54 protein-coding genes and 2 other annotated features (2 of these 56 cut by a window edge) are annotated in these 57671 nt (G+C 43.9%); of the genes, 10 read left to right on the top strand and 44 right to left on the bottom strand.

Annotated elements, in window-relative coordinates; genetic code table 11:
* The 17 genes from infC to NLX67_RS08825 all read right to left on the bottom strand — a co-directional run.
* Positions 1–463, bottom strand: the 5' portion of a protein-coding gene (gene infC, locus NLX67_RS08905) for a translation initiation factor IF-3 (RefSeq protein WP_156153964.1). Its footprint begins 56 nt before the window's first position; only the first 463 of its 519 coding nucleotides appear in the window; the start codon lies at positions 461–463; its stop codon lies off the left edge, out of view.
* 52 nt (positions 464–515) lie between these two features.
* Positions 516–653 (bottom strand) — a sequence feature (ribosomal protein L20 leader region).
* A gap of 123 nt (positions 654–776) precedes the next feature.
* Positions 777–2708, bottom strand: coding sequence for a threonine--tRNA ligase (gene thrS / locus NLX67_RS08900; protein WP_254311450.1), 1932 nt, complete (start codon positions 2706–2708; stop codon positions 777–779).
* Positions 2709–3184: 476 nt separating this feature from the next.
* On the bottom strand, positions 3185–4111 hold the full coding sequence (gene dnaI / locus NLX67_RS08895) for a primosomal protein DnaI (RefSeq protein WP_254311448.1): 927 nt from the start codon (positions 4109–4111) through the stop codon (positions 3185–3187).
* Entirely contained in the window at positions 4098–5483 is a 1386-nt protein-coding gene (locus tag NLX67_RS08890) for a replication initiation and membrane attachment family protein (protein ID WP_254311576.1), read from the bottom strand. Before NLX67_RS08890 ends, dnaI begins: the two co-directional genes overlap by 14 nt.
* 65 nt (positions 5484–5548) lie before the next feature.
* Complete coding sequence (gene nrdR, locus NLX67_RS08885; RefSeq protein WP_046178591.1) at positions 5549–6007, bottom strand: transcriptional regulator NrdR; 459 nt, start codon at positions 6005–6007, stop codon at positions 5549–5551.
* A gap of 233 nt (positions 6008–6240) precedes the next feature.
* Positions 6241–6624: an adenosylmethionine decarboxylase gene (gene speD / locus NLX67_RS08880; RefSeq protein ID WP_046178590.1), complete on the bottom strand. Its 384-nt coding sequence runs from the start codon at positions 6622–6624 to the stop codon at positions 6241–6243.
* A 210-nt stretch (positions 6625–6834) separates the two neighbouring features.
* Complete coding sequence (locus NLX67_RS08875) at positions 6835–7863, bottom strand: glyceraldehyde-3-phosphate dehydrogenase (protein WP_046178933.1); 1029 nt, start codon at positions 7861–7863, stop codon at positions 6835–6837.
* Between the two features lie 148 nt (positions 7864–8011).
* Positions 8012–8608 carry a dephospho-CoA kinase gene (gene coaE, locus NLX67_RS08870; RefSeq protein ID WP_254311446.1) on the bottom strand — a complete coding sequence of 199 codons (597 nt, stop codon included), beginning with the start codon at positions 8606–8608 and terminating at the stop codon, positions 8012–8014.
* Positions 8605–9441 carry a DNA-formamidopyrimidine glycosylase gene (mutM, locus tag NLX67_RS08865; RefSeq protein ID WP_046178588.1) on the bottom strand — a complete coding sequence of 279 codons (837 nt, stop codon included), beginning with the start codon at positions 9439–9441 and terminating at the stop codon, positions 8605–8607. The genes coaE and mutM overlap by 4 nt, the downstream gene beginning before the upstream one ends.
* 12 nt (positions 9442–9453) lie before the next feature.
* The gene (gene polA / locus NLX67_RS08860; RefSeq protein ID WP_254311444.1) at positions 9454–12078 is read right to left on the bottom strand and encodes a DNA polymerase I; all 2625 of its coding nucleotides are present in this window, start codon (positions 12076–12078) and stop codon (positions 9454–9456) included.
* A gap of 226 nt (positions 12079–12304) precedes the next feature.
* A complete protein-coding gene (gene pnpS, locus NLX67_RS08855; RefSeq protein ID WP_046178586.1) occupies positions 12305–14080 on the bottom strand; it encodes a two-component system histidine kinase PnpS in 1776 nt (591 codons plus the stop codon).
* A complete protein-coding gene (locus NLX67_RS08850; RefSeq protein WP_046178585.1) occupies positions 14077–14793 on the bottom strand; it encodes a response regulator transcription factor in 717 nt (238 codons plus the stop codon). Before NLX67_RS08850 ends, pnpS begins: the two co-directional genes overlap by 4 nt.
* Positions 14794–14922: 129 nt before the next feature.
* Positions 14923–15864, bottom strand: a complete 942-nt coding sequence (gene mdh / locus NLX67_RS08845; RefSeq protein WP_046178584.1) for a malate dehydrogenase — start codon at positions 15862–15864, stop codon at positions 14923–14925.
* A gap of 68 nt (positions 15865–15932) precedes the next feature.
* On the bottom strand, positions 15933–17201 hold the full coding sequence (gene icd / locus NLX67_RS08840; protein WP_046178583.1) for an NADP-dependent isocitrate dehydrogenase: 1269 nt from the start codon (positions 17199–17201) through the stop codon (positions 15933–15935).
* Positions 17202–17313: 112 nt separating this feature from the next.
* Entirely contained in the window at positions 17314–18432 is a 1119-nt protein-coding gene (gene citZ, locus NLX67_RS08835) for a citrate synthase (protein WP_046178582.1), read from the bottom strand.
* Positions 18433–18738: 306 nt separating this feature from the next.
* Positions 18739–18981: a hypothetical protein gene (locus tag NLX67_RS08830; protein WP_046178581.1), complete on the bottom strand. Its 243-nt coding sequence runs from the start codon at positions 18979–18981 to the stop codon at positions 18739–18741.
* Positions 18982–19046: 65 nt separating this feature from the next.
* Positions 19047–19502, bottom strand: a complete 456-nt coding sequence (locus NLX67_RS08825; protein WP_046178580.1) for a DUF441 domain-containing protein — start codon at positions 19500–19502, stop codon at positions 19047–19049.
* Between the two features lie 77 nt (positions 19503–19579).
* Between NLX67_RS08825 and ytvI the strand changes: the two genes are divergently transcribed.
* Positions 19580–20599 carry a sporulation integral membrane protein YtvI gene (ytvI, locus tag NLX67_RS08820; RefSeq protein WP_254311442.1) on the top strand — a complete coding sequence of 340 codons (1020 nt, stop codon included), beginning with the start codon at positions 19580–19582 and terminating at the stop codon, positions 20597–20599.
* Here ytvI and pyk read toward each other — a convergent pair.
* From pyk to NLX67_RS08780, 8 genes are all read right to left on the bottom strand, one after another.
* Entirely contained in the window at positions 20586–22349 is a 1764-nt protein-coding gene (gene pyk, locus NLX67_RS08815) for a pyruvate kinase (protein WP_046178578.1), read from the bottom strand. The genes ytvI and pyk overlap by 14 nt on opposite strands.
* Positions 22350–22372: 23 nt before the next feature.
* A complete protein-coding gene (gene pfkA / locus NLX67_RS08810) occupies positions 22373–23332 on the bottom strand; it encodes a 6-phosphofructokinase (protein ID WP_046178932.1) in 960 nt (319 codons plus the stop codon).
* 168 nt (positions 23333–23500) lie between these two features.
* Positions 23501–24472, bottom strand: a complete 972-nt coding sequence (gene accA, locus NLX67_RS08805; protein WP_046178577.1) for an acetyl-CoA carboxylase carboxyl transferase subunit alpha — start codon at positions 24470–24472, stop codon at positions 23501–23503.
* Positions 24469–25329, bottom strand: coding sequence for an acetyl-CoA carboxylase, carboxyltransferase subunit beta (accD, locus tag NLX67_RS08800; RefSeq protein WP_046178931.1), 861 nt, complete (start codon positions 25327–25329; stop codon positions 24469–24471). Before accD ends, accA begins: the two co-directional genes overlap by 4 nt.
* A gap of 27 nt (positions 25330–25356) precedes the next feature.
* Positions 25357–25890, bottom strand: a complete 534-nt coding sequence (locus NLX67_RS08795; protein WP_254311441.1) for a FadR/GntR family transcriptional regulator — start codon at positions 25888–25890, stop codon at positions 25357–25359.
* Positions 25891–26085, bottom strand: a complete 195-nt coding sequence (locus NLX67_RS22945; RefSeq protein ID WP_046178576.1) for a hypothetical protein — start codon at positions 26083–26085, stop codon at positions 25891–25893.
* Between the two features lie 87 nt (positions 26086–26172).
* Positions 26173–29439, bottom strand: coding sequence for a DNA polymerase III subunit alpha (gene dnaE, locus NLX67_RS08785; RefSeq protein WP_254311439.1), 3267 nt, complete (start codon positions 29437–29439; stop codon positions 26173–26175).
* A 77-nt stretch (positions 29440–29516) separates the two neighbouring features.
* Positions 29517–30449 carry a DHH family phosphoesterase gene (locus NLX67_RS08780; RefSeq protein ID WP_046178574.1) on the bottom strand — a complete coding sequence of 311 codons (933 nt, stop codon included), beginning with the start codon at positions 30447–30449 and terminating at the stop codon, positions 29517–29519.
* A 96-nt stretch (positions 30450–30545) separates the two neighbouring features.
* Between NLX67_RS08780 and NLX67_RS08775 the strand changes: the two genes are divergently transcribed.
* On the top strand, positions 30546–30854 hold the full coding sequence (locus NLX67_RS08775) for a YtpI family protein (RefSeq protein ID WP_046178573.1): 309 nt from the start codon (positions 30546–30548) through the stop codon (positions 30852–30854).
* A gap of 214 nt (positions 30855–31068) precedes the next feature.
* On the opposite strand, the gene NLX67_RS08770 is transcribed toward NLX67_RS08775, so the two are convergent.
* Together NLX67_RS08770 and NLX67_RS08765 are read right to left on the bottom strand one after the other, a co-directional pair.
* Entirely contained in the window at positions 31069–32382 is a 1314-nt protein-coding gene (locus tag NLX67_RS08770) for a CBS domain-containing protein (protein WP_046178572.1), read from the bottom strand.
* A 98-nt stretch (positions 32383–32480) separates the two neighbouring features.
* Entirely contained in the window at positions 32481–33161 is a 681-nt protein-coding gene (locus tag NLX67_RS08765; protein ID WP_046178571.1) for a metal-dependent hydrolase, read from the bottom strand.
* 153 nt (positions 33162–33314) lie between these two features.
* Between NLX67_RS08765 and NLX67_RS08760 the strand changes: the two genes are divergently transcribed.
* A complete protein-coding gene (locus NLX67_RS08760) occupies positions 33315–33764 on the top strand; it encodes a universal stress protein (RefSeq protein ID WP_254311437.1) in 450 nt (149 codons plus the stop codon).
* A 164-nt stretch (positions 33765–33928) separates the two neighbouring features.
* Here NLX67_RS08760 and argH read toward each other — a convergent pair whose 3' ends face one another.
* Both argH and NLX67_RS08750 read right to left on the bottom strand, forming a co-directional pair.
* Entirely contained in the window at positions 33929–35305 is a 1377-nt protein-coding gene (gene argH / locus NLX67_RS08755) for an argininosuccinate lyase (protein WP_254311436.1), read from the bottom strand.
* A 2-nt stretch (positions 35306–35307) separates the two neighbouring features.
* The gene (locus tag NLX67_RS08750; protein ID WP_046178568.1) at positions 35308–36510 is read right to left on the bottom strand and encodes an argininosuccinate synthase; all 1203 of its coding nucleotides are present in this window, start codon (positions 36508–36510) and stop codon (positions 35308–35310) included.
* 232 nt (positions 36511–36742) lie between these two features.
* Between NLX67_RS08750 and NLX67_RS08745 the strand changes: the two genes are divergently transcribed.
* Positions 36743–37054: a hypothetical protein gene (locus NLX67_RS08745; RefSeq protein WP_046178567.1), complete on the top strand. Its 312-nt coding sequence runs from the start codon at positions 36743–36745 to the stop codon at positions 37052–37054.
* Positions 37055–37072: 18 nt separating this feature from the next.
* On the opposite strand, the gene NLX67_RS08740 is transcribed toward NLX67_RS08745, so the two are convergent.
* The 7 genes from NLX67_RS08740 to ezrA form a co-directional block, all read right to left on the bottom strand.
* Positions 37073–37897, bottom strand: coding sequence for an EcsC family protein (locus NLX67_RS08740; protein WP_254311434.1), 825 nt, complete (start codon positions 37895–37897; stop codon positions 37073–37075).
* Between the two features lie 5 nt (positions 37898–37902).
* Positions 37903–38895, bottom strand: a complete 993-nt coding sequence (locus NLX67_RS08735; RefSeq protein ID WP_046178930.1) for a class I SAM-dependent methyltransferase — start codon at positions 38893–38895, stop codon at positions 37903–37905.
* 83 nt (positions 38896–38978) lie between these two features.
* Positions 38979–39479, bottom strand: coding sequence for a thiol peroxidase (tpx, locus tag NLX67_RS08730; RefSeq protein WP_254311432.1), 501 nt, complete (start codon positions 39477–39479; stop codon positions 38979–38981).
* Between the two features lie 74 nt (positions 39480–39553).
* Positions 39554–40459: an EamA family transporter RarD gene (gene rarD, locus NLX67_RS08725; RefSeq protein ID WP_046178564.1), complete on the bottom strand. Its 906-nt coding sequence runs from the start codon at positions 40457–40459 to the stop codon at positions 39554–39556.
* Between the two features lie 74 nt (positions 40460–40533).
* Entirely contained in the window at positions 40534–41730 is a 1197-nt protein-coding gene (gene thiI / locus NLX67_RS08720; protein WP_046178563.1) for a tRNA uracil 4-sulfurtransferase ThiI, read from the bottom strand.
* Entirely contained in the window at positions 41727–42869 is a 1143-nt protein-coding gene (locus NLX67_RS08715; RefSeq protein ID WP_046178562.1) for a cysteine desulfurase family protein, read from the bottom strand. Before NLX67_RS08715 ends, thiI begins: the two co-directional genes overlap by 4 nt.
* A gap of 85 nt (positions 42870–42954) precedes the next feature.
* Positions 42955–44655 carry a septation ring formation regulator EzrA gene (ezrA, locus tag NLX67_RS08710; RefSeq protein ID WP_254311430.1) on the bottom strand — a complete coding sequence of 567 codons (1701 nt, stop codon included), beginning with the start codon at positions 44653–44655 and terminating at the stop codon, positions 42955–42957.
* A 208-nt stretch (positions 44656–44863) separates the two neighbouring features.
* Here ezrA and hisJ point away from each other — a divergent pair, with 208 nt between their 5' ends.
* The 3 genes from hisJ (at position 44864) to rpsD (ending at position 46995) form a co-directional block, all read left to right on the top strand.
* Positions 44864–45673, top strand: coding sequence for a histidinol-phosphatase HisJ (hisJ, locus tag NLX67_RS08705; protein WP_254311575.1), 810 nt, complete (start codon positions 44864–44866; stop codon positions 45671–45673).
* Positions 45674–45675: 2 nt separating this feature from the next.
* Positions 45676–46155 (top strand): GAF domain-containing protein, encoded by a 480-nt coding sequence (locus NLX67_RS08700; protein ID WP_254311428.1) that lies wholly within the window; start codon positions 45676–45678, stop codon positions 46153–46155.
* A 237-nt stretch (positions 46156–46392) separates the two neighbouring features.
* On the top strand, positions 46393–46995 hold the full coding sequence (gene rpsD, locus NLX67_RS08695; RefSeq protein WP_046178560.1) for a 30S ribosomal protein S4: 603 nt from the start codon (positions 46393–46395) through the stop codon (positions 46993–46995).
* Positions 46996–47197: 202 nt separating this feature from the next.
* Here the strand turns inward: rpsD and NLX67_RS08690 are convergent, their stop codons facing one another.
* From NLX67_RS08690 to acsA, 3 genes are all read right to left on the bottom strand, one after another.
* Positions 47198–48406: a sensor histidine kinase gene (locus NLX67_RS08690; protein WP_254311426.1), complete on the bottom strand. Its 1209-nt coding sequence runs from the start codon at positions 48404–48406 to the stop codon at positions 47198–47200.
* A 48-nt stretch (positions 48407–48454) separates the two neighbouring features.
* Positions 48455–49735, bottom strand: a complete 1281-nt coding sequence (gene tyrS, locus NLX67_RS08685; protein ID WP_254311424.1) for a tyrosine--tRNA ligase — start codon at positions 49733–49735, stop codon at positions 48455–48457.
* A gap of 42 nt (positions 49736–49777) precedes the next feature.
* Positions 49778–49992, bottom strand: a binding site (T-box leader).
* Positions 49993–50123: 131 nt separating this feature from the next.
* The gene (gene acsA, locus NLX67_RS08680) at positions 50124–51842 is read right to left on the bottom strand and encodes an acetate--CoA ligase (protein WP_254311423.1); all 1719 of its coding nucleotides are present in this window, start codon (positions 51840–51842) and stop codon (positions 50124–50126) included.
* Positions 51843–52029: 187 nt separating this feature from the next.
* Between acsA and NLX67_RS08675 the strand changes: the two genes are divergently transcribed.
* From NLX67_RS08675 to NLX67_RS08665, 3 genes are read left to right on the top strand one after another with little or no spacing between them, the layout of a single operon-like run.
* A complete protein-coding gene (locus NLX67_RS08675) occupies positions 52030–52662 on the top strand; it encodes a GNAT family N-acetyltransferase (protein ID WP_254311421.1) in 633 nt (210 codons plus the stop codon).
* 19 nt (positions 52663–52681) lie between these two features.
* Complete coding sequence (locus NLX67_RS08670; protein ID WP_046178555.1) at positions 52682–53329, top strand: acetoin utilization AcuB family protein; 648 nt, start codon at positions 52682–52684, stop codon at positions 53327–53329.
* The gene (locus NLX67_RS08665; protein ID WP_254311419.1) at positions 53326–54486 is read left to right on the top strand and encodes an acetoin utilization protein AcuC; all 1161 of its coding nucleotides are present in this window, start codon (positions 53326–53328) and stop codon (positions 54484–54486) included. Before NLX67_RS08670 ends, NLX67_RS08665 begins: the two co-directional genes overlap by 4 nt.
* Positions 54487–54501: 15 nt before the next feature.
* On the opposite strand, the gene NLX67_RS08660 is transcribed toward NLX67_RS08665, so the two are convergent.
* From NLX67_RS08660 to NLX67_RS08640, 5 genes are all read right to left on the bottom strand, one after another.
* On the bottom strand, positions 54502–54726 hold the full coding sequence (locus NLX67_RS08660; protein ID WP_046178553.1) for a MotA/TolQ/ExbB proton channel family protein: 225 nt from the start codon (positions 54724–54726) through the stop codon (positions 54502–54504).
* A gap of 27 nt (positions 54727–54753) precedes the next feature.
* Entirely contained in the window at positions 54754–55752 is a 999-nt protein-coding gene (gene ccpA / locus NLX67_RS08655; protein ID WP_046178552.1) for a catabolite control protein A, read from the bottom strand.
* A 79-nt stretch (positions 55753–55831) separates the two neighbouring features.
* The gene (locus NLX67_RS08650) at positions 55832–56908 is read right to left on the bottom strand and encodes a bifunctional 3-deoxy-7-phosphoheptulonate synthase/chorismate mutase (RefSeq protein WP_254311417.1); all 1077 of its coding nucleotides are present in this window, start codon (positions 56906–56908) and stop codon (positions 55832–55834) included.
* A 221-nt stretch (positions 56909–57129) separates the two neighbouring features.
* On the bottom strand, positions 57130–57450 hold the full coding sequence (gene ytxJ, locus NLX67_RS08645; RefSeq protein ID WP_254311416.1) for a bacillithiol system redox-active protein YtxJ: 321 nt from the start codon (positions 57448–57450) through the stop codon (positions 57130–57132).
* Positions 57451–57499: 49 nt separating this feature from the next.
* Positions 57500–57671: the end of a YtxH domain-containing protein gene (locus NLX67_RS08640; RefSeq protein ID WP_254311414.1), read on the bottom strand. It continues 572 nt past the right edge of the window; 172 of the gene's 744 nt are visible here — the last part of the coding sequence; its start codon lies beyond the right edge, outside the window; its stop codon occupies positions 57500–57502.

Below are 57671 nucleotides of genomic sequence, written 5' to 3'. Positions count from 1 at the left end.
GCTTAGACTCAATTGTCGCAACGTCCTTGCAAGCTTCTGCAAAGCGGTCAAGTACACGCTGGCCGATTTCTTTATGCGTAATCGCACGTCCTTTAAATCGGATCGATGCTTTTACTTTGTCACCCTTTTCCAAAAACTTAATCGCATTGCGAAGTTTTGTATCGAAATCGTGGTCATCAATGCTTGGGCTGAGACGCACTTCTTTCAATTGGATGATTTTTTGGTTTTTGCGGGCTTCCTTGTCTTTCTTCTGCTGTTCGAATTTGAATTTGCCATAGTCCATAATACGGGCTACCGGCGGTTTCGCATTCGGAGCAACAAGCACAAGGTCAAGATTAACGCGGCCGGCAATTTCAAGGGCTTCACGTTTTTGTTTAATGCCGAGCTGCTCACCATTTTGGTCAATCAAGCGTACTTCACGGGCACGGATGCCTTCGTTTAAATTCATGTCTTTGCTAATAATAAGCCACCTCCAGGTCATTTGAGAAAACACTGTTTAAAAGATAAGCGCACTGCTTGCATGAAAAAGGCGGAGCATCTGAAGTAGATGCCCCGCCAGTAAAAAGCCGACTAAACAGCTTTGTTGTTTACCATGTCAACCTGCCAACTTTTTTGTCAGACGAGGTGAGAAGCGGGTGCTTCTGCTTTCTTTTATATTGTGTTTTATTCACCTAAGTAACTATATCATATCTTCTTTCAAATGTCCAGTAGACTACTGAAAGAACCAACGTTTTAAATCATACCATTGCTTTTCAAAAAAAACAATAGTTTTTTTCTTAACGCTTGCCTTCTTTTTGGACATGCTCGCGAAAATCGTCGAAAGACATCGTTTCCGACTGTTGTTCGCCGTATTTACGGACATTAACCGAGCCGCTTTCAAGCTCTTTGTCGCCAACAACAAGCATGTATGGAATTTTCTTCATTTGTGACTCGCGAATTTTATAGCCGAGCTTTTCTTCGCGGCTATCCATTTCAACACGGATGCCTGCTGACTTCAATTGATCTTTCAATTGTTTTGCATAGTCATAATGAACTTCATTCGATACCGGGATGATTTGAACCTGTACCGGTGCAAGCCATGTTGGGAACGCACCTTTGTATTCTTCAATCAAGAAAGCGACAAACCGTTCCATCGTTGATACAACGCCGCGGTGGATAACAACCGGACGATGCTGCTTGCCGTCTTCACCGACATATGTTAAGTCAAAACGCTCCGGCAATAAGAAGTCCAGTTGAACGGTTGACAATGTTTCTTCTTTGCCAAGCGCCGTTTTTACCTGTACGTCAAGCTTCGGTCCGTAAAATGCAGCTTCATCTTCCGCCTCTACGTACTCCATACCAAGTTCATCCATTGCTTCTTTCAACATCGCCTGCGCTTTTTCCCACATTTCATCGTCATCGTAATATTTTTCTGTGTTCTCCGGATCACGATAGGACAAACGGAATGAATAATCGTTTAAGTCAAAGTCCTTGTAAACAGCCAGAACGAGCTCCACAACACGCTTCAGCTCATCTTTAATTTGATCTGGACGAACGAAAATGTGTGCATCATTTAGTGTCATGCCGCGGACTCTCTGCAAGCCAGCAAGAGCACCTGACATTTCATAGCGGTGCATTGTGCCAAGCTCAGCAATACGGATTGGCAATTCACGGTAGCTATGAATGTCATTTTTGTAAATCATCATGTGATGTGGGCAGTTCATTGGACGAAGCACAAGGTCTTCATTGTCCATTTCCATAACCGGGAACATGCCGTCCTGGTAATGGTCCCAGTGTCCGCTTGTTTTATACAATTCCACGCTTCCCATTACTGGTGTATACACGTGGTCATATCCAAGGCTTACTTCCTTATCGACAATGTAGCGCTCGATAATACGTCGGATTGTTGCACCTTTCGGGAGCCAAAGCGGAAGTCCTTGACCAACCTTTTGAGAATTTGTAAATAAATCAAGCTCTTTCCCAATTTTACGATGATCACGCTCTTTTGCTTCCTCAATCATTTTCAAATGATGCTCAAGCTCTTCTTTTTTGAAGAATGCTGTACCGTAAATGCGCTGAAGCATTTTATTATCAGAATTTCCCCGCCAGTACGCTCCGGCAATATTTAGTAATTTGAATTCTTTCAGTTTGCCAGTTGACGGCACATGTACACCTCGGCAAAGGTCAGTAAAATCGCCCTGCTCGTAAAGTGTCACTATTTCGTCAGCCGGAATCGCTTCAAGAAGTTCAATTTTGTATTCATCGCCAATTTTTTCGTAAAACGCTTTTGCTTCATCGCGTGTTACTTCTTTGCGGACAACCGGCACATTTTCATTAATGATTTTTTTCATTTCTTTTTCGATGACCGGCAAATCTTCCGGCGTAATCGACTCGTCTAAATCAATATCATAATAAAAACCGCCTTCAATAACCGGGCCGACACCAAGCTTTACTTTGTCCGCACCATATATACGCTTGAGCGCCTGCGCCATTAAGTGCGCTGTACTGTGGCGCAAAATTTCTAATGCGTCTGCATGATCCGGCGTGATAATTTCAATCGAACCGTCTTGTTCAATCGGTGTTTTTAAATCAATGGGCGTACCGGCTACTTTACCGGCTAGTGCTTTTTTGCGCAGCCCCGGACTGATCGACTGTGCGACATCCTCCATTGTTGTTCCAGCGGGAAATTCCTTTACGGCTCCATCCGGAAATGTTAATTGAATCGACATGTGTGTTGCCTCCTTTTTTCTAAAAACGACAAAAAACCCCGCTCCTCCATAAACGAAGGGGCGAGGTTTAATCGCGGTTCCACCCAACTTTCCGAGGGTAACCCCCGGCTCAATTGCAGTCAGATAACGGTCTGGTGCCGCCGCTTCTTAATCGAATTGATTCAGAAGCAGAGCTCGAGGGTGGTAAAAACATTTGTTCGCGACGGGAAAGTTGCAGCCGATGCTTTCCCTCTCTAAAGACGTCCCAAATGAAACATGTCCCTGTCTTAGCTTTTCATATGACGTTATTATAGTACCCATCCCATTCAAAATCAAGGGCGATTTTCGTAAGATACGAAAGTATATGTTTTGAGCGTTGTCCAGCTCCAGGCGCCATCGGCTCGTGGTCATAAGCCAAGCCCTTCTGGAGGCAAAAAGCGCCTCCGCCAGTCCTCGTCTTATGCTTGTCGCCAATAAGCAGGCGCCTTGCGCTTTTCTTATTGCCGCCGGTTTGCACCAGCCATCTCAACCGGAACTGTTAAATATTTAATGCGCTCCATAATCCGCGCCGCTTTTAATGCTTCTGATTCTCCGCGCTGTGAATGGGTTAAATGATGCTCAAGCTCCGCATAATTAAAATTCGATGTAAATAAAACCGGGAGTCCTTCTAACATTCGATGCTGTAAAATCGTGCCCAGTATATCATCACGAATCCAGCTTGACATCGTCTCCGCGCCGATATCGTCGATCATGAGGACAGGAGCTGACTTAACTGCCTCTACTTTCGCCCCTGTCGACTGGTCACTGAGTGACTGTTTCATTTCACGGACGAATTCCGGAAAATAAACTATCATTGATGCAATATGTTTTTCAGCTAGTTCATTGGCAATCGCGCCAAACAAAAAGGATTTTCCAACACCAAATTTCCCATGTATGTACAAGCCTTTTGACGTTTCTCCCAGCTTGTATCCATCCACAAAATCTTTCGCCGTTGACACTGCGCTCAACCGGCTTCGATTATCAAGCTCTACTTGTGCAAATGTAGCTTTCAGTACGTCACCCGGCATATAAAGACTTTTTACATGCCGCCTTAAATGCTTCATTTCGTCATCGCGGATTTTCCGCGAACAGCGTTTGTAATCAAGCTCCACTGCTTTATAACGCATAGCGAGCTCCGGTTCAAAACCGGCCATCACATTGATGCATCCATCAAGAGACGGACATTTACCGCAGTTATGGCTCTGAGTTGTATATTCATATAGTTTTCCCATCGCGCGCGCTACTTCTTTTTCGCCCAGCTCATGTTCTTTAATAAATGATTGAACCGTCTTATCTGACAGCACTTCCCGCTTCGTCTGTTCGTACTGTTCATTAAACCCGGGCGACGCTTTCATTTTCCCGAGTGCTTCATTAATCTTTTTCACCGGCCGACGCCCTCTCTGTTCGTTTTCGAAGTGCTTCCTCTAGCTTCTTTTTCTCTTCTTCAAAGCTTTGGTCAACTGTTTCCGGCTTTTCTTCTTTTTCAGTGAACCAGGATGGCAGTTTTTCCTGCCGGGTTGTTTTTCGGGTTCCAGCTGATTTTGGTGAACTTTTTGATTTCGTCCATTCATCCGACTGCTTTTGCTCACTTTTGGCGAGCTCAATGCCTTCTTTGGCTGTTTTAATTTTTTTCCGTGCCCATTGCGCCGCAATTTTGTCCATAAAGCTTTTTGACAGCTTCATATTTGATTTCAGCATAACATATTGAATGAGCGCATTCATTACTCCCGGCGTGAAATTGTACTGAAGCATAACTTGTTCAATTAATTTCATATCAACAGATGAAGGCGCTCTATCAGATATATCAACGATCATTTGATACGGGGTGACCGATTCACAATGGAAAACCAGCTTTTCTTCTTGTGTTTTCGGTTCAGCATTTGCTGCGCCCTCCTGCTTTTGAATACGGGGTGTCATATCCGGCAAACGTCCACCCGATTCAAATTGATACGCATTACGAGCCGACTTCCGAAGCTCATCCACGTCAATTTCATCTTGTTCATTTAACGAAGACAGGACCAGGTTTTTCATATCAAGCGGTCTGATCCCATATAAAAATGACAGCTTTTTAAGCGTTTCTTTTATAAATGGTGTCAAAGAAGAGGCGGGTATTAACGCATCTTTTAACGCACGCTCAAGCGCGGAAAAATCAAAAGATTCATTTAAAACGGGTCCTGTTTTGGTGCCCTTTGATGCTAAACGGCTGCCAGGCTCCGGGGTGCTGTCCAGTTCTGCTTCCTGCGCATCCATATAACCTGTTGAAAACACGTCAGCAAAGGCGTGTGTCACATCACGGAAATCAGGCGACTTCGGCTCACGGTCACAAAACATCCGCTTCAGCCGCAAAAAATGAGGCTTGCCAATTTTCCGGTACAAAAAAACATTTAATAAGCCGTCTGTAAAAAATTGATCCGGTGCGAGCGGCGGCAATAATTCGTATAAAAACCCCCGGCTTTCTTCTGTTTTTTTCACATATGTTTTTAACAAACCAATTCCTTCAAGCTTCAGCCGATCTTCATATATTTGCTGCGGACTGCAGCCGAGCGTATTCATTAAGTGATAATGCGGCGCGCTGCCTGATGACAGCTTGCCGTCCTCCACTTCCGCATACATGGTCATGTACAAGCTGAGCGCTTGCGCACCAATTAGCGGCTGGTACAAAAGCGTGATCACTTTTTGCTCAAGGCTGTCCACACAGCCGGACACTGTAATCGTATACGCGTCGGCAGGCTGCATTTCATTCCAGTGCCGATTCATGCTGTTCACCTCAATGCCTTCTTTAGATAAGAAGAAAAAAGCCCGGAGCAAGATCTCCCGGGATTTTATTTTTCTTTGTTAATAATGTCTTTTAACTCGTCTAAAAACACGTTAATATCTTTAAATTGCCGGTAAACGGATGCAAACCGGACATAGGCTACTTCGTCAATCGCCGACAGCCGGTCCATAACCATTTCGCCCACTTCATCCGACTGCACCTCGGATACACCTTTTGCACGCAGATCCCGTTCAATGTCGGCTGTCATTTTCTCAAGTGTTCCGAGTGGTACCGGCCGTTTCTCGCAAGCTTTTATCAGTCCGCGGAGCATTTTCTCACGGTTAAATTCTTCGCGCATCCCTTCTTTTTTTACGACAATGAGAGGTATATGCTCGACACGTTCAAACGTCGTAAACCGGTAGCCACATTTTTCACATTCGCGGCGCCGACGGATGGAATGCCCGTCATCTGCCGGGCGCGAATCGACTACTTTCGTCCCGTTAAAACGGCAGTCAGGGCAAATCATGATCAAATCAACTCCGATTTTAAGGATCAAATGCTAATAACGCGGCATCGTGCCGCAACGCATTTGTGACCCACATCATGTGGGCCCGGATCAAATGCTACTAATGCGGCATCAACCGCAACGCATTCGTGACCTGCATCGTGCAGGTCTTGTCTTTATCCTTTATCATACTAAAAAAAAGACGTCATGAAAATAGAAAAGAGGTGTATGAAAGTTCATACACCCCGTTTTGTTTACATAACGTTTGCAGTTTCTTTAAGTTGTGCGCGCACAGGACCCATGCCACGCGGCATCTCAATCGTTTCGCGCGTTTCAGCTTCAAGCGCATCTGCAATATAGTTCGCAGCAATATTTGGATCCAGATCCCCACATGTATAAACGTCAATGCTTGCGTATCCATGTTCCGGGAAGCTATGAATCGTTAAGTGAGACTCGGAGATAATGACGACTCCACTGACTCCCTGCGGAGCAAACTTGTGGAACGCGACTTCGCGAATTTCCGCACCTGATTTAAGAGCGGCGTCGACAAATGTTCTCTCGATGACTTCCATATCGTTTAATTTGTCAAAATTGCAGCCCCATAATTCTGAAATGACGTGACGACCCATTGTTTCCATGATCGTTCCCCCTTTTACAAAGTAGTTTTTGAATCAATTGTAAAAGTGATCACTGCCACGGGGGAAAGTTAGTCCGAAGAGGTCCTAACCCTTTAAGCATTTATTTCACAAATTTGAGTATACGACCTGCCACAACATTTTGCAACAAGTTTCTTTTATTTTTCCCAAAAGAAAAACTCCGGCAGGCACCGGAGCTTTTCGTTGCTTAATTTAAGCAGAAATATAGACTCTTTTCTTCATTTGTTCCGCCACAAAATGGACAAGATCAACGACCCGGCAAGAGTAGCCCCACTCATTATCGTACCAAGCAAGCACTTTTATTTTGCTGTCACCCATCACAATTGTTGTCAGTCCATCAACTGTAGAAGAATGCGGGTTTGTATTAAAATCAACTGACACAAGTGGTTCTTCCGTAAAATCTAAAATCCCTTTTAATTGGCCAGCAGCAGCTTCTTTAAATGCGTCATTTACTTCTTTTACTGTTACCGGCCGTTTTACATCCACAACAAGGTCGACGAGCGACACGTTAGATGTTGGCACACGAAGCGCCATGCCGTGCACCTTTCCTTTTAGCTGCGGCAAAACGAGTGACAGTGCTTTAGCCGCACCGGTTGACGTCGGAATGATCGACTGGGCGCAAGCACGGGCACGGCGTAAATCTTTATGTGGATTATCAATATTTTTTTGGTCATTTGTGTAGGCATGAACGGTTGTCATTAGGCCATTTTCGATGCCAAATTGTTCATCGAGTACTTTGGCAACCGGTGCAAGACAGTTTGTTGTGCAAGATGCATTTGAAATAATCTCGTGTTTCTCTACGTCCAGCACTTCTTCATTTACCCCCATTACGATGGTCACGTCTTCATTTTTCCCTGGCGCAGTGAGGACCACTTTTTTTGCTCCTGCCTGCAAATGAAGCGCTGCTTTTTCACGTGCGTTAAATTTGCCCGTCGCTTCGATGACAATGTCGATACCAAGTTTGTCCCACGGAAGTTCGAGTGGATCCCGGCTGGAAAGAAGCTGAACCCGTTTCCCATTAATAATAAGGGCATCTCCTTCTGTTTGCACATCCCCTTCGAATTTCCCATGATTCGTATCGTATTTGAGCAAATGAGCAAGAGTTTCCGCCGGATAGCTGGCGTTCACCGCTACAATATCAAGGTCATCGTCCAAAATCGCTTTGCGAAACACCATGCGGCCAATCCGGCCAAATCCGTTAATTGCTACTTTTGCTTTCATCATAAATGAGGGCCTCCCACAAATTAGTGTTATACTTTATATTTATTATCTGAATTTAGTATAACACATTAAAGTGAAAAAGAAATAATAAAATGACCCAATAAAATAAATCAGTTAATTTTGAAGAAAGGGACACAAAAAGACCCGATTAAGAATCGAGTCCTAATCGGGTTATCCAGTTGCTGAGTTGCTCTATTGTTTTTTCGATTGTTTCACTATTGTCGATTATGTCATCGGCGAGCGCTTTTTTCTCATTAATAGGCATCTGGGACTGAATCCGGGCAGCAGCTTCTTGCTCTGTATAACCATTTCGATCCATAAGCCGTTTTAGCTGAACAGCTGGTTCAACGTAAATAAGCAATGTACGGTCTGCCATCCATGTGAGCTTGCTTTCAAATAAAAGAGGAATATCAAAAATAATCGTTTCGTGCCCCGCCTCAATTGCGTTGTTCTTTTCAGACAGCATCCATGCTCGGACAGCTGGGTGAACAATGTCATTTAGCTGTTTTCGTTTGGATTCATCATGGAAAATGATTGATCCGAGCTTTTCACGATTCAATGTTCCATCTAGTGCTAAGATCTCACTGCCAAACACCTCAACAATTTTCAGTAGTGCTGGCTGCCCTGGCATGACAACAGCGCGGGCGGCGATATCTGCGTCGATAACTGTAAACCCCTTTTCTTTGAGCAGACTGCTGACTGTGCTTTTCCCGCTTGCAATTCCACCGGTTAATCCAATAATCATACTGAACCTTCAAGCGGCTGACAGTGCAGGCAAATATGTGTGCCACGTCCGCCGGTTTTCATCTTCACAATTTCCGCTCCGCATTCTACACACGCTTCCCCTGCACGTCCATATACGTTCAATACTTCTTGAAACGTCCCTTTTTGCCCTTGGCTGTTAAGATAAGTTCGAATCGTACTTCCGCCTCTTTCGACTGCTTCTGCTAATACGCTGATTGTATACAAGTGGATTTGTTTTGCTTCTTCTTTCGTAATCGTCCTGCTAACCCGATGTGGATGCACACGTGACCGAAACAATACTTCATCCACATAAATATTCCCAAGGCCAGTAACAATAATTTGATCAAGAAGTGCCGTTTTCACTTGTCTAGATGTTTTTTGCAGCTTTTCATGTAAATATTCTGGTGTAAAGCGTTCATCAAACGGCTCCGGACCAAGTGCTTTTAAAGAAGAAAGTTCGTTTTCTGTTCCTTTTGCTGTTAAATGCATCGTACCGAATTTGCGAACGTCCCGGTAGCGAAGCTCACTGCCGTCTGTAAATGAAAAGACAACGTGTGTATGCGGTGCTTCCGGTTCAGATGATTGATTAACACTGAATTTCCCTTCCATCCGTAAATGCGAAATAAGCGCGTAATGATCCAGCTGGAAAATTAAAAATTTCCCACGGCGGTCGATTGATCGGATCGTTTCACCAACTAGCGCATCACGAAATGGTTCGGCTTCCGGCTGCTTAATCATTTTTGGCCAGCGTATATCGACGCCAGCTATCGTTTTGCCCGCCGCAAGGTCTAATAATGTGCGGCGGACTGTTTCTACTTCCGGTAATTCCGGCATACTTCTCTCTCCTTACTTTGCATCGTACCATGTCGGTCCAAATGAATAGTCCACTTTGAGCGGGACATCCAGCTCAAAAGCATGCTCCATGACCTCCGGTACAATACGTTCCATTTGATCAATTTCTTCTTTTGGCACATCAAAGATCAGTTCATCGTGCACCTGTAATAACAGCTTGGATGTTAATTGTTCCTGCTCAAGCCGCTCGGCGACATCAATCATCGCTTTTTTAATAATATCGGCTGCACTTCCTTGAATCGGCGTATTCATTGCCGTACGCTCACCGAACGAACGCAAATTAAAGTTGCGGCTCGTTATTTCGGGGAGATAGCGGCGACGATTTAGCAGTGTTGTCACGTAGCCTTTTTCTTTTGCTTCACGAATAATCATGTCCATGTATTCTTTGACACCTGGATACGTCTTTAAATAACGGCCAATAAATTCAGCTGCGTCTTTCCGGGTAATTCCAAGATTTTGTGACAAGCCATAATCACTAATGCCATAAACAATACCGAAATTAACCGCCTTTGCCTGGCGCCGCATATTAGATGTTACAACACTTTCCTTAACATGGAACACTTCCATTGCAGTTGCGGTATGAATATCGAGCCCGTGCTTAAATGCGTCAATCAGTTTTTCATCCCCGCTTATATGAGCTAACACCCGCAGCTCAATTTGCGAATAATCAGCCGCAAACATGACGGAGTCCGCTTTTTCTGGAATAAACGCCTGCCGGATTTTCCGTCCTTCTTCCAAGCGGATCGGAATATTTTGCAGATTTGGATCAGTCGAGCTGAGCCGCCCTGTTTGAGTTAAAGCTTGATTAAAGCGCGTGTGAATTTTGCACGTGTTCGGATCCGCAACTTTAAGCAGCCCTTCGATGTATGTAGACTGCAGTTTGCCGATTTGGCGATAATCCAGGATATGCTGAACAATTTCATGTGACGGTGCTAATTTTTCCAGCACATCAGCGGATGTAGAATAGCCTGTCTTTGTTTTTTTCAGTGTCGGCAATCCAAGCTTCTCAAATAAAATAACCCCTAGCTGCTTCGGCGAATTAATATTAAAATCGGTTCCGGCAAGTGTATGAATCGTCTGTTCCATTTCAGCAAGCCGTTTTTTCAATTCTGTGCCCATTTCATTTAATCGGTTTATATCAACACGGACACCCTCTGATTCCACATCCGCTAAAATGAGCGCCAGCGGCAGTTCAAGCTCATCCAATAATTCGTTTTGACTATTTTGGGACAGCTCGTGCCGGCACGTTTCATCGAGACGGCTTAATGCTTCCGCCTTGGCACTAACATGTTTTGCATACACCTCTTCTGCCGGAAGCGCACGCTTTGCGCCTTTGCCATAAACCGCTTCATCTGATGCGATTCCCGTTTCGCCGTGCAGTTTCGCCACAGCCGCAAAATCTTCTGGTGATTCGGACGGATTGATCAAATAAGAAGCAAGAAATACATCAAAGTCAACACCGGCAATCTCAATACCATGGCGTCGCAGTGCAATAACAGTCCGTTTCGCATCAAAAACCGTTTTTCGAGCCGATTGGTTCTCTGCCCATTGTTTAAACGCAAGAGACGAAATAGCCGTTTCCCCAGACATAAAAATGGTATGTCCATTGCCGGATACAGCGATACCCGCAATCGGCGCTCTATGATAATTCACATCCATCATTTCCACATAAACGGCGTCTGCTTGTTTAAAATGAGCCGCTTCCGGTTCTGTGACGATCGTAAATGACACGTCTGTCATTTGTTCTGCTTCGGCCGTCCGATATATACCTTCAAGGAGCGTTTTAAATTCGAGGTCACGGTATAAATCATACAGTTCATCATCGTTTGCGCCATTGTATACAAGCCGTTCCATTGCCAGCTCAAGTGGTACAGTTCGTAAAATAGTGGCCAGCTGCTTGCTCATAACAGCCATATCTTTATGTTCAGTCAGTTTTTCTTTCAGCTTTGCTCCGCTTACTTGATCAATCGCCTCCAGCAGCGCTTCGACAGAATGAAATTGCTTCAACAGCTTAATCGCTGTTTTTTCACCAACGCCTGGTACACCCGGAATATTATCTGATGAGTCGCCCATCAGCCCTTTCATATCAATAATTTGAAGCGGCTTCAGCCCATATTTTTCTTGAACATGCTCTGGTGTATACTCTTCAATGTCGGTGATTCCTTTGCGTGTAATGCATACAGTCGTTTTGTCTGTTGCGAGCTGTGTTAAATCTTTATCACCTGAATACACTTTGACGATAAACCCTTCCCGCTCCGCTTCAAGAGACAGCGTTCCAATAATATCATCTGCTTCATAATTTTCCAGCTCAAAATACGGGATGCCGTACGCTTTTAATAATTCACGTACGTACGAAAACTGCTCGGAAAGCTCAGGCGGTGTTTTTTGGCGCGTCCCTTTATATTCTTTGAACGTTTCATGGCGAAATGTCGTTTTCCCTGCGTCAAACGCAACGAGCATATGGGTCGGCTGTTCATCTTTCACAATTTTATTAAGCATCATGGCAAAGCCGTACACAGCATTTGTATGCACACCTTTAGAATTGCTTAAAAGCGGCAGTGCAAAAAAAGCTCGGTACGCAATGCTGTTTCCGTCGATTAATACTAATTTTTTCTCCATAAATCCTCCTTTGCATCCAAGACTGAATGCATTAAAAAAGCCGTTGTTTTCTTTTTTATTCTACCATGCACGGTAGAATAAAAGAAAACAACGGCTTATATCCGTCCCGATAAAAAAAAGCGGCGGAGACCCATCAACAAGGGGACTCCGCCAAACAAAAGCTGGATAAAGGGGGTTGATACTTCATACTATACCAGATGAATATAAAATGAATGTAAACGATTCATTAATCTTTTGTAAAATCATTCGTCAGGTCTTTTCTAAATGAAACCGTAAACGATGTTCCTTCATTCATTTTACTTTCCACATTGATTTTCCCGTGATGGGCTTCCATAATATGCTTCACGATCGCAAGCCCAAGCCCTGTTCCGCCTGAATCCCGGCTCCGCGCCTTGTCAACCCGGTAAAAGCGCTCGAAAATACGCGGCAGCTCCATTTTTTCGATACCGATTCCTGTATCTGAGACCCTCACATTCACCATGCGGTCTGACTCGTTTCCTTCAATAAAAATCCGGCCGCCTTTTGGCGTATATAAAATGGCATTTGTAATTAAATTTAGAAACACTTGCTTCAGCCGGTATTCGTCTCCCTGAATCATTAAATGATCAGGCAAATTCACCCGCAGAACGATTTGTTTCGCTTCAAGCCGGCTTTCAAGTGTGACAATCATTTCTTTCATCAATTTGTTTAATGATACAGTCGTAATATTGATCGTAAGCCCTTTTTGTTCGATTTTTGACAGGTCTAAAAGATCCGCAACAAGCGTCTCCATCCGGCCGCTTTCTTTCCAAATAATCTCCAAAAACATTTTAGCAGCATCCGGATCATTCAATGCACCATCTAAAAGTGTTTCCGAAAAACCTTTAATCGACGTAATCGGTGTTTTTAATTCATGGGAAACATTCGCAACAAAATCTTTACGCATTTGCTCCAAGTGCTTGATTTCGGTTATATCATGAAATACAATCAGGATGCCTTTCCACTCGTCATTTGTACCAATAATCGGTGCGCCGGATACTTCAATTTCTTTTTCTTCCAGCTCGAATGGGATTTTAATTTGTCGGCGGACGTTTTTTTCCGTCATAAATACATCTTCCACTACTTTTATTACATCTTCCTGCGTAATCACTTCGTAATACCGTTTTTTAATAATTCGGCCTGTACTATACATTTTTTTAAACGAACGGTTTGCCATGACAATATATCCGCGATCATCAATAAGCAGTAAGCCGCTTTCAATATTTTCTATTAACGTAGTCAGACGATTTTGATGAACCTCCTGCGCCTGCATCATTTCCTGCAAATTTCGCGCTAAAATATTAATCGATGTGTTAAGCATTCCCACTTCATCCGGCGGAGTTTCATATGTGCGTGCCCGATAATTGCCTTTTGCCAGTTCAATGGCAACAGCTGTAGCGGATTCAATTGGCTTCACGTAACGACCCGTTATTTTTGTTCCGATCAAGACGATCAGCACAAGAGAAAACCCGAGTGACGCCAGTAAAATAAGCCAGATTTGCCCGTATATTTCATCGAGCGCCTCCACTCGCATGCTGACTACAACGTAGCCCTCCTGCTCGCCTTCTTCATTTAAAATATGCTCCCAATGATATTGAACGTCCAATTTTCGCAACAATGAATTTTTATAATTTTCTTCATTCAATGTACCTGAAATACGCTGTACAATATCATGGTGAATCGCTGTCTGCTGCTCATTTGCTCCGCCGCTGTCATAAAGAAGATTTCCGGCGTTATCCGCTACATTCAAGCGTGTATCCATTTGCTCGCTCCACTCCCCGAGCATAACAGGATCGAACGCTTTAACCCCTCCCCAATCTTCTATCGCACTGGCGAGTAAAGATGTTTCTCGTTCAAGACGGTCGTTAACCGTTGCCAAATAATACGATTTAAACATTTGACCAAGCCAAATGCCAAGTGCGACAAGTACGATGGCAATGAATGTGATAAGCGACAAGATCAGCCTTGTCCGAAAATTGATCATGCTTCTCTTGGTTCTTCCAATTTGTAGCCCAAACCGCGGATTGTTTTAATGTATTGTGGTTTTTTTGTATTTTCCTCCATTTTATCACGCAAGTGGCTAATATGAACATCTACGATACGTGTATCACCGACAAAGTCATATTTCCAGACAGCCGCAAGCAGCTGGTCACGTGTCAGCACTCTCGTTTTATTTTCAGCTAAAAACAGCAGCAGTTCAAATTCTTTTGGTGTTAAATCAATCAGGTTTTCTTTGTAATACGCTTCGTATTTTTCAGGAAACAGCTTTAAGTCAGCCACTTTAATTAACTCGCTGTCATCTACTTCTTCCTCAACCGGTTCTGCCGGCGCCTGCTGAACACGGCGCAAAATTGCTTTTACACGGGCAATCAATTCTCGCGGACTAAATGGTTTCGTCATGTAATCATCTGCTCCTAGTTCAAGGCCAAGTACTTTATCAAACTCTTCATCTTTGGCTGTTAGCATTAAAATCGGTGTCGTCACTCTTCTTTGACGAAGATCTTTGCACACTTCCATGCCATCAAACTTCGGGAGCATCCAATCCAAAATAATCAAATCAGGTGATACCGCTTCTGCCTGCTTAAGAGCTTCCTCTCCGTCACAAGCGGTTTCCACTTCAAAGCCCGCTTGTTCGAGGTTGTATTTAATTAATGTCACGATAGATGATTCATCATCCACGACTAGAATTTTTTTCATATGGCCCTCCTGATTCAAATGTCTATCTTCCATTATAACGAAATAATCATGCTTGAGAAAGAGCCGTTCTGCAAGGATTTGTATAAAAAAGAACCTGCCAATTGATGGCAGGTTCTTTAAAGCATATGTTTATGCAAGAACAGACATGACATTGCGTACAGCGTCAGCAGACTTGTCAAGACCTGCTTTTTCATCTGCAGTCAATTCGAGTTCAATGATCTTTTCAATGCCGTTGCCGCCAAGGATTGTCGGGACGCCCAAGTACAATTTATCGTAACCGTACTCGCCTTCGAGATAAGCAATTGCGGGCAAAATGCGGCGCTGATCTTTTAGGATGGCCTCTGTCATCTCAACAAGTGATGCCGCTGGTGCATAGTATGCTGAACCGTTGCCTAGAAGCTGAACAATTTCGCCGCCGCCTTTACGCGTGCGTTCAACGATTGCATCTAAACGATCTTTCGGAATTAATGTTTCAAGCGGGATGCCGCCTGCATATGAATAACGAACAAGCGGTACCATGTCATCACCGTGACCGCCAAGAACAAAACCTGTTACATCTTTAACTGATACTTTCAATTCTTGTGCAACGAATGTACGGAAACGAGCTGTATCCAGGACGCCTGATTGGCCGATAACACGGTTTTTCGGGAATCCAGATTCTTTTAAAACAGTATAAGTCATTGCATCAACTGGATTTGTTAACACGATAATCGTACAATCTGGAGCATGTTTGACGATTTCAGCTGTAACAGATTTCATTACTTTTTGGTTCGTCTGAACAAGGTCATCACGGCTCATGCCTGGTTTACGCGCAATTCCCGCTGTGATAATAACAATATCAGAACCCGCTGTATCTGCATAATCTGATGTACCTGTAATGTTTGCGTCAAATCCTTGAACCGGGCTTGCTTCTAACATATCCAAAGCTTTCCCTTTTGTAGGACCGTCTGCTTGTGGGATATCTACTAGGACAACATCTGCCAATTCTTTTTGTGCAAGAAAGAACGCTGTTGTTGCACCCGTGAATCCGCCACCGATTACAGAAACTTTTTTGCGATTGTATGCTGTCATAATAAAACTCCCCCTTTATTTGTATAAATCAGTATGTATATGCTCTCCGTAATGGAGAGCATTGGCCGTTATAGGTTTTTAATTAATTCATCTGCGAATTCAGAGCATTTCACTTCTGTTGCGCCATCCATAAGGCGGGCAAAGTCATATGTAACCACTTTAGAAGAGATCGTTTTTTCCACTGATTTCGTGATCGCACTTGCTGCTTCTGTCCAGCCAAGGTGCTCAAGAAGCAAAACGCCTGACAATAATACAGATGATGGGTTTACTTTATCAAGACCAGCGTACTTTGGTGCTGTTCCGTGTGTTGCTTCAAAAATCGCATGGCCTGTTTCGTAGTTAATATTTGCGCCTGGTGCGATACCGATTCCGCCTACTTGCGCTGCAAGAGCATCAGAAATGTAATCACCGTTCAAGTTCATTGTTGCGACAACATCGAACTCTTTCGGACGAGTCAAAATTTGCTGCAGGAAGATGTCGGCAATGGAATCTTTTACGATCAATTTGCCCGCTGCTTCAGCGTCAGACTGTGCTTTGTTCGCAGCATCTGTGCCTTCTGCTTCTTTAATTTTATCGTATTGCTCCCATGTAAAGACTTGATCGCCGAATTCTTTCTCAGCAAGATCATAGCCCCAGCTTTTAAACGCACCTTCTGTAAATTTCATAATGTTGCCTTTATGAACGAGCGTCAGAGACTTGCGGCCTTCTTTTAATGCATAGTTAATTGCGGAACGTACAAGGCGCTCTGTTCCTTCTTTTGAGATTGGCTTAATGCCAATTCCTGATGTTTCAGGGAAACGAATTTTATTTACGCCCATTTCATTTTTAAGGAATTCGATGACTTTTTTCACTTCGTCAGAACCTTCTGCATACTCAATTCCTGCATAGATATCTTCTGTGTTTTCACGGAAAATAACCATATCTGTATCTTCAGGGCGTTTTACCGGTGAAGGTACGCCATCAAAATAACGAACTGGACGAAGGCACGTGAAAAGATCCAATTCTTGACGAAGTGCCACGTTCAATGAACGAATTCCGCCGCCAACTGGAGTTGTAAGTGGACCTTTAATTGCGATTAAGTATTCATCAATTTGCTCAAGCGTTTCTTTTGGAAGCCATTCGCCTGTTTGATTGAATGCTTTTTCACCGGCAAGAACTTCTTTCCAGATGATTTTCTTTTCACCATTGTATTCTTTTTCAACTGCTGCATCTAATACGCGTGATGCTGCTGCCCAAATATCAGGACCGATTCCATCGCCTTCAATAAAAGGAACGACGGGATTGTTTGGTACGTTTAATACGCCGTCTTGCATTGTAATTTTTTCGCCTTGAGTCATCTTAAAATTCCTCCAATTCCATGTTCAAAGGTTAGAGGATTCGTGCCCTAACCTTTGTTTGCCATCTTCCATATTACACTAGTTATTTATTTGTTTGCAAATGCTTTCTTAATCAGGTACGTTGGTCGATCGACACGTATTTTTGCATATCTGGACCTGTATATTCCGCCCGTGGACGGATCAGTCTGTTATTGGCATACTGCTCGAGAATATGCGCGATCCAGCCAGATACACGACTCACAGCAAAAATAGGAGTGAACAAATCGTGCTCAATGCCGAGGCTATGGTAAACGGATGCCGAATAGAAGTCAACATTTGGTGGAAGATTTTTGTTGCCTGTTACAAGTTCTTCAATTTCAATCGACATATTATAAAGCTCAGGCTCACCGTTTTGCTCCGTCAAGCGCTTTGACATCTCACGAAGGTGCTTCGCGCGCGGGTCGCCTTGACGATAAACACGGTGTCCAAAGCCCATGATTTTTTCCTTATTGTTTAGCTTTTCAAGAATGTATGGCTCCACATTATCAGCTGAGCCGATTTCTGTAAGCATTTTCATAACTTGTTCGTTTGCGCCGCCATGAAGAGGACCTTTAAGTGCACCAAGAGCAGCTGTTACACCAGAATACATATCAGATAACGTTGCCACGCATACACGCGCTGTAAATGTGGAAGCATTTAGTTCATGATCTGCATGAAGAACGAGTGCCTTATCGAATGCCTCAATTTCCACTGCTGTCGGCTCATTGCCGGAAAGCATATACAAGAAGTTTTCCGCGATGCCATATTCTTTTTTCGGCGCAATCGGCTCTTGTCCTTTACGGATGCGTGCAAATGCTGTAACCAGTGCCGGAATTTTTGCTTGAATACGAATTGCTTTACGATAGTTGGCTTCATCTGTCATAACATCTGCTTCTTCGTCATAAAGACCGAGTAATGAAACGGATGAACGGAGCGCCGCCATTGGATGAACTTTGTCAATTGGATACATTTTGAAATGATCCATAATTTCCTGAGGGATGTCATAGCTTTCCGATAGCTGTAATTTCAGCTCGTCCAGCTGTGCCTGTGTCGGAAGGCTGCGGTGCCAAAGCAAATAAATCACTTCTTCAAAGCTCGCATTTTCAGTCAGATCATCAATGTCATAACCTGCGTATGTAAGTGTGTCATCAATGATTGAACTGACAGATGACGTTGTAGCAACTACTCCTTCGAGTCCGCGTGCAGTAGTCATAATTATCTCTCCTTCGCCTGTTTATTTCCCCATTACCCGCTTTTTTATTTGTTTGTATGTGCATTCTGAGCAACTGCTCAGTACCATTTTGAAAATAAAAAAGCTTATGTAAAATTGTATACCACTTTTCCGAACAAAAAAAATTGGTGCAATGTTCAAAAAGGTGTGCGCTTACATTGCTTATTATAAACAATCTATACAGGTTTGTGAATCAAAACGTGTCAAATCGTTCAAAATTTTTTTAGAAAATAGCAAAATTCCGAACATAACATGCTCGGAATTTATGGTATTATAATATGTTCCGGCTTAAAAATCAGAACGTCTATTCATTCTTTCCGCCGTTTTATATGCGTCATAAATGCCCCAGATCCATACAATCGGATAGGTCACAAAGCCGATTAACACCCACATTAACGCTGCATTCACTATTTGTACGACAATTAAAATAAGGCCTTTTATAATTTGGCCGTTATAAATTTGGCCGACTCCCGTCCAAAACACGCTCAATACAGCGGCAATACCCGGATTTTTCGTTAACACCGTGCTCATCCCCTTTTTTATCTTCTTATATTATATGCTTACGGATAACCCGGTAAAAAAGTTTCGCTTTTCGGTTACTGGAACAAAGAAAATAATTTCATTGCATAATACGCAATGCCTGCACCGATTAACGGACCGACTGGAACACCGTTGAAAAGGGCTACAGCTAATACTGTGCCCAATACAAGTGCTGTTGTTATATGCGGATCTTCCGCCAAAAGCACAATCCCATTTTTTGCGATTAGCGCAACAAGAATACCGGCCGCTAGCGCAATCCAGGCGTATGGCGATTTTAATGCTGCCCCTAGTTCCTTGAAGCCAATTGCACCTGTTGCAATCGGGATAAGTACCGCTATTGTAATAACTGTTACACCCCAGTTTATACCGTTTTTTTGCATCAAATCAAACCATTTCATATCGAGACCCACTGCTTTTAAGGCAAGCAAAAGGGCAGATGCGAAAAGCAATGATTGATTTTTCGCGATCATGCTGATTATGACCAATAAAAGCAAAAATAAATATGCCTGCATGTGTTCACCTCTAAAAAAAAGACGCATGGACATGCCCATTTCTTCATACGAGTATAAGAGAGATGGAGGCATGTACCATGCGGATGATTATACAATATGTTCTCGTTAGTGCGGTCTTGCTTTCTATTTACTGGCTGCTGCCGATTTTCAAGCCTTTTTTAGCCGGGGCATTTTTTGCCGCTGTTTTGCATAAACCAGCCCACTTCATTCAAAAAAAAGCGGGTGTATCCCGAAACGTTGCTGTGCTCGCTTCTCTAGGATGGATTCTGTGCCTATTTTCGGCTGGTCTGTTTTTATTCGGCTGGATCGGCGCCCGAACAGCTTCACACATCCATTATGTGATTCCTCATTACATTCCGGTCGCTACAGCGCATTTAGAACAGTTAATTAATAGCATTACGGCTTTTCTAACAGAAGATCAAAAAGAGCTTCTAGTACAGTCTTTATACGATGTTGAAACAGCTATTGGCAACACTATTGAAGAATACGCGGGAAAATGGCTGCTCATAGGCACATCTTATTTTCTCGCTCTTTCAGGAACAGCAGTTGAAGTATTAATTGCCATACTGGCTGCATTTTTCATTGCAAAGGATGGTTCTTCCTTTATTTCAATCCTGCCTGAATCCATCCGTGAAAAAACAGCTATTGCTGCAAATGATTTTTCTGCTTCTTTTTATGCATACGGTTATGCCCAAGTGCAGCTTTTTGCCGCTACTTTTGCCGCTGCATGTATTGGTTTTTTTCTGTTGCATATCCCCCACGTGCTGGAGCTTGCTTTTTTAACGGCAGTGCTTGAGTTCTTGCCCATCATCGGGTCAAGCTTACTGTTTCTTCCATGGGTGTTTTTCTGCATACTCACCGGCCAAACAAAAATCGCCGTTTTTGCCGCCATTCTTTACGTAGTAATTACGATCATGCGCCAGCTGCTTGAACCAAAACTCGTGGCCGATTCAGCTGGACTGCATCCGCTTGCTGTTTTATTTGCAGCATTTGCTGGTTACCATTTAGCAGGCATTTTTGGTTTAATGACAGGACCTCTGTTTTTGCTTGCTTGTTCGTCCGTGTATCGCTCTCGCTTGTTGTTTACAAAACGTTAGCGTGACCATTGTAGATAATACCGCGTGCTGCATCAACTGTAATTTCCTGTCCGTCTGAGAGTGTTGTTAAAGCTCCTTCTACATCAACGATAACCGGAATGCCTAGATTAATGCCAACAACAGCTGCATGACTCGTTAATCCGCCTTCTTCCGTAATAATAGCACTGCATTTTTCAATAGCAGGCATCATTTCACGGTCGGTTCCGTATGTGACAAGGATGTCGCCTTGCTTTACTTTTTCAAGTGCTTCAGATGATGTTTTCGCCGTTACCACTTTCCCGTATGCAGAATGACGGCCGATACCTTGTGCTTTCACTAAAATATCACCGACAACGTGGATTTTCATTAAGTTTGTTGTTCCGGATTCACCTACTGGAACTCCCGCAGTAATCACAACAAGTTCACCGTGGCTGATCATGCCTTCGTCCAAACAATGAACAACCGCATTATCAAGCATTTCATCTGTAGAAGATACGCTTAGTCCCATAAGAGGCACTACACCCCAGACAAGTGAAAGGCTTCTTGTGACACGCTCACTATCTGTCACCGCATAAATAGATGCTTTTGGACGGTAGCGTGAAATCATTCGTGCTGTATGGCCGCTTGACGTTGGCGCAATAATAGCGCGTACTTCAAGTGCTTCTGCTGTTTTCGCAACAGACTGCCCAATGGCATCCGTCATTGTCATGCGCCCTGTATTGTTGCGGCGGCGTGGCGGAATGTCTTTCATTTGCAATTCTGCTTCTGCCCGAACAGCAATGTTATGCATTGTTTGAACGGCTTCAAGCGGGTAAGTACCAGCTGCCGTTTCACCTGATAGCATAATGGCATCCGTTCCGTCAAAAATTGCGTTGGCCACATCACTTGCCTCTGCACGGGTTGGGCGTGGATTACGCTGCATCGAATCAAGCATTTGTGTAGCAGTAATAACTGGTTTGCCCAGCAGGTTGCATTTTTTGATAAGCTGTTTCTGAACAATCGGCACTTCTTCAGCCGGAATTTCCACACCAAGATCCCCACGCGCTACCATTAAGCCGTCAGCTACTTCAAGGATGTCATCAATGTTATCGACACCTTCCTGGTTCTCAATTTTCGGGATAATTTGAATGTGAGCCGCTTTGTTTTTTTCCAAAAGCTCACGAATATCCAATACATCAGATGTACGACGGACAAAAGAGGCGGCGATAAAGTCTACGTCCTGCTCGATGCCAAAACGAATGTCCTCTGCGTCTTTTTCTGTAATTCCTGGCAATTTAACGGAAACGCCCGGAACGTTTACCCCTTTTTTGTTTTTTAGCGTACCGCTGTTTAAAATGCGAACGCCAATTTCGCCTTTTTCACGATCAATGCCTGTGACAAGAAGACCAATTAAGCCATCATCAAGTAAAATGCTGGAGCCTGGCTCCACATCATCAATTAAACCTGAATACGTAATTGAAAATTTTTCAGGTGTTCCGAGCACTTCTGTCATCGAAACAACGGCGTCTTTTCCGCTTTCGAGCTCAATAGATCCGTTTTCCATTTGGTGTGTGCGAATTTCAGGACCTTTCGTGTCAAGTAAAATCGCGACCGTTCTCCCCGTATTTTTTGCTGCCTGGCGAATATTTTGAATACGCGCCCCATGCTCTTCATGGCTTCCATGAGAGAAGTTCAAACGGGCAACGTTCATCCCTGCTTTTATTAACGATTCAAGCGTTTCAAGACTTTCACTTGCCGGTCCGATTGTACAGACGATTTTCGTTTTTTGCATCAATAGTTCCTCCAATTTCGTAGTTAAATCGACAGTTCCTGTGATAGTTCATACATACGCTGATCCACTTTGTGCGGCTTCGAAAGCGCTTCGATAATGTCGTAATCAACGATTTGGTTTTGTTCGATTCCGACAGCCCGTCCGCCTTTTCCTTCAAGAAGCAATTCCACTGCATGCGCACCGAGACGGCTTGCCAACACCCTGTCTGACGCGCTTGGCGTGCCTCCGCGCTGCATATGGCCCAAAACAGAAACGCGCGTGTCGAATCCTGTCAACTCTTCAATAATAGCACCAAATTTGTTACCTGTCATGACGCCTTCTGCTACGACAATAATACTGTGTTTCTTGCCGCGCTCCTGGCTACGTTTTAGCTTTGAAGCAATTTTGTTCATGTCATACGGCGCTTCTGGAATAAGAATTGTTTCCGCTCCGCCGGCAAGGCCTGACCAAAGCGCAAGATCTCCTGCATGGCGGCCCATCACTTCGACAATAAATGTCCGTTCATGAGAGCTTGCTGTATCACGAATTTTATCGATTGCATCGATAACGGTGTTCAAAGCCGTATCAAAACCAATTGTAAATTCGGTTCCTGGAATGTCATTATCGATCGTTCCTGGTACACCAACACATGGGAAACCGTGCTCAGTCAATGCTTTTGCTCCCATGTACGATCCATCTCCGCCAATGACAACGAGTCCCTCAATGCCGAATTTCTCCATCTGCTCAATACCCTGCTTTTGCCCTTCAAGTGTCTTAAACTCCAAGCAGCGGGCAGAACGAAGAATGGTACCTCCGCGATGGATAATATCGCCAACAGAACCGCGGTCCAACTGCTTTATGTGTCCATTAATCAAGCCATGGTAGCCCTGATACACACCGAACACTTCCATGTCATGATAAATTGCCTTCCGGACAACTGCCCGTACAGCCGCGTTCATTCCCGGCGCGTCCCCACCGCTTGTTAATACACCAATTCGTTTCATCATCCTGTCACCTCTAAAAAAATTTTGTCAGTCACAACTCTCATATGCCTATCTCCTTTTAAGATAACAGAACGGTTTGCCGTTCACAATCTTTACCCACGAAGTAAGCGTTAACATCTAAAAAAATTCATGTTTGCATAAGATTACTGAAAAAACCGGCTCTGAAAGTTAATCCTTCAGGCCGGTTGTTTGTTCGGCGTAGCCGCCAATCCGTTTATATTTTTCATACCGCTGGTCAACAAGAGAAGTTTGTTCCATCGTTAGCAGCTGTTTAATCGCCGGCTTCAGGACTTCATCCATCAGCTCAGCTTGCCTTTTCGCATCACGGTGCGCACCGCCGCGCACTTCCGGAATGATTTCATCCACAATGCCAAGTGCACGTAAATCTGGAGCTGTAATTTTCATCGTTTCGGCTGCACGTTTCGCGAGGCCCGCATCTTTCCATAAAAGAGCAGCAGCCCCTTCCGGTGAAATAACAGAATATGTAGAGTTTTCAAGCATAAATAACCGATCGCCTACACCAAGTGCTAATGCTCCGCCGCTTCCCCCTTCGCCAATTACGACACAAATAACGGGGACCGTCAAGCCGGCCATTTCAAAAATATTGCGGGCAATCGCTTCGCTCTGTCCACGTTCCTCCGCTGCTTTTCCCGGGTACGCTCCTTTTGTATCAATTAAACAAATAATCGGGCGATTAAATTTCTCTGCCTGCTTCATGAGACGTAATGCTTTCCGGTATCCTTCCGGATGAGGCATACCGAATGTCCGCTGAATGTTTTCTTTCGTATCACGGCCACGCTGATGGCCGATAACAGTTACCGGCTGACCATGGTACTTCGCGATCCCCGCGACAATCGCTGCATCATCGCCGTATGTGCGGTCTCCATGCAGCTCAAAAAAGCCTTCAAACAGGTATGAAATATAATCCAGTGTCGTCGGCCGGTTCGGATGACGTGCCATTTGCACGCGATCCCAAGGCGTCATGCTGTTGTAAATATCATCTTCCAGTTTCTTTAAGCGCAGCTCCAGCTTTTCAATTTCGTCAGATAAATCCACCTCTGATGTGGAAGTGAACTTTTTCAATTCCGCAATTTTTTCTTGTAGATCACGAACCGGCTTTTCAAATTCAAGTCCTGTCATCTTTCTCCACCGCCCGTTTGATGAATATCGAGCAAAAATGAAAGCTTTTCTTTCATTTCACTTCTATGCAAAACAGCATCAAGCTGACCGCACTTAAGCAAAAATTCAGCCGTCTGAAAATCTTCTGGCAGCTTTTCACGAATCGTCTGCTCAATAATCCGCCGTCCTGCAAACCCAATCAGCGCCCCAGGCTCCGCAAAATTGAAGTCTCCTAACGACGCAAAGCTTGCCGATACGCCGCCCGTTGTCGGATGAGTCATGACCGAAACAATCAAGCCGCCGCGATCACTGAGCCGTTTAAACGCAGCACCAGTCTTTGCCATTTGCATAAGGGACAAAACCCCTTCCTGCATACGAGCACCGCCAGAAGCCGTAAAAATAATAAAGGGAATCCGCAGACGAATCGCTTCTTCAACAGCTCGCGTGATTTTTTCACCGACGACTGAACCCATGCTGCCCATCCGAAACGACGAGTCCATAAATGCAAAAGCGGACGGATAGCCATCAATCGATCCGACACCTGTCACAATCGCTTCATTTAAGCCGGTTTTCTTTCGATCAGCTGCTATTTTTTCTTCATAATCCGGAAATTGAAGCGGATTGGCTGTTGATAACCCGGCATCGAGTTCACGGAAGGAGCCTTCATCAAGAAGACTTTTAATGCGTTCATGCGCTCTCATCGGGTAATGATAGCCACACCCAAAACAAACATGGAGATTTTTTTGTAATTCTCTTGTGTACATAATTTTCTTGCATTTCGGGCATTTTTGCATAATACCTTCAGGGACATCTTGTTTTGCTGCCTCTGACGGAATCGTTGCATATTTTATTTTTTTTGGTTTTTGTTTCGTGAACATATTTTTAATCGCCACTGTTCCACCCCTTTACTGGCGCTCTGAATAATTGATTTGTTTAGCCGCAGCCAGCATTTCTTCAAGACGTTCATTGCCTGTATCGCTCCCGGCGTAATCGGAAATAATCATCCATATATTTTTGAGAAGACGGTTATCCGCTGCTTCTATTTGCTGCTGAAAAGAGTCCCCTGCTTCATTAAAATCGAAGCCGGATTTTCTAGATAAGATAGCGAGACAGCCCAATTCCAAGATCGCTTTGACATCACGTACGTCTTCTTTGTTTTGATCACCATCAAAAATAAAGGTGCCAATGAGCGGGACAAGCTGATGATCTTTAAAATCGCGGAGAAAAGTCCCCTCACCGCGCCGTGTTTCAATGAGCCCCAAAAGCTCCAAAGCCCTCAGCGCTTCTCGAACCGATGAACGCCCGATTGAAAGCCGGTCTGACAATTCGCGTTCCGAGGGAATTTTATCCCCGGATTGAAAACGGTCTGTTTTAATCATTTCTTGAATTTGCGCAATAGCTGCCAAAAATTTTGAAGGCGGACGTGCTGACTCTATCATTTATTCACCTTTTCCAATCAATGATAGCTTCATTGTTTTTTGACGCACATCTTCTGGATTTACTTTACGGCGTGCTATAACAGGCGAGTACGCAAGGCTTAAATCTTTTGTATTCTTCACAACTGTTTTAATCCCAGTTGACAATTTCCCATGGTTTTCTTTATGCATCTGGAGTGCTTCTTCCCGATTTGACATATCGACATCTCCCTTTGTTGTCACCCGAGTGGTCAGACCACACAATTCACTATAATACTTTAAACGATTCAAACGAAATTGTAAAGGTTAGACAAATGATTTAAGGACGACGTTTTGCGCTCCGCACTCTTTTTTTAATTCATCTATCAATTTATTTATTGGCGACACCCTATATTTCGGACCGAGCCTTACTGTCTCTTTCGTCCGCTCGTAATGAATGACCACAGCTGCACGGCCTGGATAGCGCTGCAATTCGTCAATTACCCATTCTGCCAGTCGGCTTTCTCCTTTTCCTTCCTGCAGTTGAATGTAAAGCGTTTGTTTTTCTTCAATGGCTTTGTTCAATCCTTCTTTAATTGGTTCTACAGTCTGAACAATAACTTGAAGCGTGCCGTTTCTTTCTTCTGTCGATCCAGCCGCCAGTAAGACTTTTCCTTTTTCGATAAATGATCCGAATTTCCGATATATGTCTGGGAACAAAACGATCTCTTTCTCACCTGTTTCATCGATAAGAGACGAAAATGCCATTTTATCCCCTTTCTTCGTCCGAATTTCACGAATGGGACCGACCATTCCAGCAATGATGATGCCCCGGCTCTTCCTAAGCTCTGCCAGCGGAATGACCCCTGCCTGGCTCAGCATCGGACGATACGTTGCTACCGGATGATCCGATATATACAGACCTAGCATTTCTTTTTCTTTTTCAAGCTTTGTATCACTTGCCAGCTCCGGTACATCTGCATATTTCGGATGAAAAGAAACGCCGAGCCCCTCAAATAAACTTCCTTCGTCGGGCTGGATGAGCGCTGCATGTTCAAAAGCGGCATCAATACTGGCCAGAAGCACTGCGCGATCTTGACCAAATTCATCCATCGCCCCGGCATAAATTAATGATTCAATCACCTTTCGATTAACGACACCGGCCGGCACACGCTGACAAAAATCAAATAAGTCATGAAAATGGCCCTTTTTCCGCTCGTCAATGATGGCCGTAGCTGCTGACTGCCCGACACCTTTTACTGGTACGAGGCCGAATCGAATACCATCAGAATCCGCTTGAAACGAAAAATTGCTAGAATTGACGGATGGGGCAAGAAAATCAAGGTTGTATTCAGCTGCTTCTATGGCGTATTGCCGCAATTTCTCTTCATTTCCAGTTTGTGATTGAAGCAGGGCGGCAAGAAAATGTGCTGGATAATGCGCCTTGAGCCAAGCCAGCCAGTACGCGATCATACTGTATGCGACCGCATGGCTCCGGTTAAATCCGTAATCGGCGAACCGGACAATTAAGTCATACACGTAAACAGCCGTTTTTTCATTAATGCCATTTTGTTTGGCGCCGTTGACAAAATGGACCCTTTCTTTTTCCAGCGTTTCTTTTTTCTTTTTGCTCACAGCACGGCGAAGCAAATCAGCCTCCCCCGGTGAAAAGCCGGCCAATTTAACAGCGATTTGAATAATTTGTTCCTGGTACACGATAATCCCATACGTTGGCTCCAAAATTTCTTTTAAAATTGGATGTGAATACCCGATCTCTTCTTGTTCATGACGACGTTTAATGTACAATGGGATTTGCTCCATTGGACCGGGACGGTACAATGCATTGACCGCAACCATATCTTCAAACCGATTTGGCTGCAGCTTCATAAGCACGTTTCTCATCCCGTCGGATTCAAACTGAAAAATACCAGCTGTTTTCCCGCGGCCAAGCAACTGAAAAACGAGTGGGTCATCAAGTTCAAGAGATAATAAATCAATTTTTTTGCCCGTTTTTCTTTTAATGGAAGATAAAATCCGCTCTATCGTCGTCAAATTACGTAAACCGAGCAGATCCATTTTTAGCAATCCGAGCATTTCAAGCGGCTCCATCGGATATTGCGTTAAATAAACGCCATCGTGCCCGTCCATAATCGGCACATGATCCGTCAGCGGTTTTTCTGAAATAATCACGCCAGCTGCATGCGTGGACGTATGGCGTGGCAGTCCCTCCAAATGAAGCGCTGCTTGATAAATCCGCTCATTTACCGCTGATTCAGCGCGCCAACTGCTTAAGTTAATTTGTGAAAGCTTTGTTCCGGGCATAGACGGAATCAGCTTGGATAACCGGGACAATTCCGCTGTGTTAAAGCCGAAGATGCGCGCCGTATCACGCATAACCGCTTTTGCTGACAGCGTGCCGAATGTTACAATTTGCGCGGCATGAACAGCTCCATATTTCTCAGCGATATAGCGAATGACTTCATCTCGGCGGTGATCAGGAAAATCAATATCAATATCCGGCATGGTGATCCGCTCCGGGTTTAAAAACCGCTCAAATAAAAGATCGTACTGAATGGGATCTACAGCCGTGATGCCTAATGCAAAAGCAACGAGTGACCCAGCAGCCGACCCCCGCCCCGGACCTGTCAGCATGCCTTGCTTTTTCGCAAACTGCATAAAATCATGAACAATTAAAAAATAGTCGCTGAAATTCATTTTGCTGATAACCGACAACTCATAGAAAAGCCGCTTTGTGTACAGGCTGTTTTGTTCCGAAAGATTCTCCATACACAACGCCTTTAGCCGGTCGTCAGCGTTTTCCCCATCGGGCAGTGGAAAAGAGGGGATGAGGCGACTGCCAAATTCAATGTTTACATGGCAAAGCCCAGCAATGACCGCTGTGTTTTCGATTGCTTCTGGCATCTCTTTGTATGTATCTTTTAATTGTGCGCTTGACGCAAACGCATATGCCGCTTCCGCTAATTCTTCTTCTGCTTTAATGAGCCGGTTGTCTCGAATCGCCTGCAAGCATTTGGACGCAAAAGCACCTTCTGCATCTGCATATTGCACGTTGCCGATCGCAACAATCGGAATGCCGGTTTCTCTCGCCTTCTCAATTAAAAATCGCTCACCGCTGTTCCCTCGAAGCCCAATATAAAAATGGCTGAACACCTTCTTAAAGTGAGCTGCCGCTTCTTCGGAAGGATCGCCATCCAGTCCGGGAAGCACCGCAATGATTCCCTCAGCATATCCATTAAGCCATCGCAGCGGGAGGCCGCTTTTCGCTTTCGTTTGCAAAGCACTTGCAATTTTGATCAAGTTGGAAAAGCCGATATTATTCTGTGCATACAAAAGAAGTGGAAAAGCTTGCCCGCTCACCTGCTGGGCTTCCACTTCTGCTTTTAATCCCATAATAGGCTTAACATTCCGCTTTTTGCAGGCAAGGTAAAAAGGAACTGCCGCATGCAGATTGTTCCAGTCCGTCAGTCCAACTGCCATGCTGCCCATTTCCTGCGCTCTTTGAGCAATCTTATCCGGTGTAAGTGTCGCCCCTCGAAAGCTGTATGCCGTTTCCGTTTCCAGATGGATAACCATTTTCTCACTCCTTCCGGTTATGTGAATGTATGTTCTTCTTTTAATATAAAAAGAAAGGAGAAAAAATTCTCCTTTTATTACTCAGCAACAAGTGTTTTTAAATCGGCCAGCACTTGATCTGCCTCTTCCCAGGAATAAACGCTTGCACCTGCAGCAAGCGGATGGCCGCCGCCGCCATATTTCATGGCCAGCCCATTAATAACGGGCCCTTTTGAACGGAACCGTACGCGAATCTGGTCCTCTTCTTCTATGAAAAACACCCAGGACCGAATGCCTTTGACACTGCCTAAAATGCTGACGAGAAGCGATGTTTCCGCTTGTGTCGCTTGAAATTTTTCAAGCAGCTCTTTTGTCAAACGGACTTCAGCAACACCGGAATCGTCTATGTCAAAATGCTGCAAAATGTAGCCTTCTAATTTCAACACATGCGCATCTTTCTCATACATATTGTTAAACAGTTCCTGACGGTCAAATGCATATTGCATGAGTTCGCCAGCATACTGCATCGTATCAATCGTTGTCGATGAATATAAAAACCGTCCTGTATCGCTGACAATGCCTGCATATAGGAGGCGCGCCGCGGCGTCACTCATTTTCAGCTGACCTTCAGACGTTTTATACAGCTCATAAATCATTTGGCTGCACGCTGCAGCGTCCACGTCGACCCAAAGCAAATCACCGTATGGATCTTCATTTGGATGATGGTCGATTTTAATGATCTCTTTTCCGAGCTTGAAGCGCTGATCACAAATCCGTGCCTGGTTTGCTGTGTCACATACGATCACAAGCGCATTTTCATACACACTGTCTTCAATTTGGTCAAGACGGCGCATAAAATAAAGGGTTGGTTCTTCTTCGCCAACAGTATAAACTGTTTTTTCAGGAAATGTTGCTTTAATGATTTCCGCAAGGCCTCCCTGCGATCCGTATGCATCTGGATCGGGACGCACATGGCGATGAAGAATGATTGTGTCATATTCCTTAATTTTGTCGATAATGTGTTGTTTCAAATCTTTTCCCCTTCTCTATAGGCCCGTTTCCAGTGGAAATCCGCCGCTATTCCCGTTACAATAAAACGAGAGTGAAAAAACGGAGGAATATGTTGGATGCCTAATTTCTTTTTAGTCGTGATTATTGTTTTATCGTTTATTTTTTATTTGTTTTATAAAGTCCAGTATGTCCGCAGCAGTCGGCCAATGGAACGAAAATGGCTGTCTGCCAAGTCCAGCATGGTGCTTGGACTGTTTGTCGGTATGTTTGGCGTCAATACGCTGCTCATTCAGCAAACAACAACCGCTTATATTGTCGCGGCTGTTTTTATATTATATGGATTCGCCAGTATGATTGCAGGCTTCAAAATGTATAAGCACTATTTGCCGTTTGCTCGACAGGAAGCGGAAGAACTGGATCGATAACGGACGGAAAAGCAGGCATATCAGCCTGTTTTTTTTATGTCCAGCTTCAGGCGGCCAGACCCTCGGTCATAAGCCGTCACAGCTGTGTGGCAAAGAGCGCCCCTTCGCTGGTCCGTCTTATGCCTGCCGAGCCTGAACGGCCGCCTTTGCGCTTGGACGTCATAAAGGTGTTGCGGCATGATGCCGCGCTTCTTAGCCTTTGATCCTATCGTTGTTAACGGTCAATTAATTGGCACATCATCATTACTTTGCCTGCCAGCACACCCGCGTTGTACACTTCCACATCTACTTTCCCAAATTTACGGCCGATCTCCAGTACTTTTGGAAAAATAGTAAGTGTTGATTCCATTTGAACCGGCTTTAAAAAATAGATTGTAATATTTTCAACGACGAGATCGCCGCGTTTATGGGCGCGCAATGCCCGATTTGCCGCTTCCGTGACAATCGTTGTAAAAACACCGTATGAAATGGTGCCGAGCTGATTGGTCATTTGCGGGGTTACGTCAAATTGATAGCCGCTGCCCGCTTCCTGGTCTTCCGGCAAAATAAGCTGTTTGGCGATCGTATCATCGAGCGTTTCGGCCGCTTGAGGCTGACGCTGCGCCATCTGCATCGCTTTCATGACGTCCTGTCGGCTGACGATCCCTTGCAAGCGGTTTTGCTCATCAATGACTGGCAGCAATTCAATTCCTTCCCAAATCATCATATGCGCAGCCGAAGCAACACTCGTTTTAAGCGTAACCGTAATCGGATGCTTCGTCATCACTTTATCAACGAGCATTTCCCGCCCGCTTCCCATTATATCTTTCGCTGTCACCATGCCAAATACCTTTAAATGTTCATCAACGACTGGAAATCGGCTATGCGATGTTTCTCTGTTTTTATCAAGCCAGTCCCCGACCGTATCACCTAGCTCCAAAAAAACACTGCTTTCAACCGGCGTTAAAATATCACCAACGAGCACGATTTCTTTTTTGATAAGCTGATCGTAAATAGCCCTGTTAATCATGGCCGCAACGGTGAACGTGTCGTAGCTTGTCGAGATAACTGGAATCTCTAAGTCATCCGCCAGTTTTTTCAGGTCATCGCCCGCTTCAAATCCACCGGTAATCAAAACAGCTGCACCAGCCTGCAGAGCAAGTTCATGGGCTTTTACCCGGTTTCCGACAATTAATAAGTTACCGGGTCCTGTATAGCGCATCATCGCTTCAAGCTGCATCGCGCCGATGACAAATTTATTTAATGTTTTATGTAATCCGTTTCGTCCGCCAAGCACTTGTCCATCGACAATATTGACGACTTCCGCAAACGTCAGCTTTTCAATGTTTTCTTTTTTCTTTTGCTCAATCCGGATTGTCCCGACCCGCTCAATCGAGCTGACCATTCCTTTTGTCTCGGCATCTTTAATCGCCCGGTAGGCCGTTCCTTCACTGAGCGAAAGTGCCTTGGCAATTTGGCGGACGGAAATCTTTTCGCCGATCGGCAATTCCTCAATGTATTGAAGAATTTGTTCGTGTTTCGTTATCAATGGCTCCACCCGTCCCTTTCGGCTCTCATTCCTTTCTTAATTATAGACCAAAACAAGGCGAAAAAAAAGAAGCCGCCTCAATTGAGACAGCTCCGCTTTTATAATTCAATCACATCTCCGGGATTCATCACTTTGCCGCTGCCGTTTTTCACTTTCGACGTGAAGTCTTCCGGATTTTGCTTAATTGGCGGGAACGTATCGTAATGAATCGGCACAACTGTTTTCGCCTGCAAAAATTCCGCCGCTATCGCCGCGTCGTCCGGTCCCATTGTAAAGTTATCGCCGATTGGCAAAAAAGCCAAATCGATTGGATGACGTGCAGCAATTAATTTCATGTCGGAAAATAATCCGGTATCACCTGCATGATAGACGGTTTTCCCTTCATTCATGATGAGAACCCCAGCCGGCATACCCATGTATAAAAACGTTCCGTCTTCCTGCTGAAGACCAGAGCCGTGAAACGCCTGTGTAAATTTAATTTTCCCAAATTCAAACTCACGGCTGCCGCCTATGTGCATAGGATGCGCATTAACACCTTGGTGCTGTAAATAAAGCGCTAGCTCATTCACCGCAATGACAAGGGCACCGCTTCGCTTGGCAATCTCGAGCGTATCGCCTACGTGGTCGCCATGTCCATGCGTCAGCACGATAAAGTCAGGATTTTGTTCGTCTGCTTTTAAATCCGTCAATTCGTTTCCGTTAATAAATGGATCGACCAAAACCGTTTTTCCATTTGATTCAATTTTAACAATTGAATGTCCGTGATAAGATACTTTCATATTTCGACCCCTTCCTTTTGCATTGCGTCACATAACTTTCCCCTCCTTACAAACCATTTAAACCTTTCTGGTAAAACTTTCAGAAATGTTAGACTTATCACTTTTTATTTGATGCTTTTGCTGTAAAATGAAGGTATAAGGGGGGAATGACTTATGTTAAAGTATAAGCACGTATTAGTAGCCGTTGACGGATCAAAAGAAGCGGAATGGGCCTTTAAAAAATCTGTCCAAATTGCAAAACGAAATGGTGCTTCGTTAAATCTTGTTCATGTCATTGACACCCGTTCGTTTGCCGCAATCGAGGCATATGACCGCTCTATTGCTGAACGCGCAACAAAGTACGGAAACGAGCTTCTTGATGATTACAAAAAAGAAGCGGAAACAGCTGGTGTGACACATGTAAATACGTTTGTCGAATATGGCTCTCCTAAATCAATTATCCCCAAGGATGTAGCGAAACAAGTAGAAGCGGATTTGATCATCTGTGGTGCCACGGGATTAAACGCAATGGAACGTTTTTTGATTGGAAGCGTTTCCGAGCATATTACACGTGCAGCCAACTGTGACGTATTAATTGTCCGTACTGATGATATCGATGAATAACCGCATGCATAAAAAAACCGCCACTTCTTTGGCGGTTTTTTTGTTAATCCAGCTCCAGGCTCCATCGGCTCGCGGTCATAAGCCAAGCCCTTCTGGAGACAAAAAGCACCTCCGGCAGTCCTAGTCTTATGCTTATCGCCGATAAGCAGGCGCCTTACGCTTTTTTATTTTAGCAGTTCTCTTGCCGCTTGAATTTGGTTTTCGACTTGGTCAAACCCAGTGCCGCCGAGAGACTTCCTTCTCTTGACTGCTTCATACGGTGATAGAACGCCGTAAATATCTTCTTCGATTACGTTCGATGCTTCTTTCAACTCTTCGATCGACAAATCAAGCAGGAAGCATCCTTTTTGAATGCACGTAAATACAAGCTTGCCGGTGATTTCATGCGCTTCACGGAACGGAATGCCTTTTGCTGCCAGGTAATCCGCAAGCTCTGTCGCATTGGAGAAATCATTTTGCACAGCGTCTTTCATGCGGTCTTCGTTCACCGCCATTGTATCGACCATGCCGGCGAAAATTTTCAGAGAACCGAGAACCGTATGGACGGTATCAAACATGCCCTCTTTATCTTCTTGCATATCTTTGTTATAGGCAAGCGGCAGTCCTTTTAAAATCGTCAGCAGGCTGAACAAGTTGCCGTATACACGGCCTGTTTTGCCGCGTATCAGCTCCGCCATGTCTGGATTTTTCTTTTGCGGCATAATACTTGAGCCGGTTGAAAACGTATCATCCATCTCGATGAAGCGAAACTCCTGGCTGGACCAAAGAATGATCTCTTCCGCAAAACGGGACATATGCATCATTAAAATCGACGATGCACTTAAAAATTCGAGAATGAAATCGCGGTCACTTACTGCATCCATACTGTTCTGATATACGCCTGCAAAGCCAAGCAGCTCTGCTGAACGCTGACGGTCAATCGGAAACGTTGTGCCGGCAAGCGCCCCCGCCCCGAGCGGAGACATATCAATTCGTTTCAACGCTTCCGTATACCGTTCTTTATCGCGCTGCAGCATCCAGAAATACGTCATTAAATGATGACCAAATGAAATTGGCTGCGCCCGCTGCAAATGCGTGTAGCCTGGCGCGATCGTTTCTTTATGTTTGTCGGCTTTCTCCACTAAAACCGACTGGAACTGGCTGATTAACCCGATAATGTCTTTCACTTGCTTCTTCAAGTACAAATGCATATCCGTTGCGACTTGATCATTCCGGCTTCTTCCGGTATGAAGCTTTCCGCCAACTGGACCGATTGAATCAATCAATGCTTTTTCTAAATTTAAATGAATGTCTTCAAGCGAAACCGAAAATTCGATTTCACCGGCTTCGGCTTTCTTCTTTAAAGCCTCAAGTCCTGACTTGATCTGATCCATTTCTTCTGTTGTTAAAATGCCTGTTTCACCAAGCATTGTCACGTGGGCGATGCTGCCTTCGATATCTTCGAAAACGAGCTCCTGGTCAAATGAGATGGACGCTCCGAATTCGTCTACCCACTCTTCTGCTGATTTTTGGAACCGACCGCCCCATAACTTTTTCGTCATGATTACTTAAGCCCCTTCGCTTTATGAACACGCGAGCTGACAACTGTTGGCAGACCATATAAGTTGATAAAGCCAACCGCTGAAGCATGGTCAAACGCATCGTCTTTAGAATAAGTTGCCAAGCTTTCATCATACAATGAATACGGCGATTTTCTTCCTTCAACAATTGCGTGTCCTTTAAAGAGTTTCACACGCACTGTACCTGTTACATATTTCTGCGTGTCTTTTAAGAAAGCCACAAGTGATTCACGAATCGGGTTGAACCAAAGACCATCATAAATGATTTCAGTTAAACGCTTTTCGATAACCGGCTTAAAGTGAGCAAGTTCTTTTACAAGTGTAATGTCTTCAAGCTCTTTGTGTGCAGTAATAAGCGTTGTTGCGCCCGGTGTTTCATACACTTCGCGTGATTTGATGCCGATAAGACGGTTTTCAATGTGGTCAATACGGCCAATCCCGTGCTTGCCTGCCACTTCATTTAAATGAAGTATCAACTCAGCAAGCTCCATTTTTTCGCCGTTTACAGCTGTTGGAACACCTTCTTCAAAATCGATTTCGATAATATCTGGTGTATCCGGTGTATCTTCTAAATGCGCTGTTAAGTCATACGCATCCAGCGGGGGTGCTGCCCAAGGATCTTCTAAAGCACCACACTCGTTGGCACGACCCCATAGGTTTTGGTCAATCGAAAACGGACTTTCTTTTCCGATTGGAACCGGCACATTGTTCTGCTTTGCATATTCGATTTCTTCTTCACGCGACCAAGCCCAGTCACGGACTGGTGCAAGAACTTCCAAGTCTGGGTTTAACGCACGGATTGCTACTTCAAAACGAACCTGGTCATTCCCTTTCCCTGTGCAGCCATGCGCCACAGCTGTTGCATTTTCCTGCTCCGCGATTTCAACTAATTTCTTTGAAATAAGCGGACGTGATAACGCGGATACAACCGGATACTTATTTTCGTACCATGTGTGTCCCTGCAAGGCAATCAGTGCAAAATCTTCCGCAAATTCTTTTTTCGCGTCGATCATGTAACTCTCAACTGCACCTACTTGAAGTGCTTTGTTTTTAATAAATTCAAGGTCTTTTCCTTCGCCGACATCGAGGCATACTGCGACAACATCGTATCCTTTTCCTTTAAGCCACGGAATCGCGACGGATGTATCAAGACCACCTGAATATGCGAGAACAACTTTCTTACCCATCTATTATTTCCTCCTCATAATTGCAAATACCAGTATAATTATTCATGCGAATTAATTTTTATTCTGTTAATATGTATAAAGAATATCATTTTCCAAAGGCCCTTTCAAGTGGTTTCCTGAAAAAAATACAGTTTTTTGTGTATTTATGTAGAAATCTTGTATATTCGACCGTTTTGCTATTTTATATTTGTTTCACTATTATAGAAGAAACGAGAATAAAGCAGGTGAATTTATGTTCCAGTACGATAAACGCCTCGGCATTTCTATTCCTGCTCTCAATCGGGAATGGCTTGAGTATACCGCAGATGAACGGCAAGTGATCATGCATAAATGGGAAATGATCCGGGGGAAGATTCCGGATCGCATTCAAGAACTAGAAACACATATTAATGAGAAACAGGCCGCTTTGAATAATGAAGAAGATTTTGACCGATCATGCCGGCTCAATACAGGCATTAGCGAGCTCGCCTCGGTTATTAATGATTTGTGGCTTTGGTTCAGAACCGTACCGGATGTATATACTAATGAAAAAATACACCAATAAAAAAGAACCGGCTGGTGGTCAGCTCCGGTTCTTTTTTTCATGCAAATAACGATATTGATAGTATCGTTCAGCAAAAGCAGTCAGTTGTTTAACCGCCCGATAATTGGCACCGGCTCCAATCGCCATTGAGATAAGCGGAACGCCCGATAAGGTTTGATGACGCAATGTTCGAACAGCTGCCAGCTTCAATACGTGACGCAATGGTTCCTGAAGCATCGTTTCATCCATCGCCCAGCTGTCATCAGAACTATAAGCAATTCCTTCTTCTACTTCTGTGATAAGCTGTGCCCATCCATCTGCTTTCAGGTGATCCGGAAGCAAAGAGGCATGAAAGAGATGAAGGATGTTCTCTTTTTCAACCGGATGACTTGGATCAAAACCATAGGAAAGGGCGTTTGTTTGAATCGCATGCAGCCCAATAGCCGTCATAGAAAGAAGATCTGCGGCTATCGGCACCAAATTGCCTGTTCCTGTGATAGCTCCCTGGACTGCGGCGGCTGCATGATTTCTTGAAGCTTGTTGACGGCTTATGTAATGAAGCTGGTCGATTGTAAGACTGCGCATCTGCTCTACCGTTTCAATATCTTCGCGAAAGATCCGGGCTGTCGCGAATATTCGATTTCTCATTTCTGTTTGCAGCCTCTCTTTTTGCAAAAACGAATGAATCCATTCTATTGATTGATCCACCTGCATAAAAAATCGATCCTGCATATCATCCGGCATTGAGGCTGTGATCCGGTTGAGGGCATCATTCTCCTCCGTTTCATTGTCCCGATTTGAAACCAGCTGCTGCTCCCAATCCATCAGCTGATTCCAATATGAGTGGTCTCGTTTTGTCCACATCGCTGTCATCCTTTCTGATGTTCGCTGAACCAGTGATCAATTTTTCGGACGATCGCTGCTGTTGCTTTTTTATCCGTTAATGATGGCATGGATGCTAACAGCACTTCTTTCGGCTTTTTTACACCTGGCGCTTTTTTGCGGATCATTAAGATGCTTTTCTCCGCCTGCTTGTTTTTAAAAAGCGTTGCCGGCAGCTGAATCACACCTTCAATATACGCTTCTTCTATTAAAAAGGACTGCAGCTTTTTCGCTTCCGGTGATTCAAAAAGACCGTTTGGAATGATGAAAAACAGCTGGCCGCCCGGTTTAGTGTGCTGCAGGCTTTGCTCAATAAACAAGTGATGGGCATACGAATGACCAGTGTCTGCTTTTAGCTTATATGAAGACGCCCGATCATCATTCGGGTAATACCCAACAGGCAAATCGCAAACAACCACATCTACCGGATCGATTAACAGCGGCTCCAATGCATCTTGGGTGTATAACGAAATTGGGTGGTGGAGCAGGTTTGCTCCCGCATAGGCAAGCTTCAACAACACATCGTCAAGGTCGACACCGTGCGCTTCTACTTTTCCGTCAAATTCATTTAATACCGTTGTGACAAGATTTCCTGTTCCGATCGCCGGATCAAGCAGTGTAAACGTCGCCGTTTTCCCAAAGCTTTTTCTTAATAGATAGGCAATAAACAAGCCGATCGAATCTGGCGTCATTTGATGATTCTGCTGAACATGCTCTTTCATGCCTTTTAAAATGGCAAGCTGAAACGACTTGCGGATCGCTTCTTTTGAATAGTGCTCCAGCTGAACCTCACTGTATAACTTTTGCAGCCGTTTTTCATCCATTTCATTTAATTCTTCCTGCACGACGTAACCGTGAAAGAGATTTTCTGCTGTTTCACCGAGTGCTTCTAAATACGGAATGGATAAAAGCCTGCTCATAAGTGCGGCAGATTGGTCTAACACGGTAAACAATTTTTCTACTGTCAATTCCTTTGTCATAAAAAGAATCCTCACTTTCATTTCGCAAAAAACAGCCGGCTCCGACAAAATGTCAAAGCCGGCTGAAACGAGCCTGTACTGAATTATTTTGCTGCTTTTGCTGCTTCAATCGCCGCGTTGTAGTCTGGATGATCTGTTCCTTCACCGACATACTCCACATATGTAACTGTATCGCTTGAGTCGATCACAAAAACAGAACGTGCCAGAAGGCGGAGTTCTTTCATGCCAACACCATAGCTTTCAGCAAAAGAAAAGTCACGGTGATCTGATAATGTTTTCACATTTTCAAGACCGGCCGCCGCGCACCAGCGCTTTTGAGCAAATGGAAGGTCAGCTGAAACGGTTAACACTTCAACGTTGTCCACTTTTGCCGCTTCTTCATTGAAACGGCGAGTCTGCGCATCGCATACACCTGTATCAATCGAAGGCACAACACTGATTAAGCGAACTTTTCCCGCTGTATCCGCAAGCGTGACAGGAGATAAGTCATTAGCCAGAACTGTAAAATCCGGTGCTTTGTCTCCCACTTTTACTTCGCTGCCAATCAATGTGATTGGATTTCCTTTAAATGTTACGTTTGCCATTGTTTATTCCCTCCAAATTCAGCAGTATACATACATCATACTGAATCACATGCTGTGATTGCAATGAAAAAGGGCTAAACGACAGCTTTTTTCTTTTGAACGCTTTTGAGCTGGGCAAATGTAAAGACAGCGAGCGCACTCCAAATAAAAACAAAAGATAGCAATTGCGATGGCGTAAATGGTTCATTGTATATAAAAACGCCGAGCAAAAGTGTCATTGTTGGCGCAATGTATTGCAGGAAGCCGATCAAATAAAGCGGAATTTTTTGTGCGCCATGCCCGAATAAAAGAAGAGGGATCGCCGTGAGCACACCACCACCAATTAAGAGAAGATCTGTCTGAACATTGCCTGAAAATAATTGAATACTTCCGTTTCTTGATAAAAATAATAGATATAAAACGGCAAACGGTGTGACGGCGGCTGTTTCAATTGTCAAGCCAACCGCCGCATCCATCCGGATCATCTTTTTGGCTAAGCCATAAAGAGCGAATGAAATCGCCAGTGATAATGACACCCACGGAAAAGAATCATACGAAAATGTCATAATTAAAACACCGCATGCGGCCAGCAAAAAAGAAATGATTTGTGCTTTAGAAAGTGATTCTTTCAACACGACAACCCCAAGCAGTACACTCATAAGCGGGTTAATATAATAGCCCATGCTCGTTTCAATAATATGGTTATTGTTAACTGCCCAAATAAAAACAAACCAGTTAATGCTGATTAAAAATGAAGCCACCCCGAGCGCCAGTGCTTTTTTTGGATGAATTGTTATGTCTTTTAGTACACGTTTAAGCGGTGCAAGCTTTCTCATCAGCACGAGCAGTATGATCATAAAAACAAATGACCAAATTACACGGTTGGCCAATATTTCATAGGCAGACACATCACCGATCAGCTTCCAATAAATTGGGATCAATCCCCAAATCACATATGATCCGGCTGTGTACAACATGCCGGATTTTCGTTCGTTTTGCATGTATTCACCTCATTTATTTCTATACACGAAATATCTATCTGGAAAAATCCGCGCCGGAAACTGGCGCGGGTATCTTATAATAAGTCATCCATTTCCGATTCATTGTTTGGAAGCAGAATCGTTTCCGTTGACCGAACGGCTTCATCGATCAGCGGATCAAAGTCTAAGAAGCTTTCGAAAAACTGGACTTTTTCCGTTTTCGGCTTTGTTTTTGGTGCGGCCGGTGTAAAAATCGTACAACAGTCTTCAAATGGTAAAATCGAAATGTCATGCGTGCCGATTTTGCGTGCGATATTCATGATGTCGAGCTTGTCCGTTGCAATCAGCGGCCGAAGAACCGGCGTGTTTGTCACATCATTAATGGCCGCCATACTCTCCATCGTTTGGCTGGCTACTTGCCCGAGGCTTTCTCCCGTAACAATGGCCAAGGCACCCGTCTGCTCACGAATGCGATCCGCAATCCGCATCATGATCCGCCGCGTAGATGTCATCGTGTAATTTTCCGGCACTTGCTTATGAATCGTTTCCTGAATATGTGTAAATGGCACGATATGCAGCCGGACATTGCCGCCGTATGTTGTCAGCACATTGGCCAAATCAATGACTTTTTGTTTTGCCCGGTCACTCGTGTATGGCGGACTAAAAAAATGGACCGCCTCTATTTCGACACCGCGCTTCATCATCATGTACCCCGCTACAGGACTGTCGAGACCACCCGATAAAAGCAAGATGGCTTTCCCCGCTGCACCGGCTGGCATACCACCGGCACCCGGAATTGTTTGGGATGATAAATATACAGCTTCTGTCCTTACTTCAATTGTTAGTGTAAAGTCCGGGTTTCGAACATCCACCGTCAATTCCTCTGTTTCACGCAGCACATGCCCTCCGATTTCATGGTTTAATCCATGCGTATCAAGCGGAAATTGCTTATCGGCGCGGCGGGTGTTGACTTTGAAAGAGGCAGGGCTCCCATTCATCGCTTTTTTTACAAGAGAGAGTGCTGCTTCTTTCATTTCATCTAATTCCTGTGTTGTTTTCACAACTGGACTGAATGACTGAATGCCTGACACGTGAACAAGCTTTTCTTTCACATCGTCAAACGATGCCGCGTTTAGATAAAGAAACATGCGGTCACGCTGTGCTTCCACTCCAATACGGTCATCTTGCAAAAGACGCTTAATATTTGTTTTCATTTTATTTATAAATTTACTTCGGTTCCGTCCTTTTGTCGACATTTCGCCGTAACGGATCAATACGTGGTCATAGTTCATGTTCGCTCATTCCTTTTTTTTGCGAGCGCTGGAATAATTCGATCCAGCGCTTCGATAAATTGTTCAGCTTCCTGCATAGTATTATGGGATGACAAGCTGATGCGAATTGCGGAAGCAGCCAGGTCACTATTTACATTCATTGATTGCAGTGTACGGCTTGGCTTTGTCTGCTTTGAGGAGCAGGCACTTGTCGTTGAAACAATAATCCCTTCTTTTTCCAGGGCATGCACGAGCACTTCTCCTTTTGCACCTGGCAAAGATACGTTTAAAATATGTGGTGCGGCTTGGTTAATCGGTGTATGAACAACAAAGTTTAAGCGAGAAGTGAGTCCATTGTAGATCCGGCGGGTGATGTGCTGGATAGAGTCTATATCCGTTTCCAGTATAAGACGTGCCGCTTTTGCTAATGCCGCTGCACCAGCTGTTTGTTCTGTTCCACTGCGAAAACCACTTTCCTGTCCCCCGCCTGACAGCAGCGGGGCAAGTTGAACACCGCTCTGCTTATATAAAAAGCCCGTTCCTTTTAATCCGTGCAGCTTATGTCCAGATACCGACATAAGATGTATGCCGGATTTGTTTAAGTCGAGCGGCACTTTTCCAAATCCTTGCACCGCATCCACATGAAAAAGCGTCTGCGGATAAGTTTTGAGCATTCGCCCAATCTCTTCTATAGGCTGGACTGTGCCGATTTCATTGTTCACATGCATGACCGATACAAGAATTGTTTCATTCGTTATAGCTTGTTGAATATCTGCCGTTTCGATTACACCATTTGCTCTTGGCTTTACATATGTGACATCAAATCCTTCTTTTTCAAGATCCCGGCACGCTTCAAATACAGATGGATGTTCCATTGCGGTCGTAACGATATGCCGCCCTCTGCTTTTATAAAAATGCGCTGTTCCTTTGATCGCAAGGTTATTCGATTCAGTTCCGCCAGATGTAAAAATAATCTCTCGAGCAGGAACACGGCACAACGCGGCAATTTGACCGCGCGCTTTTTCAAGAAACCGTTCAGCTTCCATTCCGGGATAATGAAGCGATGATGGATTCGCAAAAAAGCGTGTGCTTGCTTTTATAAATGTTTCAAGTACTGATTGATCTGGCATCGTTGTCGCACTATTGTCGAAATAAATCATACGCATTGCTCCTTACTTTTTTCACCTATCCATGTTAGCATATTGACATAAAAAAAGCCGCCTCTTTTTCTCGAGACGGCCCGCTTTATTGCTGTTCTTCTTTGTACTGGGCATCGAATTTTTTCAACCCTTTTGAATCGACTTTATCAATCGCTGTCGCGCACAGTTCCAATGCTTTGCTATAGTCCGCCTGGCGAAAAGCGATTTCTGCTTCATTTAGTTTCGGTTCAATATTCGGATGCGTCCGGCGATACCGGTTGCCAAATTGAATCATTCGTTCAGCCAGCGCGACTTGATCAATCAGCTCATCTGTTTTATTCGCAAGGTGCCCAATCGATCCGTTAGCTGCATCGAGCTTTTCCTGCACCGCTTTCATGTTCAATGGCTTTTCATTTAAATATGCGTTCGTTTCTTGAATACGCACCCGGGCATCTTCACTCATCTCCCGGTAGTAGTCCGGAACACCCGGTAAGTTGCTCTGTTTTACTTTTCGTGTAATTTGCTGCAATCGGTTTCGAAGCGTGTGCAGCTCTTCGGTCGCTTCCACTTCATCTTTTCGAAGCGTTTGAAGAAAAGCCGCAAATCCTTTTTGCTCTTTTGTCAGCTCTGCGATACGGGCTTGAATTTCTTTTAATTCATCGTGAAGGAATGAATAAGCCGTTTTTTCATCTTGAATGCGGCCGTGCAAAATTTCATACTGCTTTTCAAGATGATAAATTTCTTCCTTTAACCTTTTTGGCACATCTGATTCTTCACCGTCGAGCTGATAGCTTTGTTTAACGAGATCGGTTTCTTCCATTAGTTCATCGTTATGGCCACTGATTCCTTCAATGACTGTACCTGTTTCTCCTTCATCTTTTAACACGTGATGCTTTGCCATTACTTCTTTTTCAAGCAGATCATAGAAAAAGTCAATGCTGTCTTTTGCATCAGATACAATCAATTCTGTTTCCGCCACTTCCGTTTTCACAAGAAAATCACGGCATCGGTCCAAATCTTCTTTCAAGTCAGTCACTTCTTTTTCAATTTGCAAATGATCCAATAAATAGCCGTCCTGCTTCATTTCTTTGTAGCCATTTTCAATTTCAGATAACTGCGCCGGGAGTGTATGATTTACTTCTGTCATTAACGCCGGAATGCGAGCCATTTTATGCTCCATAACATCCATTTCCTTCTGAATTTCCATCAAGAGCTCACGTGCTTCAAGGTAGTTTCCGTCTTCCGTTAAATCCGCAAATTTTTCAAAGCGGCCGGTGATGACATCCAGCTGCACTTCAAGAACGGGCGCTGCTTTACCAAACGTATGACGGTGAGCAAGAAGACGCTTTTTCGCTTCACGCTGGCGTGCATGCATATCTTCGCCTTCTGCGCGATTTTTTTCTTCACTGCCAACGAGCTGTTGAAGCTCAGATAAAATGTCGTTTACTTTTTTTTCGATTTGGCTGAGGCGGCTTTCGATCTCCTTATTTGTTTTTTTTGCAGCACCAAATCGAAATTTGTCGACCTGGTCTTCCGAAGCGAACAATTTTTCGTCCACGGCCGGGATATCAACCGTTACGACTTCATCCCATTCGGCCCGCCACCTGTCAAACAAAGCCTCTGTCTGGCCTGTCATGTTAAGGCGTTTTACTTTAGCCAGTTCTTCATGGACTGGGCGATGAAGCAGTTCTGTTTTTTTCATGTCAAGCTGATCGATTTCAGTTGCATTTCTTTTTCTGCTCACCATTGTGTAAATAGAAAAAATAAGTACGACAATGATCGCTCCAATGACGAATTCCACCATCATAAGCCCCCTCGTAACAATGAATAAATAGTATGTATAGAAAGAAAACGCCTCATTGCGCCCTCTCGTTCAATTGCGTATAATTTCACTAATATTAATAATAGCATGATTGTTCATATTTTTGATGGGAACTTACGTTTTTTCAAGCAGTTTTCGCAAAAAAATGTCAAATTCATTGCTTTTTTCAAAGAAAAAGGAGTTTTTTCGTATGCTGAGAGACGGACATATTCATACATTGTACTGCCCGCACGGCTCAAATGATTTATTAGAACAGTATATTGAACGTGCGATCACGCTTGGGTTTTCTGAAATTACGTTCACAGAACATGCGCCGCTTCCAGACCACTTCATCGACCCTGCGCCTGCCCGAGACAGCTCAATGCGAAAAGCAGATCTTGAAAAGTATATAAAAGAGGTGGAAACTGCTAAAAAACAGTATGCTTCTTCTTTAAAAATCAATACAGGTCTGGAGGTTGATTTTATTTCCGGATTTGAAGAAGAAACAACTCAGTTTTTAACAGAATACGGTTCTTCTTTAGATGATGCTATTTTATCCGTTCACTTTCTTCCGATAAATGGCCAATTTGTTTGTATTGATTTCAGCGAAGAAGAATTTGGACGAATCATAAATGAAGCCGGATCAATTGAATTTGTTTACAAGTTATACTATGATACCGTTTTACAGTCGATTCAAACAGATCTCGGCGCATTTAAGCCGTCCCGGATCGGACATATGACACTCGTTCATAAATTTCAGCACATGTTTCCATGCACGGAGCCGTTCGATCTGCACATAGAACGCATTCTGCAGGCAGTAAAACACGCGGGCTATTCACTGGATTATAATGGAGCCGGTTTTGTCAAGCCGCTGTGCCGGGAAACGTACCCGCCTGCTCACATTGCCCGTACTGCTCATTCACTCGGTATCCCGCTCGTTTACGGATCCGATGCACACGCGGCCGCCGGTATCGGGCAAGGATTAGAACAAATTGATCGTACTCTAATAGAAGGAAGTGTATAAGCATGTTTCAAACTGCCGCTTATTCTGGCACAAAAACAGAACAATATTCCCTTGTAAACAAGCAATTAGAGGCGCTGCTTGCTGGTGAAACAAATCAAATCACTAATTTAAGCAACGCGTCTGCTCTGCTCGGCCAATTTCTCCCCCGTATTAATTGGGCAGGCTTTTATCTAAATGATGGCAAAGAACTTGTTCTTGGTCCCTTTCAAGGATTACCAGCCTGTGTGCGCATTCCGTTTGGAAAAGGCGTATGCGGCACGGCTGCTGCCGAGCGCAAAACGATGCGTATTGAAGATGTCCACGCTTTTCCTGGCCATATCGCCTGCGATGCCGCCTCCCGCTCCGAACTTGTTGTCCCGTTAATGAAAAATGGGGAATTACTTGGCGTTCTGGATATTGACAGCCCCGAAACAAACCGTTTTGATGAAGAAGATGAAAAAGGGCTTGTCCACTTTGCTGAAACACTGGTCCGCTTTTTATAATAAAAGGTTGACAGCAATTTTCACGCGTTATATACTATTCTTTGTGTAAAATAAATGCAGCCTATGTGTACGCTGTTTAGATGTCATTTTGTTTCTTTATCCGGCATGATCCGGAAAAGGGGCATCGTGTAACCCGTTGCTGCAGGGCGATGGTGCATGAAAACAAAATGTGCTGATAGTTTGTCACACCGGTTTTTATTTTACAACAAAATAAAAACACAGAGGAGGAGTCATTCAATGGCTCGTTACACAGGTCCAAGCTGGAAATTATCCCGCCGTCTCGGCATTTCACTTAGCGGTACAGGTAAAGAAATCGAAAAACGCCCTTACGCTCCAGGTCCACACGGTCCGAATCAGCGTAAAAAAATGTCTGAATATGGACAACAACTTCAAGAAAAACAAAAACTTCGTCACATGTACGGCGTGACTGAACGTCAATTCCGTAACTTGTTTGACCGCGCTGGTAAACTAAAAGGCGTATACGGTGAAAACTTCATGGTTCTTCTTGAATCACGTCTTGATAACCTTGTATACCGTTTAGGTCTTGCCCGCACTCGCCGTCAGGCTCGTCAGCTTGTTAACCATGGTCACATCACTGTTAATGGAAAACGTCTTGACATTCCATCATACCAAGTGAAAATTGGTCAAACAATTGGCGTTCGCGAAAAATCAAACAACTTTGCTATCATCAAAGAAGCAGTTGAAGTAAACAACTTCGTACCTGACTACTTGACTTTTGATGCTGACAAACTTGAAGGCTCGTTCACTCGTCTTCCTGAGCGTTCTGAATTGCCAGCAGAAATTAACGAAGCGCTTATCGTTGAGTTCTACTCACGTTAATTCAATCGCTTTGTAGATTCATTTTTAAAAACCCACAAAACATTGTTATATCAATGTTTTGTGGGTTTTTTTATTTCTTTTCTGCTTTGTAGAATTTGAATGAATGATCGGGCGCCCTTAATCGTTAAAAAGAGATTACAATGGACTATTGCATTCTAAACTAAAAAAGGCTGTTGAAAAAGCCTTGTGATAGCGGCGTCTTTCAGTATTCCGGAAACTGGATTGTAACCGTTGTCCCTTCGCCTTCTAAACTTTGAAACGTGATTTTTCCATTGTATTTACTCACGATATTATAACAAATCATTAATCCAAGCCCCGTTCCTTTACTTTTCAGCGAGTAAAACGGTGTACCCAACGACTGCATTTCTATTTCCGACATGCCATTCCCGCGATCGATGATTTGAATCTCCACTTTATCTTTTTCCCGCTTTGCATTTACAATAACTGAACATCCTTCTGTAGAAGCTTCTATCGCATTTTTAATAATATTGATACATAGCTGCTTAAACTCCATGCTATTGGCTGCAATTCGACAGCCCTCTTCCACATATAATTCAATTTTGTTATCATTCATCAATCCGTAAGAAGCAAGCAGACTCGCGACACTTTGGAGGTTTTCTTTTAGATGCACTTCTTCGACTACTGCTTCTTTATTCGGTTTTGAGACGGCTAAAAATTGAGAAATTACTTCCTCTGCCATGTCGAGTTCATTGATCATTAAAGAAAAATGCTTTTTTGCATGGTGATCATAAGCAGAATCTTGCTCATATAACTGCAAAAATCCTTTGACAACTGTTAATGGATTTCTGATTTCATGCGCGAAAGCCGCTGCCAGCTGTCCTGCTGTTTTAATGCGTTCAGACTCCTGCACTTCTTTATAATACGCCTGCTGTTTCTGCATTCGGACATAGGTTAAATAGTACAAAATACACAAAAGGATCTGAACGCCTAAAAAGTTAATGAAATGTCCGATCCAATCCTCGTAAAAAAAGGGATACAGCTTTTCCTGCTTTGTTAGACTAATATATACGAACGCGGAGCTGACAGCTGTACTGTTCAGAAAAATAGCATAATAAAAAAGTTTTGAATCAAAAAATAAAATGGCAATAACCGGAATAAGGCAGATATAAATAAAGGTAGACCATGTTTCCGGATATAAATAGAACAGTGTATAAAAGTAGGCTGCCGCTCCAGTGATCATGACAATGCGCGTTGCCCGATTATCGAACATTGGATAAAGCACTAAACTTAAAGACAAAATGAAAATCAATCCTGCGTGCAAAAGAAACCCTGTATTCATGTTCCCCAAATAAGAGTCATCCCATAATAAACCCATTAGCATCGCTAATATGACAATGCTAATGGCGAAATAATAAATTTTATCATTGATCTTCGTTAATTCTTTTTTCATTATGACTTCTTACCCTACTGCGCACTCATCTCAATACTGACATGATGTTTAATCATTTATATTTTGCTGGTTATCGTACTGAATTAAAAAGTATTTCTTTTTTCCACGGCGGATCACAGTAAAACGGCTGTCCATTTTATCCTGTTCTGTCAGCATATATGCCGTATCGGTCATTTTTTCACCATTGATTGACACAGCCCCGTTTTGCACGTCTTCACGCGCCTGCCGCTTTGATGGGGAAATTTTCGCCTCTACCAGTAAGTCAACGATGTTGGGAATCTCCCCTTCTACAGTATAGCTTGGAACGTCTTTTAATCCTTGCTCAATTTCAGCAGCTGATAAAGACTTAATATCACCGCTAAACAAAGCTTTTGTAATATTGATGGCCTGATCTAAGGCACCCTGGCCATGGATCAGGCGCGTCATTTCTTCCGCAAGCGCTTTTTGTGCTTTACGTAGATGTGCTTCTTCGTTTACAGATGCTTCTAACGCTTCAATTTCTTCCTTTTCGAGGAACGTAAATATTTTCAAGTACCGAACAACGTCGGCATCAGCCGTGTTAATCCAGAACTGGTAAAATTCATACGGTGACGTTTTCTCAGGATCAAGCCAAACCGCACCGCTTTCTGTTTTCCCAAATTTCGTTCCATCCGATTTCGTCACGAGCGGAATAGTAAAACCAAATGCCTGCTCACCTTCCGGGTTCATTTTCCGGATCATCTCTAAACCGGTCGTAATATTTCCCCATTGGTCACTTCCACCAATTTGCATCCGGCAGTTATGATTTTTGTGCAGGTAGTAAAAGTCCATTGCCTGTAAAATCGTGTAGGCAAATTCCGTGAACGAAATACCACTCTCTAACCGTGATGAAACCGTATCTTTCGCCAGCATATAGTTAACGCCAATGTTTTTTCCGAAATCGCGAAGAAATGTAACAACATCCATCGAGCCGATCCAATCGTAGTTATTGACCAGAACCGCCCCGTTGTCTCCTTCTACCGAGAAAATTTTCTCCAGCTGCGCACGCAGGCCATCGACATTTTTTTGCACCTGCTCCATTGTCTGCAAGGTCCGTTCTTCTTTCTTACCACTCGGATCACCGATTGTCCCAGTCGCTCCACCAACCAAAACAATCGGTTTATGGCCATGATTTTGAAAACGGCGGAGTGTTAAAAACGGCAGCAAATGACCAATATGCATACTGTCCGCTGTCGGGTCTACACCGCAGTACAGGGCGATTTTTTCACTATCCAGCAATTTTTCAATGCCTTCTTCATCCGTCTGCTGATAAACAATGCCTCTCCACTTTAAGTCTTCTAATAATTCCATTTTATCTTCTCCTTTTTAAACAAAAAACGCCCCTGCAATATATGCAGGGACGCTATTTATGCGCGGTACCACCCAAGCTTGAGAAAACATATTCTCCACTCAACACCGGTAACGACGGTGGACGTCAGCCGCTACTAGTTGTTCACGGTGAAAGCTCCTGGAGGTAATTCATCTCACTGTTTGTGCTTTCTTTCACCAGCCGAAAGCTCTCTATATAACAGGGACAGCAGACTACTTATTCCGTTCATCGCTTTGTTTATTAAATATAACTCACATTGTAGCCTGCACGATTCTGTTTGTCAAACGGAAAATTATGTCCACTTATCGCGATTTATATCTATTCATCAAAAAGCTGCTCCGCAATAAACGGAGCAGCGGAGCAAACTTATTAGTCTTCCATTGTCGACAAGTCACCTGTTGGAAGATCAAGTTCCCACGCTTTTAAGACGCGGCGCATAATTTTACCAGAGCGCGTTTTCGGAAGCTTGTCACGGAATTCGATTTCCCGCGGCGCAGCATGTGCTGCAAGACCATTCTTTACGAATTGGCGAATTTCTTCTTTTAATTCATCCGACTGCTTGTAGCCATCACGAAGCGCGATAAATGCTTTAATGATTTCACCGCGAACCGGATCCGGTTTTCCGATCACGCCCGCTTCGGCAATCGCCGGGTGCTCAATGAGTTTGCTTTCAACTTCAAATGGACCAACGCGTTCACCAGCGGTCATAATGACATCATCGACACGGCCTTGGAACCAGAAATAGCCATCTTCATCCATATAAGCAGAATCCCCGGAAACGTACCAGTCACCCGGCATAAAGTAAGATTCATACTTTGCTTCGTTGTTCCAAATTGTCGCCATCATGGACGGCCATCCTTTTTTAATGGCCAAATTGCCCATCCGGTTCGGCGGCAGCTCGTTTCCTTGATCATCAACAATCGCCGCTTCCACACCTGGAATCGGCTTGCCCATTGAGCCCGGGCGAATATCCATCGCTGGATAATTACAGATAACCTGTGCGCCTGTTTCCGTCATCCACCATGTGTCATGGATGCGAAGATCAAATACTTTTTTGCCCCAGCGGACAACTTCAGGATTGAGCGGTTCGCCGACGCTCAAAATATGACGAAGCGATGAAAGATCGAACTTTTTCACAATTTCATCACCAGCCCCCATCAGCATGCGGAATGCTGTCGGTGCGCTGTACCAAACGGTTACTTTATATTCTTCAATTGTGCCATACCACGCTTCCGGACTGAAGCGTCCCCCAACAATGACGTTGGTTGAACCAGTAAGCCAAGGACCAAAGATGCCGTACGCTGTTCCAGTAACCCAGCCAGGATCAGCTGTGCACCAGTATACATCGTTTTCTTGAAGGTCAAGCACCCATTTTGCTGTCTGATACTGCTGAATCATTGCATTATGTACGTGTAAAACCCCTTTAGGCTTGCCAGTTGAACCAGATGTGTAGTGAAGCAGCATTCCGTCATTGCGGTCTACCCATTCAATATCAAATTGATCCGATGCTTCTTTCCATTTCGCCATAAAATCAACGTGTTTATCATCTTCCTCAACACCGTCTGCCACCACAAATACTTTTTCCAGCTTTGGCAAATCAGCAACCGGGATACGCCCCAATAAATCAGGTGTTGTAATGATCATTCGTGCTTCACTGTCCTCAAGACGATCGCGTACAGCGCCTTCCATAAATGCTTCAAATAATGGCCCGACGATTGCACCAGCTTTAATCGCACCAAGCAAGGCAAAATACAATTCTGGCGAGCGCGGCATAAAGATGAAGACGCGGTCCCCTTTTTCCACATTCCCATATTCTTTTAGTACATTAGCCGCTTTGTTCGTATTTGCTTTCATATCCGCGAATGTATATTGTTCATTCCGGTTTGCATCACGATAATAAAGCGCCACTTTATCTTTTCTTTCAGACTCGGCATGACGGTCGATCGCTTCATAAGCCGCATTTACTTTGCCTGTTTCAGCCCAAGAAAAAGCTTTCTCAGTTTCTTTCCAGTCAAAAGAAGAGTACACGTCATCATAACTTGTTAAATTATAATTTCCTTGTATAGCTGATAGCGCTTCCAATTTCATAAACCGATTCCCCCTTATGTATGGTTAATACCCCCCTATTATATAACACTTAAATATTTTTCACAATTTATTCAAAATTAATTTTGTTGAGATTTTATTGATTCTCTGAACATTTAGTGAAAACGCTTTATTTTAAAGATGATTATGTATAATGTAGGGTATATACGATTATGGAGGTGGTGAGCTAATGGAGCATCGTAAAACGTATTATTCGAAAGAAGTGGAAACACCGGCCGGACCACTCATTATTGAAGGTCCAATCCCACCGGAAAAGCTGATGCAATATGAATTTCATGAAGGTCTTGTTGCATTCCGCCAGCCCGAACAGCAGCACGAGGCATTAATCGGCATTGCAAATCTTCCCGAAGGCCGCATCATTATTGCCAGAAGTGGCAGCACTATTGTTGGATACGTTACATTTTTATATCCAGATCCACTTGAACGCTGGTCAGAAGCAAAGCTCGATAATTTAATTGAACTCGGTGCGGTTGAAGTCGCTTCTGAGTACCGGGGAGCGCGTGTCGGCCAGACGATGCTGCGCGTTGCGATGATGGATGATCAAATGGAAGAGTACATTACGATTACAACAGAATATTACTGGCATTGGGATTTAAAAGGAACTGGATTAAACGTTTGGGATTACCGCAAGATTATGGAAAAAATGATGAGTGCGGGCGGGCTTGTCTGGTATGCAACAGATGATCCGGAAATCAGTTCCCATCCGGCAAACTGTTTAATGGTCCGAATCGGTGCGCGAGTAGACCAGGAATCCATTCAGAAATTCGATCAGATTCGTTTTATGAACCGTTTTATGTATTGAGAAAAGGGGGAGCTTACAGGTGATTGTTGAAGAAATAATGAATATTGATATACATACGCTTACACCTGATGATACAATCGCGGCAGCTTTGCAGCTTTGCCGTGACCATAAAATCCGTCATATCCCAATTTTAAACGCTGAAGGGCTGCTCGTCGGACTCGTCACAGACCGGGATATTAAGGATGCAACTCCGTCTATTTTAAAACAGGAAAATGGTGGGGAAGAGTTAAATAAGCCTCTTCGTCTAATTATGGAACCAAACGTTATTACCGGCCACCCACTTGATTTTGTAGAGGATGTTGCGGCAACGTTTTACGAGCATAACATCAGCTGCCTGCCTGTCGTTCAAAATAATGAAGTAATCGGACTGGTGACAGAAACAGATGTTCTTAACACATTCGTTGAATTAACCGGTGTTCATCAGCCTGGTTCCCGGATTGAAATTCGTGTTGAAAACAAAGCCGGCATTTTATTTGATATTTTACAAGTACTGCGTCACAGACGCGTGAATGTGCAAAGCGTTCTTGTTTATCCGGATCGTGATGCAGAGACGCACAAAGTCATTGTACTGCGCATTCGAACAATGAATCCGGTCGGGGTGATCGATGATTTAAAAAAAGCGGGCCATCAGGTGCTTTGGCCAAATATGCCAGGGGTTTGTACATGAATCACGATGCCGTTTTTGTGCATTCTGATCAACTATTGCGTTACCGCTTTTCAGAAAATCACCCTTTCAACCAATTTCGTCTTACATTAGCGATTGATTTGCTGCGCCAGCTGGGAGCGCTTGATGACAGCCAAATCATTGAACCGCGTATGGCAACAGATAAAGAACTAACGCTTATTCACGACCCTGAATATGTAGAAGCTGTTAAAAAAGCCGGGCATGGTGAATTATCCGAAGCTGCCGGAGAAGGGTATGGCCTTGGCACGGAGGATACACCGATGTTTAAAGACATGCACGAAGTAAGTGCGCTCCTTGTTGGCGGCACGCTGACAGCTGCTGATCAAGTGATGACAGACAAGGCGAACCACGCTATTCATCTTGGAGGCGGGCTGCATCATGGCTTTCGTGGAAAAGCTTCGGGCTTTTGCATTTATAACGACAGCTCTGTAGCCATAAAATACTTGCAGGAAAAATACAATGCCCGTGTTTTGTACGTTGATACAGATGCTCATCATGGTGATGGTGTACAATGGTCATTTTACGACGATCCTGAAGTAGCTACTTATTCTATTCATGAGACAGGCAGGTACCTTTTCCCTGGAACAGGAAACGTAAATGAACGGGGGCACGGTCATGGATATGGGTATTCCTTTAATGTGCCGCTCGATGCTTTTACAGAAGACGAATCGTGGCTGTCTTCTTATGAAACAACGCTCCGTGAAGTCGCTCATTTTTTTAAACCGGATGTCATTTTAACTCAAAATGGGGCAGATGCTCATTACTATGATCCTTTAACCCATTTATCGGCGACCATGAACATTTACAAACGAATTCCCGCACTTGCTCATGAACTTGCTCATGAGTATTGTGACGGCCGTTGGATCGCTGTTGGCGGTGGCGGATATGATATATGGCGTGTTGTGCCGCGTGCCTGGTCCCTTCTTTGGCTGGAGATGAGCGGACAGCAACAATTGACCCAATCATTCCCAAAAGAATGGATCACAAAATGGCAGCCGAAAGCACCTCACCCTCTCCCTTCTTCTTGGACAGATCCAGACGATATGTATCCGGCCATTCCAAGAAAAAGCGAAATTATGGAAAAAAACCAGCTGACAGTCGATAAGCTTCTTTATCCACTTCGTGACCACACAAAATAGCCGGACAAACACAGTTCAATCCTTGGGCTGTGTTTGTCCGGCTTCTTCTGTTAGATTCGGGTCCATAAACGGAAACTTAATCAATAGGGCGGACGTTACACCGCCAATCACAATTAAAAATGAAGCAAAATCAACAAATGACGCAAACCATGAAGTCCCGCTGTTAGAAATAACAGCAAACGCGACAAGTGTTAAACCGACAGCCATTCCGACTGGCGTTAACATGTCCTGCTTTTTCATTGTATGACATTCATCCTCCGCTTTGTATTATGCTTTTGTTGAACCCCGCTTTTCAATACGGTGCGGCAGAACAACAACCAGATTTTCAACTTCTTCTTTATTCATGAGTTTCGTCAATAAGCGCATGGCAACGGCGCCGATATCATACAACGGCTGCGCAACTGCTGTCAGCTGAGGACGTACCATAAGCGACAATTTCGTCGAATCAAAGCTAATCACTTCAAGGTCGTCTGGTATAGTCAAACCGGCATCCTGAGCCCCATGAACGACACCAAATGCCATTTCATCGTTGTAAACGAATACAGCAGTTGGCTGCTCACTTGCTTCATTTAGTTTTTCCCACGCTTCAATGCCAGAGTCATACGTGTAATCACCTTCAACAACAAGCGACTCATCGTAAATGCCCGCTTCTTCAAGAATTTCTTTATAGGCAGCAAGAGCATACTCTGTGCTGATCACATCATGGAACGGACTAGCTACGTAGGCAATACGCTTATGTCCGCCATCAATAAGTGACTGAACAACTTCACGTGCTGCTTCTTTATAATCGATATTCACAGAGGCTATTTTACCTGATTTTTCGACAGATCCCGCGAGCACGACAGGCACTGGTGAGCGGTCAAATTCTTTTACATGCTCATCGTTAATGTGATTGCCCATAAAAATAAGACCGTCAACTTGTTTGCCAAGCATTGTTTGAATCAAGCGCATTTCTTTTTCTTCATTTTGGTCAGAGTTGCTTAAAATAATGTTGTACTTGTACATTGTCGCAATATCTTCAATACCACGCGCAAGCTCCGCATAAAAAATATTCGAGATATCTGGGATAATTAATCCGATCGTTGTCGTTTTTTTGCTGGCAAGACCTCGGGCAACTGCATTTGGACGATAGGCTAAACGCTCAATGACATCATTAACTTTCTTTCTTGTGGCTGGTTTTACATTTGGGTTTCCGTTTACTACGCGCGACACTGTTGCCATCGACACGTTTGCTTCTCTCGCTACATCATAAATCGTAATATTCATTGGGGTAATTGCTCCTTTTCGTTTCTTTCTCTCTATATTAACGAAAAAAGGCTCCTGTGCAAACACAGGAGCCTAAATTTTATGCTTTTACCGGCACAGATTTTAAAATCTCATCGTAAAATTCATCAAATTGTTGTAAATTCATTTGCTGAGCCGCATCTGAAAGGGCAACAGCCGGATCCGGATGAACTTCCGCCATGATGCCATCTGCACCGATCGCGATTCCTGCTTTTGCAGCCGGAAGAAGAAGATCACGGCGTCCTGTTGAATGCGTCACATCGACGAAAACTGGAAGATGTGTTTCTTGCTTCAAGATTGGCACTGCAGTGATGTCAAGCGTATTGCGTGTCGCACGCTCGTATGTGCGAATACCACGCTCGCAAAGGATGACTTGGTCATTTCCTTGGGCAAGAATGTATTCAGCCGCATTGATAAATTCGTCAATTGTTGCTGCCAAGCCGCGTTTTAAAAGAACAGGCTTTTTCACAGAACCAGCTGCTTTTAATAATTCGAAGTTCTGCATGTTACGCGCACCGATTTGAATGACATCAATATATTCACAAGCTGTTTCAATATCAGCAGGATTGACGATTTCGCTGACAACCGCAAGATCAAATTCGTCTGCTACACGCTTCAAGATTTTCAATCCTTCAAGACCAAGCCCTTGGAAATCGTATGGAGATGTACGCGGCTTGTATGCACCGCCACGGATCATTTTTAGGCCTTTGCCTTTAATTGATTTAGCTACTGCTGCTACTTGCTCGTATGATTCAACGGCACATGGACCGAAAACGAATGTAACGTTGCCATCGCCTACTTTATGGCCGCGGACTGTAACCACTGTATCTTCTTGTTTCTTTTTACGTGAAACGAGAAGAGCTTTCCGGTGGTCATCTTCTTGAAGCTCAAGACCAGCTTTGAAGATTTCTTTAAAAATATGTTCAATAGTGGAACGCTCAAACGGTCCATCGTTTTTTTCTAATAGATTATTTAGCATAGAACGCTCGCGGACTGGATCGTAACGATTGACACCTTGTTTTTCTTTAATGCGCCCGATTTCCTGTACAAGCTCTGCGCGTTCATTAATTAGTTTAAGCAGCTGAACGTTCATTTCGTCCACCTTGCTTCTTATCTGTTCTAATTCTTGGTTGCTCACATTACTCATCCTTCCGCAAGTAGATATTCAAAATTTCCCGGCAATTAATGGTGAAAAGAGCTATCAACTTCGTATGCGATACATTTCTTTTGGCTATTACGGTTATTATAAATCATCCATTTCGAAAAGTCACGAAAATTTCGCTTTATTTCTTAAACGCTTTTAAGCATTAAAGCGTTTAAGTATAAAAATGCCCGAACGACTGGCATTCGGGCACTTTTTTATTTTACAGACAAAAGCTGGTCTTTTGTAATTTTCCAGTGTGATTCATTCCAGTCGGGCTTGCCTTCTTTAAAATAAATGACTTGTGGAGATTCATGACGAATATTTGTTACTTGAGCAATATGATTGGATAGTTCACGTGCTTCCTGGACGGCTAAATATACACCTTTTTTATCGGATGCCGGATCTTCCATAAACGATTGGTACTCATCATATGCTGCTGCGCTAATCGGACATGTCGTACTATGCTTTAATAAAAAGAATGGTTCATTGCTTTCAATGAGCTCTTCAAATTCATTGATGTTTATAATCTTTTGCATACTTAAAACTCCTTTGAATATGAAAAGCCGGAACAAGTCCGGCTTTTCATTACTTGTTATTAAATTTTTTGCTTTGATTATTATTGTTGTTATTGTTGTTATTACCGTTATTGTTATTACCGTTGTTGTTGTTACCGTTGTTATTGTTCAAGCCGCCGTTTTTCTTTTTCTCATTGATTCCTTTATCAACCGGGTCCACCCAGCCTTCTGATGCCGGTTTT

The sequence above is a fragment of the Domibacillus sp. A3M-37 genome (genome assembly GCF_024213455.1).
Taxonomy (GTDB): Bacteria; Bacillota; Bacilli; order Bacillales; family Domibacillaceae; genus Domibacillus; species Domibacillus tundrae.
Note: the sequence above shows the minus strand (reverse complement) of the source record. Positions and strands in the feature narration are given on the sequence as shown.

Bases quoted from the DNA above. Each gene is read 5' to 3' on its own strand.
- thrS (WP_254311450.1), bottom strand. From the start codon at position 2,708: ATGTCGATTCAATTAACATTTCCGGATGGAGCCGTAAAGGAATTTCCC.
- NLX67_RS08890 (WP_254311576.1), bottom strand. From the start codon at position 5,483: ATGAATCGGCACTGGAATGAAATGCAGCCTGCCGACGCGTATACGATT.
- nrdR (WP_046178591.1), bottom strand. From the start codon at position 6,007: ATGATTTGCCCTGACTGCCGTTTTAACGGGACGAAAGTAGTCGATTCG.
- speD (WP_046178590.1), bottom strand. From the start codon at position 6,624: ATGGAAACAATGGGTCGTCACGTCATTTCAGAATTATGGGGCTGCAAT.
- NLX67_RS08875 (WP_046178933.1), bottom strand. From the start codon at position 7,863: ATGAAAGCAAAAGTAGCAATTAACGGATTTGGCCGGATTGGCCGCATG.
- coaE (WP_254311446.1), bottom strand. From the start codon at position 8,608: ATGATTATTGGATTAACCGGTGGAATTGCAAGCGGGAAAAGCACAGTC.
- mutM (WP_046178588.1), bottom strand. From the start codon at position 9,441: ATGCCGGAATTACCGGAAGTAGAAACAGTCCGCCGCACATTATTAGAC.
- polA (WP_254311444.1), bottom strand. From the start codon at position 12,078: ATGGAGAAAAAATTAGTATTAATCGACGGAAACAGCATTGCGTACCGA.
- pnpS (WP_046178586.1), bottom strand. From the start codon at position 14,080: ATGATCAATTTTCGGACAAGGCTGATCTTGTCGCTTATCACATTCATT.
- NLX67_RS08850 (WP_046178585.1), bottom strand. From the start codon at position 14,793: ATGAAAAAAATTCTAGTCGTGGATGATGAATCATCTATCGTGACATTA.
- mdh (WP_046178584.1), bottom strand. From the start codon at position 15,864: ATGACAGCATACAATCGCAAAAAAGTTTCTGTAATCGGTGGCGGATTC.
- icd (WP_046178583.1), bottom strand. From the start codon at position 17,201: ATGACTCAAGGCGAAAAAATTACAATGCAAGACGGCGTATTAAACGTA.
- citZ (WP_046178582.1), bottom strand. From the start codon at position 18,432: ATGACTACTGCACGCGGACTCGAAGGAGTAGTTGCTACAACGTCATCT.
- NLX67_RS08830 (WP_046178581.1), bottom strand. From the start codon at position 18,981: ATGAGCACGGTGTTAACGAAAAATCCGGGTATTGCCGCTGTATTGAGC.
- NLX67_RS08825 (WP_046178580.1), bottom strand. From the start codon at position 19,502: ATGCAGGCATATTTATTTTTGCTTTTATTGGTCATAATCAGCATGATC.
- ytvI (WP_254311442.1), top strand. From the start codon at position 19,580: ATGCGGATGATTATACAATATGTTCTCGTTAGTGCGGTCTTGCTTTCT.
- pyk (WP_046178578.1), bottom strand. From the start codon at position 22,349: ATGCAAAAAACGAAAATCGTCTGTACAATCGGACCGGCAAGTGAAAGT.
- pfkA (WP_046178932.1), bottom strand. From the start codon at position 23,332: ATGAAACGAATTGGTGTATTAACAAGCGGTGGGGACGCGCCGGGAATG.
- accA (WP_046178577.1), bottom strand. From the start codon at position 24,472: ATGACAGGACTTGAATTTGAAAAGCCGGTTCGTGATCTACAAGAAAAA.
- accD (WP_046178931.1), bottom strand. From the start codon at position 25,329: ATGTTCACGAAACAAAAACCAAAAAAAATAAAATATGCAACGATTCCG.
- NLX67_RS08795 (WP_254311441.1), bottom strand. From the start codon at position 25,890: ATGATAGAGTCAGCACGTCCGCCTTCAAAATTTTTGGCAGCTATTGCG.
- NLX67_RS22945 (WP_046178576.1), bottom strand. From the start codon at position 26,085: ATGTCAAATCGGGAAGAAGCACTCCAGATGCATAAAGAAAACCATGGG.
- dnaE (WP_254311439.1), bottom strand. From the start codon at position 29,439: ATGGTTATCCATCTGGAAACGGAAACGGCATACAGCTTTCGAGGGGCG.
- NLX67_RS08775 (WP_046178573.1), top strand. From the start codon at position 30,546: ATGCCTAATTTCTTTTTAGTCGTGATTATTGTTTTATCGTTTATTTTT.
- NLX67_RS08765 (WP_046178571.1), bottom strand. From the start codon at position 33,161: ATGAAAGTATCTTATCACGGACATTCAATTGTTAAAATTGAATCAAAT.
- NLX67_RS08760 (WP_254311437.1), top strand. From the start codon at position 33,315: ATGTTAAAGTATAAGCACGTATTAGTAGCCGTTGACGGATCAAAAGAA.
- argH (WP_254311436.1), bottom strand. From the start codon at position 35,305: ATGACGAAAAAGTTATGGGGCGGTCGGTTCCAAAAATCAGCAGAAGAG.
- NLX67_RS08750 (WP_046178568.1), bottom strand. From the start codon at position 36,510: ATGGGTAAGAAAGTTGTTCTCGCATATTCAGGTGGTCTTGATACATCC.
- NLX67_RS08745 (WP_046178567.1), top strand. From the start codon at position 36,743: ATGTTCCAGTACGATAAACGCCTCGGCATTTCTATTCCTGCTCTCAAT.
- NLX67_RS08740 (WP_254311434.1), bottom strand. From the start codon at position 37,897: ATGTGGACAAAACGAGACCACTCATATTGGAATCAGCTGATGGATTGG.
- NLX67_RS08735 (WP_046178930.1), bottom strand. From the start codon at position 38,895: ATGACAAAGGAATTGACAGTAGAAAAATTGTTTACCGTGTTAGACCAA.
- tpx (WP_254311432.1), bottom strand. From the start codon at position 39,479: ATGGCAAACGTAACATTTAAAGGAAATCCAATCACATTGATTGGCAGC.
- rarD (WP_046178564.1), bottom strand. From the start codon at position 40,459: ATGCAAAACGAACGAAAATCCGGCATGTTGTACACAGCCGGATCATAT.
- thiI (WP_046178563.1), bottom strand. From the start codon at position 41,730: ATGAACTATGACCACGTATTGATCCGTTACGGCGAAATGTCGACAAAA.
- NLX67_RS08715 (WP_046178562.1), bottom strand. From the start codon at position 42,869: ATGATTTATTTCGACAATAGTGCGACAACGATGCCAGATCAATCAGTA.
- ezrA (WP_254311430.1), bottom strand. From the start codon at position 44,655: ATGATGGTGGAATTCGTCATTGGAGCGATCATTGTCGTACTTATTTTT.
- NLX67_RS08700 (WP_254311428.1), top strand. From the start codon at position 45,676: ATGTTTCAAACTGCCGCTTATTCTGGCACAAAAACAGAACAATATTCC.
- rpsD (WP_046178560.1), top strand. From the start codon at position 46,393: ATGGCTCGTTACACAGGTCCAAGCTGGAAATTATCCCGCCGTCTCGGC.
- NLX67_RS08690 (WP_254311426.1), bottom strand. From the start codon at position 48,406: ATGAAAAAAGAATTAACGAAGATCAATGATAAAATTTATTATTTCGCC.
- tyrS (WP_254311424.1), bottom strand. From the start codon at position 49,735: ATGGAATTATTAGAAGACTTAAAGTGGAGAGGCATTGTTTATCAGCAG.
- acsA (WP_254311423.1), bottom strand. From the start codon at position 51,842: ATGAAATTGGAAGCGCTATCAGCTATACAAGGAAATTATAATTTAACA.
- NLX67_RS08675 (WP_254311421.1), top strand. From the start codon at position 52,030: ATGGAGCATCGTAAAACGTATTATTCGAAAGAAGTGGAAACACCGGCC.
- NLX67_RS08665 (WP_254311419.1), top strand. From the start codon at position 53,326: ATGAATCACGATGCCGTTTTTGTGCATTCTGATCAACTATTGCGTTAC.
- NLX67_RS08660 (WP_046178553.1), bottom strand. From the start codon at position 54,726: ATGAAAAAGCAGGACATGTTAACGCCAGTCGGAATGGCTGTCGGTTTA.
- ccpA (WP_046178552.1), bottom strand. From the start codon at position 55,752: ATGAATATTACGATTTATGATGTAGCGAGAGAAGCAAACGTGTCGATG.
- ytxJ (WP_254311416.1), bottom strand. From the start codon at position 57,450: ATGCAAAAGATTATAAACATCAATGAATTTGAAGAGCTCATTGAAAGC.